Below are 57671 nucleotides of genomic sequence, written 5' to 3'. Positions count from 1 at the left end.
GCGGCATAGCTCCCCCCGGTGGAGGAAATCACCATCGAATGAAAATCGGTCTGCATCCGCTTGTAGCCATAGGTCGAGGAATTGGCGATGTTGTCGGAAATCGTCGCCAGCCGGGTCGCGTTGGATTGCAGCCCCGCGACCCCTGCGTTGAGCGATGAAGAAATTGTCATGGGCACGCCTTTCTGATGTGTCGACCAAGGTTGCCCCCCTGATACGTGCTCAGGCTTAACGCACCGCTAACAGATAAAATCCGCCAGATTTCAACGCAGCAAAATGATCTCGATCCGGTCGTTTCGCGTGGCCATCGTGTTCAGCAGAACCGGCTCGCGGTCGGCGTGCCCGGTGACGCGCTGCATCCGCTCCGGCGCCACGCTCAACCCCTCAAGCAGGGCACGCACGGCCGTCGCGCGCTGGCTGGAAAGGTCCCACACCGGATTGTCGGCCCGCACGATCGCGTTGGCGCGAACATGGCCGCCGATCGCAACCCCGTTTGTCACGGTCTGGCTGACCGATGCGACAAGCGTTCCCAGGTCACGCAGCAGCGGGGTTGGCTGCGCCGTGGTCCCTTCGAACAGGGGCAGCCCGTCCAGGGCGAAAAGCTCGATGACCAGTCCTTCGTCGGTGATCCGGGTCACCACGTGGCGCATCAGATCGTCCATCACCATGGATTCGCCGCCATATGCGCTCAGCGCATCCTCGATCGACCGAAGCGCAGCATCCGTGCCGTCGTTTTCCGTGCCGTCCGCGATCAGCCCGCTGGCGCCGCGCGATGCCTTGCTCGGGCTGGGTTTTTGCGCCGTGGCGCCGGTGCCGACCTTTGGCAGCACGTTTTCCGAAAATATCGAATCACCGCCAAAGGCGCCATCGCCGCCACCGGATATGCGGTTGATCGGGATGGTGGGCGAAAAGTAATCCGCCAACCCCTTGCGTTGTTGTTCGGTCGTTGCGTTCAACAGCCACATCAGCATGAAAAAAGCCATCATCGCGGTCACGAAATCCGCGTAGGCGACTTTCCAGGCGCCACCGTGGTGCCCGCCGCCGCCGACGACCTTCTTGCGCTTGATGATGACGGGTGCCGCGTTTGCTTGCGCGCCCATATCTCCACCACTCCTACTTCACCCCGCGACCACCTATAGGTCGGCTGTGTTGCCATCCGCTTAACGCCTGCGGACCGCAGAACCGGCCTCGCAGGGCTTGCGCGACTGGCCCGAATGATCGCAGATGGACCCCAGGGGGAGCCGCCATGAGCGACACGCAGATCACCGACAGCCGATACTCGTGGATGCGGCTCGGGTTGACGCTGGCCGTGGCGACGATTGCCAATGTCGGCATGTGGGCGATCATCGTCATCATGCCCAGCGTCGAGGCGGAATTCTCCGCCGGTCGTGCCGAAGCCGCGATGCCCTACACGCTGACGATGATCGGTTTCGCACTGGGCAATTTCATTCTGGGCCGTGTGGTGGACCGCTTTGGCGTGACGACGGCCCTGATCGGTGCCGCCTGCGGCATTGCCGGCGGGTTCGCGGTGGCGACGCTCAGCACATCGATCTTCATGCTGTCGGCTGCGCAGCTTCTTGTCGGGTTTGCCTCTGCCGTGGGGTTCGGCCCGCTGATCGCGGATATATCGCACTGGTTCGTGCGGCGGCGCGGCATCGCCGTGGCTTTGGTGGCGAGCGGCAACTATCTGTCCGGCGCAATCTGGCCAACGGTTCTGGCGGAGATGCTGCAAACCACCGGATGGCGCAGCGTGTATCTGTTCATGGCCGGTGTGACCCTTGCGGGGGTGATTCCGCTGGCTCTTGCCTTGCGACGTCGCGTTCCCGATGCGACCCACGCCGCTGCACAGGCGACATCGCTGCTGAACGCACGGTCCTCCGGCCTGTCGCCGCGGGCGTTGCAATACCTGCTCGGCCTGGCGGGTATCGGCTGCTGCGTGGCAATGTCTATGCCCCAGGTCCACATCGTCAGCTACAGTGTGGATCTTGGCTTTGGTCCCACTGCGGGCGCCCAGATGTTGGCGCTGATGTTGATGGGCGGCGTCGGGTCCCGTATCGTGTCGGGGTTGCTCGCCGACCGGTTGGGCGGGGTCAAGACACTGCTGATCGGGTCATCGCTGCAAACACTGGCGCTGTTTCTCTACCTGCCGTCAGGCGGGCTGACCTCGCTCTACCTCGTCAGTCTCGTCTTCGGGCTCAGCCAGGGGGGCATCGTGCCAAGCTATGCCTTGATCGTCCGCGAATACATGCCCGCGCGCGAAGCCGGGGCGCGGGTCGGCTTCGTGATGATGGCGACGATCCTGGGCATGGCCCTGGGCGGATGGCTGTCCGGTGCGATCTATGACTTCAGCGGGTCCTACCGGCTTGCCTTCGTCAACGGTATCGCGTGGAACGGCATGAATATCGCGATCATGCTCTGGCTCTTGTCGCGCAGTCGTCCGCGACCGGCCCGGCTGGTGCCTGCCTAGGGTTTGGCGGCGCCCAGATGTTCCATCCCGCGTTGGCGGCCCAGTTCGATCTGTCTTTGCCGCTCGCGAAAGCGCGCCTTGTCCGCCTCGCTGGTCTCTGAAACGCAGTGATGGCAACTCACACCGGGCTCGTAGCCGGGATGCTGCGTGTCGCCCGGCAGGATCGGGCGGCGGCAGCCGTGGCACAGCATGTGCGGACCCTCGCGCAGGCCGTGGCCCACGCTCACCCGGTTGTCGAAGACAAAGCAGTCGCCCTGCCAGCGGCTCTGGTTCTCCGGCACCTCCTCGAGGTATTTCAGGATCCCGCCCTTGAGGTGAAAGACATCCTTGACCCCCTGACCCAACAGGTAGTTGGTCGATTTCTCGCAGCGGATTCCGCCGGTGCAGAACATCGCGACCTTCTTGTTGTGAAACCTGTGCTTGTTGGTCTCCCACCAGGCGGGGAAATCGCCGAAGCTTTGGGTTTTCGGGTCGATGGCCCCGTCAAAGCTGCCGATCGCGACCTCGTAATCGTTGCGCGTGTCGATCACCGCGACGTCGGGCCGGGAAATCAGGTCGTTCCAGTCGGCGGCATCGACATAGTGGCCGACGGCGGCACGCGGGTCGACATCGGGCTGGCCCATCGTCACGATTTCACGCTTGAGACGTACTTTCATCTTGCCGAAGGGCGCGCCATCGCTGGTCGCTTCCTTCCACTCCAGCGTCGCGCAGCCGGGCAGGGCACGCAAATGGGCAATCACGCTGTCGATGCCCGCGCGCGATCCGGCAATCGTACCGTTTATACCCTCGGGCGCCAGCAGGAGCGTGCCCCTGACATCGTGCGCCGCGCACAGATCCACCAGCGCGGGCTTGAGCGCAGCGGGATCGTCGAAGCGGGTAAAGTGATAAAGTGCTGCAATTGTGTACATAGCGCGTCAATTAGGGTCTTGCGGGTCTGTTCCGCAAGGGGGCGGTGAGGTAAAACCCGTCCTGCCGCCTATCGTCGCGACAAGGAGAGACCATGAAAGCCCTGATCGTCATCGACATGCAAAACGATTTCTGCCCCGGTGGCGCGTTGGCTGTTCCCGAAGGCGACATGATCGTGCCGGGCATCAACGCGCTGATGGCCGAGTGCGACGCCGTGATCCTGACACAGGACTGGCATCCGGCCGGGCATTCGTCGTTCGCGTCGTCTCATGCCGGGCGCGCGCCCTATGACATGATAGACATGCCCTACGGCCCCCAGGTCTTGTGGCCCGACCACTGCGTTCAGGGCAGCCGCGGCGCCGCACTCCACGCGGAGCTGACAACGGACCGCGCCGATCTGATCATCCGCAAGGGCTACAACCCTGCGATCGACAGTTATTCGGCGTTTTTCGAGAACGATCAAACGACGCCGACCGGGCTGGAGGGATACCTGCGCACCCGCGGGATCACAGAAGTGGTCATGGCAGGGCTCGCACTGGATTTCTGTGTGAACTTTTCCGCCGTGGATGCCGCAAGGCTCGGGTTCGGCGTGTCGGTGCGGCAAGAGCTGTGCCGCGCGATCGATCTGAACGGATCGCTGAATGCGGCGCTTGAGGGGATGAAAACTGCGGGTGTCGCGCTGACCTGAGGGGGCATGGCCGGAAAATTCGAACTTTCCGGACCGGATTCTTGTAAGAATTCGGATATGCGGCCGGGCTGCGCGTCAAACTTCTTTGCGGGCGCTTGCGTGTCGGCCGGTCGTTTGCTCTAACCCTGCGGCAGATCACATCGGAGCCGTCATGGTCGATATCGCCACCCGCGTCTGGAACCACAAGTGGAAGATCGACCCCATCGTGCGGTCGCTCATCGACACGGATTTCTACAAGCTGCTGATGTGCCAGTCGGTGTTTCGCAACAAACCCGACACGCAGGTGACCTTTTCGCTGATCAACCGGTCGACGCATATCCCGCTGGCGGACCTGATCGACGAGGGCGAATTGCGCGAACAGCTTGACCACATTCGGTCGCTGTCGCTGAGCCGGGGCGAATCCACCTGGCTGCGCGGCAATACCTTCTATGGCAAACGCCAGATGTTCCGCCCCGATTTCATGGAGTGGTTCGAAGGGCTGCGCCTGCCGCCCTACAACCTTGAACGCAAGGGCGATCAATACGAATTGACGTTCGAGGGCACCTGGCCCGAGGTGATGCTGTGGGAGATTCCCGCGCTGGCAGTGCTGATGGAATTGCGCGGCCGCGCGGTTCTGGATGGCATGGACCGCTTCGAACTGCAGGTGCTGTATGCCCGCGCCATGACCCGCGTGTGGGAAAAGATCGAGGCCCTGCGCGAAATTCCCAAACTGTCGATCGCCGACTTCGGGACGCGGCGGCGGCACAGCTACCTTTGGCAGGACTGGTGCGTGCAGGCCATGCGCGAAGGACTGGGGGACGCCTTTACCGGCACATCGAACTGCAAGATCGCGATGACCCGCGAGATGGAAGCCATCGGCACCAACGCGCATGAACTGCCGATGGTCTATGCCGCGCTTGCACTGGACGACGATGCGCTGGCGCGCGCGCCCTACGACGTGCTGTCGGACTGGCACGACGAGCACGAAGGCAACCTGCGCATCATCCTGCCCGATACCTACGGCACCAAGGGGTTTCTCGACAGCGCGCCGGACTGGCTGGCGGGGTGGACCGGCATTCGCGTCGACAGCGGCGATCCCGCTCAGGCGGCGGAGACGGCAATCGACTGGTGGACGGAGCGGGGCGAGGATCCGAAGACCAAGCGTGTCATCTTCAGTGACGGGCTGGATGTCGACAAGATCCGCGATCTGCACGCGCGCTTCTCGAGCCGGGTCAATGTCTCGTTCGGTTGGGGCACGCTGCTGACCAACGATTTCCGAGGGTTGGTCCCGAACGACGCGCTGGCGCCGTTTTCGCTGGTGTGCAAGGCGGTTGCGGCAAATGGCCGGCCGACGGTCAAACTATCGGACAACCCCAACAAGGCGATGGGCCCTGCCGAGGAAATCAAACGCTACAAGCGCGTTTTCGGTGTCGGCGAACAGACCGTGCAAGAGGTTGTCGTCTAGGGGGCGGCGCGTGCAAGGCGCCGTTCGCGCCAGACGATGAGCAAGCCGCCCGTGGCGATCAAAAGCGCACCGGGGAAAAGTTCGGCCCAGGGGGCTTCCTCGAAGAACAGCCAGCCAAAGATAAAGGCGAACGGGATGCCGAAATAGCTGAACGGGGCGAGGTTGCTTTGTTCTGTCATGCGGTAGGACACCGTCAGGCAGAGCACGGCCACCCCGCCAAAGCCCCCCATCGCCAGGATCCACATCAGGTCGCTGCCGCCCGCCACCGGTGTGAAGCCGCCGGTCAGCAGCGCGAGGATCATCGACCCGACCGCGGCCACGCCCGAGGAATAGAGATTGATCAGCGCGCTGGGTGGACCATCGTCCATCATCCGCGCGGTGATGCCGACCAGGGCGTAGAGAAGCGCGGCTCCGAGCGGCAGCAAGGCCACCGGGGTGAAGGTGTCGCGACCCGGTCCGACGACCAGAACGACGCCGCCAAACCCCACGACCACCGCCGCCCAGCGCAGCGCGCCCACCTTTTCACCCAGCAGCGGCACCGCCAATGCGGTCATGAACAGCGCGTTGGCATAGGTGATCGTGGACGCGGTGGCAAAAGTCAGAAGCCCGAGCGACAGGTAGAAGCAATATTGCGCAAAAGTCACGATCACCCCCCGGAGCACTGCGAGCCGCCACTGGCGCAGGCCCAGCGTCCGGCCGTTCTCGCGCCACTGCCGCGACAGCCACAGCGCCAGCACCGAGGGGACCAGCCCGAAGAGGTTGCGCCAGGCCGACAGTTCTGCGGCCGAATAACCCGGTGACAAAAGCTTGATGATCAGACCCATCGCATCGAAGAGCAACAGCGCCAGCAGCGACAGCAGGATCGCAAGGGTTGTGCGGGACAGGACCATGCAGCGACACTATCGCGCCCGGGCGCCGTGCCAAGCGGAAAGCGCGCGATCCGGTAGTGCGGCTGCGCCGCGCGAGATGTCTTGAAGACAGGCCTCTGGCCAGTCTTCAATGCGCCTCCGGCGGAGGGTCTTCGGGCCAGAAGAAATCCCTGGCCGCGCTGACGGGGGATCAGGTCTTGGGGTCGACCTTGCCACGCAGGGCCTTGACCTCGCCGCGCACCTTTTTTTCCTTGAGCCTGCGTTTCTTGCTGCCGAGTGTCGGCCTTGTCGGGATACGCCGTTTCGGCGGCGTCAACGCCCGGCGAACCAACTCGGCCAGCCGGTCGCGTGCGATGTCGCGGTTGCGGGCCTGGCTTCGTGTTTCGTCGCACTGGATCACCAGCGCGCCCTCGTTCGTCCAGCGGCGCCCGGCCAATCGCCGCAGTCTGGTCTTGACCGGGCCGGGCAGCGACGGCGAGCGTTCGGCCTCGAACCTGAGTTCAACCGCTGACGACACCTTGTTCACGTTCTGCCCGCCGGGCCCGGACGCGCGCATGAACGTTTCCGTCAGTTCCCAGTCTTCGATGGCAATGTCTTTGGTGATCCGCAGCATGGTTCCTCTTTCCGGCGCAAGCATCGCATCGGAACGCGGCGAGGTGAAGGGGGCGTTTGATACCCCGGTTGCCCGAGGCAGGGTCGCGCCGGCGGGTTTCAGATTGGTGTTCGCATCTGCACCGAACCTGACGGGCGGTTGATGGACCGGCCCACGAAAAAGGGCCGCCCCGTCGCCGGTGCGGCCCTTTCGAAAGTTGTTCGGAGGTGGGATCGGTTAGATCAGCGATCCACTCGGGCGGCGCGGGCCGCGAAGGGCTGCCTCAGCGGGCGACCTCCCAAGCTGTTCCGACACCTCGCTCCAATACCTTTCTTGACACTGGATCACCTCCTTTACTTTGCTGTTGAACTCGGTAGGAGGTTTGCACAGCTTTCGCCGGCTGCAAAGCGTTTTTTCAGGCAGCCGCGAGATACCGTGCCGTCAATACGCGGAACGGGATGAGGGCAATCAGCGCCAGCCCCAGCTTGACCATCCAGTCGGAGACCGCCAGCGAGACCCAGAGCGGCGCCACCGGCCCGGCGCCCAGCAGCGGCAGCATTTCGCCCGCCCAACTGACGTCGTTGCCCGGCTCGATGAAGGCAAGGCTGCCGGCAAAGGCGATGGAAAAGAACAGCGCGGTATCGACCGTGCTGCCCACCAGTGACGATGCAAACGGTGCGCGCCACCACCGGCCCTCGCGCAGGGCCGAGAAAACCGACACGTCCAGCAATTGTGCGATCAGGAAGGCGATGGCGGAGCCCATCGCGATGCGGATCGTGACCAGGGGCCCGTATTCGCCCAGGATCTGCGTGCCGATCAGGGAACAGGCCAGTCCGACGGCAAAGCCGACCAGAACCACGCGCCGTGCGGCCGATGCGCCATAGGCGCGGTTCATCAGGTCGGTGACCAGAAAGGTGAAGGGATAGACAAAAGCCCCCCAGGTCAGCCACTGACCGAAGAGGAATTGAACAAGGATGTTCGAGGCGACCACGAGGGCGGCCATGGCAAGAATGCCGGGAAGAAGTGTACGCGTCATGATGTATCCGTTTTGGCAAGGGTGCGGCGACTTGGCCTGCGCGGGTGGCAGACGCGGCAGGCTTTAGGCCTGTTCCAGCCACTGTGCAAGCCCCTGTCGGATCATTCCGTCACGGCGTAGTCGACCAGTTCGGTGCGTTGAAAGCGCAGGAAATTGTCGTCCGAAACCATTGTCAGGCGTGTGACGCCCCGCGCATCGCGCCAAACCGCGATGCCTTCGAGGTTGTCATGCAGGTTCGGTCGCGTGGTCAGTAGCGTGACCTCGGCCAGATCCGGCGCGGAGAGCACAAAGCGCCTGATACGGCTGCGAAACCCCAGCGGCGTGATCGTCCGCTCCAACAGGTAAAGCCGCCCGTCGCCATCGAAATCGGCCCCGACCGGAAGAAAGGGGCCACGGCGCGGAATCCGTGCCGCGACCTTCCAGGTGCTGCCGTCAAAGCGCAGCAGTGGAAACGGCGCTTGCCGGCCGCCGGATCGCTCCGGGATCGTAAACAACGCGCCGTCGGGGTGCTGGGCGAGCGCCTCGAACCCGCTGTTCTTGCCAAGCCGCGCCACGCCGGGCGGTTCGGGCAGGCGCCGGATCTCGTCGCGGTGCGGATCATAGCGCAAGATGCGGTGTATTTGCTCGAAGGAGACGAACACCACGCCCTGCGGCGTGACGACAAGCCCCTCGGCATCGGTGCCCTTGTCGCGCAGGGGAACGAAATCGCGGGCGCGCAGCGGTTCGACCGTCTTGACGTCCACGCCGGTGATCCGTCCGTTCTGACGGGCAATGCGGCCGCGGATCAAGAGCCCCCTGTCGGTGATCGCCGTCAGCAGCGTACCGGTCCGGTCAAGCTCGATCCCCGACACACCGCCGAATAACGGGTCAGGCTGCGTCCAGCGATAGCTGCCAAGATACTGCGCCGCCGGTTCGGCCGTCGCCGTGGTCTGTGCCGCGATCAGGGCCGCCGCGATCAGTTGGCGGAGAGGACGGATTGGCATTGCGCAGGCAGATCGGCCAGCACCAGTTCGCGCCTGGGCTTGGGCTTGGGGGCATTCGGATCGGGCGGCGGGGGGTTCAGGATATTGTTCACCCAGGCCTGGGCATCGGCGCAGCCATCGCCGGGCGGCGGCGGTGCCTGGTTGACGCAGCTTGCCGCACCCGGAGGGCAGTTCAGGCGGACGTGGAAATGATAGTGGTGCCCGTACCAGGGCCGCACCTTGCTCAGCCAGCCGCGATCGCCGGTTTCATCCTTGCACATCTGTACCTTGGCACCGGGAAACACGAAAATCCGCGCGGTGCGCGGATCGCTGGCGGCGGCCTTGATGATCTCGTGATGGGCGCGGGTCCAGTTATCGTTCACGAAGGCGCCGTTGGACCGGCGGGTGGAAATCGAGGACATGTTTTCGCGCTGGGTGGCGGTCAGCGTCAACGATGTCGCGGGCTTCATCCAGATATCGATATCCATGCCGATCTGGTGGCTGGCGTGCCCGGTCAGCATCGGACCGCCGCGCGGCTGGCTGATGTCACCGACATAAAGGCCCTGCCATCCCGGTTGGCGCGCCGCCTGCGCGCTCAGCGTCTTGATGAAATCGACCGTCTGGGGGTGGCCCCAGTTGCGGTTGCGTGACAGGCGCATCGCCTGCCATGTCGGGCCGGTTTCCGGCAGTTGCGCCGAGCCCGCGAGGCATCCCTTGGCGTAGCTGCCAAAAGACGCGGGTGTCTGGCGCGAACCATCCGTCTTGGCGCCGAACAGTTTTTTGGCCTGAACGTTCGACAATGCGCCGCCCGACGATCCGATGGTCGGCAGAACCACCGGCGCCTGCGTGGTCTGCGGTGTCTCTGTGCCGCCGCCGCCACAGGCGGCAAGCACCAGTGCCAGGGACACCGTGGTGAACGCCTTGATCAGCCTCATGCGCGATGCTCCCCCTGCGGTTTGACCCATGCTAGCAGGATCAGACCGATGATGAATAGCCCCACAACGGGTGTGATCCCCAATCTCTGGCTGCCGGTCAGGTCGCTTGTCAGGCCGATCAGGGCGGGCGCAAGAAACGACGTCGCCTTGCCCGAAAGGGCATACAGCCCGAAGGCTTCGGTCATGCGATCGGGGTTGCCCTGCCGCGTCAACATGTTGCGCGACGAGGCCTGCAACGCGCCGCCCGCGGCGCCGATCAGCGCGCCGGCCAGGTAGAACAGGATATCGGGCAGGGCGGACCCCTGCGGCAAGGCGATGCCCATGACCGACACCGGTGTAAGCGAAATGATCAGAACGGCGGTGCCGATCAGGATGACGCAGCATGACAGGATGACCGGCATCGGGCCTATGCGACGATCCACGCGACCGCCGATCCAGCAGAACACCGCCCCGCTGATCGCGGCCAATATGCCGAAAATGCCGATGTCGATGATCGACCAGTTCAGAACCCCCAGCGCATAGATGCCGCCAAAGGTATACATGCCGTTCAACGCGTCGCGGTAGAACATCGACGACCCGAGGTAGGCCATCAGCGATGGCTGCCGTGGCAGCCTGCGCAGGGTCCGCACCAGATCGGCCAGCCCTTGACCCAGCTTGTAGCGCTGTGCCGCCGCCTTTGGCATGTCGCGCGCATACAGGAAAAACGGCACCATGAAGACGACGAACCACGCCGCGGTCAGCGGCCCGACGATGCGGGTGTCGGCCTTGGTCGCGGGATCAAGCCCGAACAACGGTTTCAGCCCGACCATCGTGCGACCGCTGTCGCCCGCCTGAAACAGCGCGATCATCACGACCAGCGCCAGTACGCCGCCGACGTATCCAAAGGCCCAGCCGGAGCCGGAAATGCGCCCGCGCTCGCCGACATCGGCGTGCAGCTCTGGCAGGTAGGAGTTGGTGAAGATCGTGGCGAACTCCATCCCGATCAGGCCGATGCCAAAGAAAAACAGCGCCCAGAGCACCGAGAAATCCTGCGGCGCGGTCCACCACAGGCCCGCGGACCCGATCACGTAAAGCGCGCTGAACAGCCAGATCCAGGGCAACCGTCGCCCCGAACTGTCGGCGACCGCCCCCAGGACGGGCGCAAGAAGGGCGATGGCAATGCCCGCGACGGTCAGCCCGTAGCCCCAATAGGCCTGCGCCTGCGCTTTGGCGGCGGGCAACGCCATGCCGTCTTCGACCAGCGATGCGGTCGCTGTCTGCGCGAAATACGGACCGAAGATGAAGGTCAAAAGCAGTGTGTTGTAGGGCTGGCTGGCCCAGTCGAAAAAGTACCAGCCCCAGATCCGCTTGCGCGCGCTGATCGCTGGAATGTCCGTTGCCACGCTCGCCATGCCGCTGCCGTCCCCGCCCGTTTCTTTTGCCGAAAACTAGAGCAGGGGTGGCCGGTTTAAGCAAGCCAAGGTTTCAGGCGGCGTGTTTTTCGACTGCGGCGGCGTCAATGCCCTGCCGAGCGTTCTCGCGATGCGGCGCGTCCTGCATCGGCGGCCAGGGCCGTGTCGCCTCGGCGGCGATCCAGTTCGCGATCCAATCGGGCATATCCGGCGACACCGGGTCGCGCCCCATTGCCCGCAACACAGTTTGCGGCGGAACGATGCCATCCGCTCCGGTCACCGCCGCGCGGTAGAGCACATGGCTCGCGCATTCGCCGTCGCGCTTCCACATCGACTGCTCGATGTAGGTGAACTTGTCATCCCAGCACACCAGTCTGCTGCGCATCTCGAACCGCTCGAACCCCCGGATGCGGCGGCGGTAGCGCACCGAACTGCCAGCCATGGTCAGGCCCCAGCCTTCGCGCCGCAGTGCCGCGATCAGCCCGGCCCGCTGGGCCGCGGCGATGCGCCCAAGGTCGTAAAGCGTAAGCGCCCGGCCATTGTTGAGCTCGCGCCAGATATCCAGATCCCAGGGCCAGCAGATATGCCGGCTGACATGCAGATCGGTGACCTGCGCCAACCTGGGCTGGCGGCTGGCAATGGCTATGTCTTTGAACAATCGGACAAACGGGAACATCGGATCTCTCCTTTGGATATGGCGGAGATGGGGCCGGGCCGGGCAAGGTCAACCACGACGCCACGACACTTGCCCTTTGGCATGCGCGCGCTTAACTGACAGGCAACGCAAAGAAAGGGCCCTGCCATGCAATCACTGTTCCAAATCCTGATGCTTGTCCTGAACGTCGTGTGGTTCATCATCATTGCGCATGTGATCATGTCATGGCTGATCAACTTTCAGGTGCTCAATCTGCGCCAGCCGCTGGTCGCGCAGATCTGGGACGGACTGAACAGATTGCTGGAGCCGATCTATGGCCGGGTGCGGCAGTTCCTGCCGCAGATGGGCGGCCTTGACCTGGCGCCGTTGGTGGTGTTGCTGGCGGTGGCGGCGCTGCGGATCATCCTGGTCAACAATTACATGCTGTTCATGTAGGCAAGATGCCTTGGATGCCTCCGGCGGGAGTATTTTCGCCCCAAAGAAGACAGGGGACTTGTCCACCCATTGCGAGTGTGGGAATCTGCCGCAAAAGAGCAGATGAATTGACAGGATCCCCGCATGACAGGCGCTGCCACGCTGTTACGTGACGTTTTCGGCTTTGACGCCTTTCGTCCGGGCCAGCAAGAGATCGTCGAAGCCGTGACCGCCGGCGAGAACGTGCTGGCCATCATGCCCACCGGCGGCGGCAAATCCCTGTGTTTCCAGTTACCGGCCCTGATGCGCGATGGCGTGACGGTCGTGATCTCGCCCTTGATCGCATTGATGCGCGACCAGGTGCGCAGCTTGCAGGAAGTGGGCGTGGCCGCGGGCGCGCTGACCTCCGGCAACACCCCCGAAGAGACCGATGCCGTGTTCCAGGCGCTGGAGGCGGGCACGCTCAAACTGCTTTACATGGCGCCCGAGCGGTTGGCCGCCGGTGCCGCCATGGGGTTGCTGCGACGGTCCAACGTGCGGCTGATCGCGGTGGACGAGGCGCATTGCGTCAGCCAGTGGGGTCATGATTTCCGGCCAGATTACCTGAGGATCGGTGAATTGCGGCGCAGCCTGGGGGTGCCGCTGGCGGCCTTTACCGCCACGGCGGATGCCGAAACCCAGGCCGAGATCGTCCAGAAGCTGTTCGACGGAACGCCGCCCACCGCGTTTCTGCGCGGCTTCGATCGGCCCAACATCCATCTTGCCTTTTCCACCAAGAACAGCCCGCGCAGCCAGATCCTGTCTTTCGCCTCGGCGCGCAAGGGGCAGTCGGGCATCGTGTATTGCGGCACCCGGGCGAAGACGGAAGGGATCGCGGGCGCGCTGCGCGACGCGGGGCACGAGGCGATGCATTACCACGGTGGCATGGAGGCCGCGGACCGGCGCCAGGCCGAACGTCGGTTCCAGCAGGAGGACGGGTTGATCGTGGTGGCCACGGTCGCCTTTGGCATGGGGATCGACAAGCCCGACATTCGCTGGGTCGCGCATGCCGATCTGCCGAAATCGATCGAGGCCTACTACCAGGAGATCGGGCGTGCGGGCCGCGACGGTGCGCCCGCAGAGACGCTGACGCTGTTCGGGCCCGAGGACATTCGCCTGCGCCGCAGCCAGATCGACGAAGGCCTCGCCCCGCCAGAGCGACGCGCGGCGGATCACGCGCGATTGAACGCGCTTCTGGGTCTGGCCGAAGCCCTGGAGTGTCGCCGCAAGACATTGCTCGGCTACTTTGACGAGACCGAGATCACCTGTGGCCGTTGCGATCTTTGCGACACCCCGGCCGAGGTCTTTGACGGGACGACGGCGGTGCGCAAGGCGCTGTCGGCCATATTGCGCACCGATGAGCGGTTCGGCGCGGGGCACCTCATCGACGTCTTGACCGGCAACGAGACCGACAAGATCCGGCAGCATGGCCACGCCGGTCTGCCGACCTATGGCGTCGGGACCGAGTACGACCGCCGGCAATGGCAGGCGGTGTTCCGGCAGATGATGGGCCACGATCTTGTGCGCCCCGACCCCGAACGCCATGGCGCGTTGCGGATGACCGATGCGGCGTTGCCGCTGTTGCGGGGCGAGACCACGATATCCCTGCGGCGCGACAGCATCGCGGCGGCAGCCGACAACCGGCGTCCGGCGGTCAAGGCGATGGTGTCGGAGGAGGATGCGCCGCTGCTCTCGGCGCTCAAGGCGAAACGCCGTGCGCTGGCCGAGGCGGCAAAGGTGCCGGCCTATATCATCTTTACGGACCGCACCCTGATCGAAATGGCGGAAACCCGGCCCCGGACGCTGGACGATATGGCGCGGATCGGCGGTATCGGCGCGAAAAAGCTGGAAAGCTACGGGAGCGCGTTCCTTGAGGTGATCACCGGCGAGGCGGCCCAGATGCATCCCACGCGCCGCAAGCTCGCGGGCCGCGAGACAGGCACGCTGTTCGATCGCCTGCTTGCCGTGCAGGCCGATCTGGCGCGGGGGATGGATGGCACGGCCAAACCGCTCAGCTGTTCGGCGTCTCTGCTGGCCAAGGTCGCCCAGTCCAAACCGGGCGACGATGCGGCGATGGAACGGCTGTTGGGCGACAAACGGGCGCAGCGTTTCGGGCCCGCCTTTCTGGACGTCCTGCGCGAGGCGGGCTAGGTCCTTGGTCAAACGAACGAAGGATGGCAGCATGCTTGTGGTGATTTCACCCGCGAAACGGCTCGACTGGGCGGCGCGGGACGTAACGACGACGGACCCCGATTTTCAGGAAGACGCCGTGCGTCTGGTCAAGACCGCCCGCAACCTGACCCTGACCAAGCTGAAGGGCCTGATGGATCTCAGCGATGATCTGGCCCGGCTCAACCGTGACCGTTTCGCCAGCTTCGAGGCGGCGCCCACGGAAGAGGCGACCCGGCCCGCTGCCCTGGCCTTCGCGGGCGACACGTACCAGGGGCTCGAGGCCCAGACCCTAGATGCCGATGAGCTCGACTGGGCGCAGGATCATCTGCGCATCCTGTCTGGTCTCTATGGCCTGCTGCGCCCTCTGGACGCGATCCAGCCCTATCGCCTTGAGATGGGCAGCCGTCTGAAAACCCGCCGCGGCAGCAGCCTCTACGATTACTGGGGTGACGATTTGAGCAGGGCGTTGAGCGCGCGGGCCAAGGCGCTGGGCACCGATACGCTGGTCAATTGCGCCAGCCAGGAATATTTCGGCGCGGTGGCCCCCAAGACGCTTGTCCCCCGGGTCGTGACGCCGGTCTTCAAGGAAGACAAGGGCGACGGCAAGCCCCCCAAGATCGTCAGTTTCTTCGCGAAAAAGGCCCGCGGCGCGATGGCCCGGTTCATCATCCGGAACAGGGTGGCCGACGTGGAGGGACTGCGCGACTTCGACACGGGTGGCTATGCCTGGCAGCCGGATCAGTCCGACGCATCAACGCTGGTCTTTGTGCGCCCGTACCCCACGACCTGACGCCGATGCGCCGTTCCGGGGGTCCAGCGCATCCACCGGGCAGGCACTCAGGATATGTTCGATGATCAGCGCCTTGCGCAACGGTTTTGACAGATAGTGGTCCAGACCGGTTTCGAGGATGGCATCCGCCTCGTCCGTTCCGGTGTGTGCGGTCAGTGCGACGATGGGCACGTGCACGCCGGTGCCGGATTCGATCTTTCGGATGATTCGCGTGGCGGTCTTGCCGTCCAGACGGGGCATGCAGATGTCCATGAACACCAGATCGGGCGCGCTTGCCTGATACACCTGGACCGCCTTGACGCCATTGTCGGCAAAGGTCAGATCGATGTCGAGATCCTTGACCATCTTGCGGAACACCAATTGGTTGGTGGCGTTGTCCTCGGCTGTCAGGACCCGCATCCGGCGGCGCGGCTGATCGTCTGGGATCGGCCTTGCGTATGCCACGGGCGGGTTCGCCGGCGGCAGCGGTACAGGAACCGGCGGATCAACCACCGGCAGGGCCGCCGAGAACTTGTCGAAAACACAGGCAAGCTCGACCGGCTGGCGCAGCAAGACAGGTTTGGGCACATCCGCACGGCCGTTTGGCGCGGCATTGGGTTCGCTGGTGAACACGAAAACGGGCATGTGATGGCCGGCGGCCTGCACCCGTCGCAAAAGCGCCAGACCATCAAGCGCGGGAGGACTGTGATCGATCAGAACCAGGTCGATGTGCGGGCCCAGGTCGTCCATGGCGGAGGACGCCGTGTCATGGGACGTGACCCGCACGCCGACGCGTTCCAGATGGCCGTGCAGCGTCGCGCGCGAGGCTTCAAGCGAATCCACCAGCAGGACATGGCGCAGACGATCGGGCCGCAAGACGACCGGGGCCGACTTGCCCGCCGCCACGGGCAGGGTCAGATCCAAGCCGAAGGTCGATCCGACATCTTCCTGGGATGTCACGCTGATGCGCCCGCCCATCATATCGACCAGCTTGCGGCTGATGGCCAACCCAAGGCCGGTGCCGTCAAACTGGCGGTTGCGATCGTTTTCGACCTGCGTGAATTCCGCGAAAACCGTGTCGATCATGTAATCGGGTATGCCAATTCCAGTGTCCGCCACGCTGATACTCAGCGCAACGGTTCCCGCTTTGGCGTCGGGCTCGCCCGTCACGCGAACGCTCACGTGACCCCTGGATGTGAATTTGACGGCATTGCCGACCAGATTCGTCAGAACCTGACGCACCCGGCCGGCATCGCCCGTATAATCCGTCGCCAAAAGCGGATCGAAGTCCATCGTCACCGCCAGACCTTTCGCGGATGCGGTGGGCTGCGCCAGCATGATCACTTCGCGCACGATCTGCTTGAGGTCGAGCGGTTCGTGACGCAGCACCATCCTGTCGGCTTCGATTTTCGATAAGTCGAGCACCTGATTGATGATCGTCAGAAGGGCCTCGCCGGAGTTGCGGATCGTATCGGTGTAAAGCCGCTGTTCCTCGGTCAGGTCGGTCTCGCTCAGCACCTCGGCCATGCCGACGACACCATTCATCGGGGTGCGGATTTCGTGGCTCATGTTGGCAAGAAACGTCGACTTGGCGCGACTTGCGCTTTCGGCCAGCATCCGTGCATCCTTGAGGTCGTTGGCGTGCTGAACGTCGGCGGTGACATCCATCAGCAGCGAAACCACTTCTCCGCCAAGGCCGCGCCGGTCGATCACCTTGATGTACTGGCCGTTGCTCTGCTTGACGATGACTTCCTGCGGATCGTCGCTTTCAAGCCGGGCGAACATCCTGTCGCGCCATTCGTCCTGCGGCCCCTCGTCTGGGTCGATGCGGCGTTCGTCCACGACGATCTGCAGGACCTCCTTGTAACTTATTCCGGGCTTGATCAGGTCAGGATTGTGAAAACCCGAAAGATAAGCCTGGTTCCGCATGACGAGTTTCAGGTCGGAATCGAACAGCGCAAATCCGGCCCTGAGCGCTTCGACCGCATGCATGAACTGCCTTTCGACCAGGCCGATCCTGTCGCGCTGCGCCGTAAGCGCGCAGGTCAGCCGCAGGTTTTCCGCCCCGAGGTCTGCCACCCTTGCGTCGGTCCGGGCCTGCCGCCGACGCGCGGCATCGAGCTTTGCCTCCTGCTCGGCCAGCATAAGCTCGGCCTGTTGCCTGCGACGGGTCTCTTCCGCCAATCTCTCGACAAGGCTCATCCTCGGCTCCCTCGATGGTCTGGGTCGGCGTGAACGGCATCATCGGGTCGCCGTGTGAACATCTGATTAAACGCAGGTCTCTCACGGCAAGATGAGATATTGCCAGATCACGAGAGCTCGTGTCACGCTGGCCCTTTGCCCAAGGAGACCGTCATGTCGATTGCATCCGTCTCGCGAGTTCTGTGCCTTGTGTGTCTGTGCTTGGGGGCGGGCGGCGCGCTGTCGCAAACCGCGGTGCCGGACACCCGTTTCGTCGTGACCCAGGACGTCGACTACTACGGTGCGGATCTGACCAACCTCTTCGACACCGGCTTCGATGGCTGCGCCCGCGCTTGCCAAAGCGATGCGGCCTGCGTGGCCTTCACCTTCAACACGCGGTCCAACGCCTGCTTTCCCAAATCCGCGATCACGGCGCGCAAACCCTACGCCGGTGCGCTGTCTGCGCAGCGGGTGGCGACGGACCCCGCGATCGTGTCCGCCGCACCCGCGCGGCAGGCGGATTTGTCGTTTCTTGTGTCTGCCGATATCGATGCGGCGCAGGCTCAGTCGGCGCGCCTGCCGCGAAGCTATCCTGCGGGCGGTCTGGATCTGGCGGATCTCCGGGCGCTCGGGCGTGATCGCATGCAAGCGGGCGATGCCGAAGGCGCGCTGCGCTGGCACGGGTTGGCGGTGGCCCTGTCGGATCTGTCGCGGGACTGGCGCGATTATGCGGCTGTCCTGCTGGCGCTTGACGGTCGCGACACGACCCCGCGCAGACGGATCACCGACGATGCCCTCTCGGCGTCGGTCAACGCCTACCTGCGCGCGCTCGATCCGCCCTCGCGCGCCTCTGCCTTGACCGCGATGGCGCGCGCCCTCGAACGTGCCAGCCGCGGGCGGCACAGCATCGCCGCGTTGCGATTGGCCCAGCAGATCGCACCGCAATCCGGCACACGCCAGATGCTGGACCGTGCCGTTGCCCAGTTCGGGTTTCGCATCACCGACACCCGCGTCGAAAACGATGCGGCAGAGCCGCGCATCTGCATCGAATTCTCCGACCCCCTGGTCCAGGCCGGCGTGGATTACGCGCCGTTCATACGGTCGCCCGACACGGGTCTTGTCGTCACCGCGCAAGACGCGCAGCTTTGCCTCGACGGCGTCGCGCATGGCACGCGCTATGACCTGACGGTGCGCTCCGGACTGCCTGCCGCCGACGGCGAGGTCCTGGGCCGGGATGCCGCGCTGTCGCTCTATGTCCGCGATCGCGCGCCGTTGGTCCGCTTCGGCGGCCGCGCCTTTGTCCTGCCGCGCGGCGCAGGGGCCGCGATTCCGGTCGAGACGGTCAACACCGATGCACTCGACCTGACCCTGTGGCGCATCAGCGATCGCAATCTCGTGCGCGCCGTTCAGGACAGCTTTCTCGGGCGCCCCCTCTCGGCCTATCAGCGAGAGGTTTTCGCAACCGAGATCGCGCAGGAAATCTGGTCCGGAACGGCAGAGGTGCAAAATACGCTGAACGCCGACATGACCACCCGCTTGCCGCTGCACTCCGCCCTCAAGGATCAGGCGCCGGGCATTTTCGCGCTGACGGCGCGGCTTCCGGGCGTGGACCTCAATGATGACGCCGGCGCGACGCAATGGTTCGTGCTGTCGGATCTGGGCCTCGCCACGTGGTTCGGCACCGACGGGCTTCACGTTGCGGTGCGCGGACTAGGCGACGCGGGGCCACGCGCAAATGTGACGGTGTCGCTGATTTCGCGGGCCAACGCGGTTCTGGGCAGGGCCATCACCGATCGCGATGGGTTTGCCAGTTTCCCGCCCGGCCTCGCGCGTGGTGTGGGCGCGGCCGGCCCGGCGATGGTGGTGGCCGACGAGGGCGACAGCGACATGGCGTTTCTGCCGCTGACCGACCCGGCTTTCGACCTGTCGGATCGCGGCGTCGAAGGGCGCCCGCCCAGCCCGCCGATCAACATGTTCCTGACCACCGATCGCGGGGCCTACCGCGCGGGTGAAGTGATCCATGCCACCGCTTTGGCGCGGGATGCACAGGCGCAGGCGATCACCGGCCTGCCCGTCACCGCGATCCTCAAACGCCCCGATGGTGTCGAATACAGCCGCCGGCACAGCGGGCGCGGCGTGGCGGGTGGCCATGTCTTTGCCCTGCCCGTGGGCGCAACCGCCCCGCGCGGCACATGGCGGCTCGACCTTCATACCGACGTCGATGCGCCACCGCTGGCCTCCCGGACCCTTCTGGTCGAGGATTTCCTGCCCGAGCGGCTGGATCTGACCCTGTCGGTGACCGATACCCCGCTGCGGGCCGACGACACCCCACCGTTGCGCGTGCAGGCCGATTATCTCTTTGGTGCGCCGGCCTCCGATCTGGCCGTCGAAGGCGAGGTCCGCCTGGTCGCCACGCGCGCGATCGCGGAATTTCCCGGCTACGCCTTCGGTCGCCACGATCAGCGGTTCGACCCGCGCACACAGCCGCTCGATCCCGCGACGACGGATTCCACCGGCGCGGCGACGCTGGCGCTGACGCTGCCGCCGGTCGACGATCCGGGCCAGCCGATCGAGGCGCAGATCACGGTGCGTGTCACCGAAGGCTCCGGCCGCCCGGTCGAGCGGCAGGTGACCAGACCGCTCGCCCCGCGCGGTCCGATGATCGGCATCGCCGCCGGTTTCGACGATGTGCTGCCAGAGGGTGCGACGGCACGGTTCGACCTGATCGCCCCGGGTGCCGCCCCGATGCCTGTCCGCTGGACGGTGAACCGGGTGGACACGCGGTATCAGTGGTATCAGCTTTACGGCTCGTGGAACTGGGAACCTGTCACCCGCCGTATCCGTGTCGCCAGTGGCGAGATGACGCTGGGGGACGCGCCGCAGCCGCTGTCCGTCGCGACGCAATGGGGTGATTACGAACTTGTCGTCGAACGTCTCGGCGGTGCCGGTTATGCCGTGTCGTCGGTCGGGTTCTCTGCCGGGTGGTATGCCGCCGGCGATGGCCGCGACACACCCGACCGGCTGGACCTGTCGCTCGATGCGCCGGACTATTCGCCCGGCGACACGGCCCGCCTGCGCATTGTCGCGCGTGATGACGGCGTGGCCCTTGTCACGGTGCTGTCGAACGCGGTGATCGATCGCAAGGTCGTGCAGGTGACACAGGGCGAAAACCTGATCCCGCTTGCGGTGACGGAAAACTGGGGCACCGGTGCCTACGTCACCGCGTCGGTCCTTCGCCCGATGAACGCGCAGGCCGGGCAATCCCCCGCGCGCAGCCTGGGCCTGGCGCATGCTACGGTACGGCCCGGGATCAGGGCGCTGGGTGTCGCCATCGATGCGCCCGACGTGGTCAACGGTCAGCAAGGGCCCCTGCGCGCCACCGTGTCCGTGACGGGCATCGCGCCGGGTGATACGGCGCATCTGACGCTCGCGGCCGTCGATCTGGGCATTCTCAACCTGACCGGGTTCGACAGCCCCGATCCTGCCGGGCATTACTTTGGCCAGCAGCGGTTGGGGGTAGAACTGCGCGATCTGTACGGTCGCCTGATCGACGGCCTTGGCGGCGCTCTGGGCACGGTCCGGTCGGGCGGCGATGCGGGCGATGCGCTGTCGCTGCAATCCCCGCCTCCGACCGAGGCGCTGATGGCGGCCTTCAGCGGCCCGGTCACGGTGGGTGCGGATGGCACCGCCGAGGTGCTGATCGACCGCCCGGCGTTCAACGGCACCATCCGCCTGATGGCGGTCGTCTGGTCGCAGCGGGGCGTGGGGCAGGCCAGCCGCGATGTGATCGCGCGCGACCCCGTGGTCGTCACCGCGTCGTTGCCGCGGTTCCTTGCCCCCGGTGATGACAGCCGCCTGTTGCTTGAATTCGCGCATACCAGCGACCCCGCAGGCGACATGGACCTGTCGGTGCGCGCGACCGGGGTGACCCTTGACGATGTGCCCGCCCGCGTCACGCTGCCCGCGCAGGGCACTGCGTCGCTGCGCCTGCCGCTGCGCGCGGGCGATGTGGGCGACCATAGGATCGCGCTTGCCCTGACCGCTCCGGATGGAACCGTCCTGCGCAAGACGTTGCAGGTTGCGGTGCGCGCCAACGACCCGCAAAGCGCCACGGTACGCCGCCTGTCTCTCGCCCCGGGCGAGACATTCACCTTTGACGCCAACGTGCTGGCCGGCCTGCGCCCCGGCACCGCCAGCGCGACTCTCAGCGCGGGCCCCTTGGCGCGGTTCGATGTGGCCGGGCTGCTGCACCAGCTTGACCGCTATCCGTATGGCTGCACCGAACAGGTGACATCCGCCGCGCTGCCGTTGCTGTATCTGTCATCGGTTGCCGCGGACGTCGATAAGGCCGACGTGCGGCGGCGCGTGACCGCGGCGATTGCGGAGGTTCAGACCCGGCAGGCAGGCAACGGCGCCTTCGGTCTGTGGTCGGCGCGGTCCGGCGCGTTCTGGCTCGATGCCTATGTCACCGACTTCCTGAGCCGCGCGCGGGCGCAAGGCTATGATGTGCCCGATCTGGCCTTGGCCACGGCGCTCGACAATTTGCGCAACCGGGTGAATTACGCCCCGGACTTTGATCGGGGCGGCGAGGATATCGCCTATGCGCTTCTGGTCCTCGCGCGCGAAGGCGCGGCGGCGATGGGGGATCTTCGCTACTATGCCGATACCAAACGCGACGCGTTCGGCACCCCGCTGGCGGCTGCCCAGGTCGGCGCCGCGCTGGCGGCCTATGGCGACCAGCCGCGCGCCGACGCGATGTTCCGCCATGCCGGCGCGATGCTGGCGCGGCCCGCGGACGGTTCGGGCTGGCGCGACGATTTCGGCACCCCGCTGCGCGATGCCGCCGCGGTTCTGGCGCTCGCCGCAGAGGTGGGCAGCAGCGCACTGAACCAACAGGACCTGAGCCAGCGGATCACCCGCGCGGGCAGGTCGCTGTCCACACAGGAAGCGGCGCAGGTACTGCTTGCGGCGCATGCGCTTGGCCAGTCGCGACAGGGGGGCCAGGGCCTCGTGCTCAATGGAGTGCCCGCATCGGGGCCTGTCGTGCAACGCCTGAGCGGTCCGCAGGCGGCGGTATCGACCCTTGCCAACACCGGGGCCGCGCCCATCGATATCACGCTGGCCACCTTTGGCGTGCCTATCGTCGCGCCGCCTGCGGGGGGGTATGGCTATGCGATCGAACGCCGGTTCTTCGACATGGAGGGCGCGCCGGTGACGGCGGGGTTCGCGGCGGGCGACAGGCTGGTTGCGGTGCTGACCGTCACACCCTTCGATGCGGTCGACGGGCGGCTGATCGTCGATGATCCGTTGCCCGCCGGGTTCGAGATCGACAACCCGGCCTTGCTGCGCAGCGGTGATATCGGCGCGCTGGACTGGCTTAACCCCGCAGCGGCAGAGCACGCCGAATTCCGGTCGGACAGGTTTGTCGCGGCAGTTGACCATCGTGGCGATGCGCCGTTCCAATTGGCCTATGTGCTGCGCGCGGTGACGCCGGGCGATTACCACCAGCCCGCCGCGATGGTGCAGGATATGTACCGCCCCGAATACCGCGCCCTCACCGCTACCGGGCGCGTGATCGTGCAACGCTGATGCGCCGCCTCGCCCCCTTCGCCTGCGTGGCCTTGCTGCTGATCGCCGCCGCCGGACGTGACGGGTTCGACAGGTGGGTCGATGCCACGCGACTGCCACCGCTGTTGTCGGAAACCTCCGTCGAAATGCGCGACCGGAATGGTGCCTTGCTGCGCAGCTTTCCGGTCGAAGACGGTCGCCAGCGGCTGGCGGTCAGGCTTGGGGATGTCGATCCTGAATTCCTGGCGATGCTGATCGCCTACGAAGACAAGCGGTTTTTCCGCCACCAAGGCATCGATTTCCGGGCGCTCTTGCGTGCGGGCCTGCAAGCGCTGCGTCAGGGCCGTGTCGTGTCAGGCGGTTCCACCTTGACGATGCAGGTGGCGCGCCTGCTGGAAAATTCGGGCACAGGGCGATGGGCGGGCAAGCTGCGCCAGATGCGCGTGGCGCTGGCTCTCGAGCGCCGCCTGGGCAAGAACGACATCCTCGCACTCTATCTCAACCACGCGCCCTATGGTGGTGCGGTCGAAGGGCTGCGCGCCGGGGCGCATGCGTGGTTCGGCAAGCCACCGGCACGCCTGACCGCCGCGCAATCGGCGCTTCTGGTGGCGCTGCCCCAGGCACCCGAATCCCGCAGGCCCGACCGCCACCCCGATGCCGCGCGCGCCGCCCGCGACCGGGTGCTGCACCGCCTGGGCCAGGCGCCACAGCCTTGGATGCCGGACGTGCCCCGCGCGATGCAGCCGGTTCCCCGAAGCGCGCCGCATCTGACCGATCGGGCGCGCCGCGCGGCCCCTGGCCTGCTGCGCCACGACCTGACACTCGACGCGGGGCTCCAGCGGCAGATGCAGCATCTGGCGGCGCTGTCCCTGCGGGATCAGGTCAACGCCGTGTCGGCGGCGATTCTTGTCGCGGACCACCACAGCGGCGAAATCCTGGCGTCCGTCGGTGCGCCGCGATACACCGGCGAGGGCGGCGCGCTGGGGTTCAACGACATGACCCGCGCCATCCGGTCGCCGGGCTCGACCCTCAAGCCGTTGATCTACGCCTTGGCCTTCGATCAGGGGCTGGTACATCCCGAAACGCTCATCGACGACGCGCCCGTGACCTTCGGCACCTATGCGCCGCAGAATTTCGACGGCCAGTTCCGGGGCGAAATCACCGTCCGGCGCGCGTTGCAGCTGTCGCTCAATATTCCGCCCGTGCGCCTGATGAACGATCTCGGACCGGCCCGCGTCATGGCTGCCCAGCGGCAGGGCGGGGCCACACCGGCCCTGGCCGGCAAAGCGGCGCCGGGGCTGGCCATCGCGCTTGGCGGTGTGGGGCTGTCGCTGACCGATCTGGTGCAGCTTTACGCCGGGCTGGCGCAGGGTGGTCAGGGCCCAAGGCTGCACTGGCGCCTGGGCGAGGTGCCGCCCATGACGTCGCGCATGGTCTCGCGCGCCGCCGCGTGGCAGGTGGGCCGCATCCTGTCCGACATACCGCCGCCGCAAGGAGCCGCATCGCGCGCGGGCCGGATCGCGTACAAGACGGGCACCTCCTATGGGCACCGCGATGCATGGGCGATCGGGTATGACGGGCGCCATGTGATCGGCATCTGGCTCGGGCGGCCGGATGGCACGCCGGTGCCGGGCGCTTTCGGCGGCGACCTGGCCGCGCCGATCCTGTTCGAAGCCTTTGGCCGTATCGCGGGCCCCCGCGCTCCGCTGCCGGCCCCGCCGCCCGAGACGCTGATCGTGACCGCGGCGGAGCTGCCCGCGCCGTTGCGGCGTTTCCGGCCCCGCACTGCCGCCTTTGCCCCTGCGCCGGGTGGGCCGGTCGTGGCCTTTCCGCCCGACGGTGCGGTTCTGGCAAGGGCGCAGGACGGCGTGCCGCTCAAGGTGCGTGACGGTGTTCTGCCTTTGACCGTGTTGGTGGATGGGCAGCCACATGCGACCGCGCTGATGCGGCGCGATGCGGTCCTGCCGCAGACCGGTCCGGGGTTTTCAAGGCTGACCGTCATCGATGCCGCGGGGCGGTCGGCGACCGTGCAGGTCTGGCTGGATTAGCGGCGCCCCTCGCGCAGCCATGCGGCGGTGATCAGCGCCGCACTCAGCAACAGCACCAGCCACCCCGGCAAAAGCCCGGTCTGGCGGACATCGCGCGTCTCGTAGGCGCCGCGCGGGGTCAGCCCGATCCACCCGCGACCCGCGGCCGGGCGCCCCGCGGACACCTCGCGCAGGCGTGGCAGACCGTTTTCTATCCGGACCACGCCACCGCGTTGTGCCGCCAGGACGGGCGCCAGCACGTCGCCGGTGGCAATGGTCTGCTCGAACTCGCGCGGGGCTGCCGGGCCAAGGCCGATGACCGTGGTCTGGTCGCCATTCTCCAGCCGGTAAAGGCCGATCTCCGGCCCCTGAAACACGCCTTCGAACACACCCGGCGCGGCTTCGCTCAGCATCAGTTCACTGACCGTTCCGGCAGGATCGGTGATGGTCACGGGTGGAACGCTCTCGTCCAACGTGCGGCGGGCGATGCGCATCGTCTGACCTGTCGCAAACGCGGTCAGCGCCTCTTCCTCCAGTTCGGGTTCCTTCATCATCCAATGCGCCAGGCGGCGCAGCAATTCCAATTGCGGGCCGCCGCCCTCGTACCCGCGGTTCCACAGCCACGCGTGATCGGACGCCAGCAGCGCCACGCGCCCTTCGCCCACGCGGTCAAGCACCAGAAGCGGGCGATCCTCCAGCCCGGTCATCACGACCTTGCCTTTCGGGTCGGCCACATCCACCTGGCGCAGCCAGCGCCCCCAATCGCCGCCACCGGGCAGCCCGGCGGTCACGGGGTGCCGTTGGCCCAGATCGGTGACGACCGGGCGATAGGGCTGTTCGATCACCCGTGCGGTCGGCGCGGCAGGCAGCACCGGGCCCAACGGCGAGCGATAGATGCTGTCGGCGCCGGCGAAATCCGGTCCGGCGGCCACCAGAACGGCACCGCCCTGCCGGATGTAGTTGGCGACATTGTCCAGATACAGCGACGGCAGGATCCCGCGACGCTTGTACCGGTCAAAGATGATCAGGTCGAAATCCTCGATCTTTTCCATGAAAAGCTCGCGGGTGGGAAAGGCGATCAGGCTCAGTTCGCTGACGGGCACGCCATCCTGCTTTTCGGGGGGGCGCAGGATGGTGAAATGCACCAGATCGACCGAGCTGTCGGATTTCAGCAGGTTGCGCCAGGTTCGGCCACCGGGGTGCGGCTCTCCGCTGACAAGCAGGACACGCAGGCGGTCGCGCACGCCGTTCATCTGGATCAGCGCGGTGTTGTTGCGGTCCGTCAGCTCGCCCTCGGCGCCCGGAACGGTGAACTGGATCACGTTCCTGCCCCCATGCGGCAGCGTGACGGGCAGTTCGATGTCCTGACCGACCGGCACGCGAAAGGCCTGCGGGGGTTCCCCGTCCACCGAAATCTCCAGCGGCGCCAATCCGTCGTCGGCCGGGGCCGCGCCCATGTCCTCAATCCGCAGGGTCAACGTGACGGGCTCGCCGATGATGGCAAAGGCCGGCGCATTGCGAACACTCAGGCGGCGGTCCCAGTCGGTGGACCTGCCGGTCAGAAGCACATGCATCGGCGCCGGAAGGTCCAGCGGCAGATCGGCGTCGTGCACCCGCCCGTCGCTCAGCGCGATGATCCCCGCGATGCGCGCGCGCGGCTCTTCCGCCAAGGCGGTGGACAGGGCCGTCATCAGTTGCGTCCCCGCGTCGCCCGCGCCATCGGGCACGACGATGCGGCGCACTTCGGTATTGGGCCGGTCGGCCAGCCGCGTGGCCAGCGTGGCGGCGGCGGCCGCCGTCTGGTCACCGCGGTCCGACAGCCTCTGGCTGGCACTGTCGTCGTGCAGAACGACCACGATATCGGTCAGCGGCGCGCGGTCTTCCTGCTGATAGGATGGCCCGGCAAGCGCCGCCAGCACGACAAGTGCCGCAAGCCCCCGCAGGGCCCAGCCGCTGAGCCCCCGCATCAGGGCAGCCAGGACCCCCAGCAGCGCGATCGCGCCCACACCGGCCAGCAGCGGCCAGGGGATCAGCGGATCGAATACGATGGTTCCGGTCATTGGCCCAGCCTGTCCAGCAATGCAGGCACGTGGACCTGATCGCTTTTGTAGTTTCCGGTCAGCACATGCATCACCAGATTGACGCCAAAGCGGAACGCCAGCTCGCGCTGCCGCTCGCCGGTGAACCCGCGCCCCACGGGCAGCATCGGCGCACCGTTCGACGTGACCGCCCAGGCCGCCGCCCAGTCGTTGCCGCCGATCACGACCGGCGTCACGCCGTCATTCAGATTGCGAAACGGCATGCCCTCGACCTGTTCGGCGTCTGGGGGGGCGGCCTCGACCCAGACATCGCGGCTCGAATGACGACCCGGGAAATCCTGCAACAGATAAAAGGTGCGGGTCAGTACATGGTCGGCGGGCAGCGGCTCCAGCGGCGGAATATCAAGAGGTGCCGCCAGATCCTGCAACTTGCGGCCGTTCGGGCTGCTTGCGCCAAAGCCCGCGATGTCGGCATCGCGCGTGTCGAACAGGATCAGCCCCCCCGAGCGCAGGTAGTCGTTCAGCCGCGCGTAGGCCTCGTCAGAGGGGCGCGGCTGATCGGGGGTGATCGGCCAGTACAGGATCGGGAAAAAGGCCAATTCGTCGGCCTCCAGATCGACCCCCATCGGGGTTGCCGGCTCGACAGATGTGCGGAAATACAGCGTGTCGGTCAAACCGATCAGTCCAGCGCGCGCGACTTCGTCGACCTTGTCGTTGCCGGTCAGCACATGCGCCAGGACCACCTCGGCGGTTGCTTCCAGCGCCAACGCCTCGGCGCTGTCTTGTGCCACGGCGGGGCCGGGCTGGCCCGCGATTCCGCCCAGAAGCGCCAGCATCGCCGCCGCCGCCGTCGTCCGCTGCCCCAGCAACCGCCCCGACAGGGCCAGCGATGCGATCACATCCGCGACCAAGGCCAGGATGGCGAGGCTGAGCAACCAGCCCGCAATCGGTTGTTCGGGGGCGACGGCAAAGCCCTTGACGGGAATGCCCGCGGGCCAGCTGACCGGGGTGAGATCGCTGTCGGACGTCACCACGTTGCGCGCCAGCCGCCGATCGCCGGAGGCGTAGATGCCGGGGCGCATGTCGGGCCCCGCGGGCGCATCAATCAGGTCGGGTCCGGCCACACCGGGCAGGTTACCCGCGTCCGACAGCGTGCCGAACCCGTCCATCACCCGCTCCGGCGTCCAGACGGTGCCCTCGAGCTGATCCGCCTCCGGCGTCGCGGTGGCCGAAGACGCCGCCAGGCGTTCCATCATCTGCACGAACAACCCCGAAAGCGGCAGGCTGGACCATTCCGCCGTCGCGGTGACATGGAACAACACGATCTGCCCCTGTTCGCGCGGCTTGCGGGTGACCAGCGGCGTGCCGTCGGTCAGCTCTGCGATCACCCGTTCGGCCAGTGTCGGATCGGGCTGCGCCATCACCTGCGCGGTCACCCGCACGTCCTCGGGGATCCGCAGCCCGAAGAACGGCGACCGTTCGGAAAAGGGCGCCAGCGATTTCGGCTCGCCCCAACTCATCGCGCCGCCGACGCTGCGCCCGCCCGACCGCAGGCGCACGGGCATCATCGGGTCTTCGTCGATGCGGCTGATGTCGCTTGCGGCCACACGCGGCCCGGCAAAGCGCACCAACATGCCGCCCGCGTCGATCCAGTCGCCCAGGCCCTCGGCTTCGGCATCCGACAACGTGGCCACGTCGGCCAGCACGATCACGTCCGGATTGGCGGGCAAGACATCGCTCAGTGACCCTTTGATCAGGTCCGCCGCCGGTTCCAGCGCCTGTTCGATGTAATGCAGGGGCGACAACAGTTCGAGCCCCTCGCGGTTCTCGCGCGCCGCGATCAATGCCACCTCGCGTCGGCGCAACCCGTCATCGGTCAGCGTGGTGGCCCCCGCCGAACGCTGGCCCTGAATGTCAAAGCGGGTGACCCGCGCGCGCATCTCTGCAGGCAGCGCAAGCTCGGTGCGGGCGCTGAGCGCACCGTCTTCGAAGGTCGCCATCGCCGTCGCCAGAAGGGCCGCATTGCCCGCCGGGTCGCGGCCCTGCGCCTGAAGCGTGACATCGCGCCCGGGCCCCGGCGCGGCGCGGCGCACCGTCAGTGCAATCGCGCCGTCGACATAGGTCGCGGGCGTCATGGCCAGAACATTGGCCCCGGTCTGATAAACTTCGACGGCGCCCCGCTTCTGCAGTGCCGCCAGCAGGCCGCCACGGCCGTCGTAATCCAACCCGTCGCTGAACCACAGTGTGTCGAACCTTTCGGCGTCGGCCAGGGCACCCATCGCCCGCGCGGTGCGGTCGGCATTGGGTTGCCATGGCGCGGGCGCAAAGCCGGGCAACCGGCTGCGCCAGACGTCGGCGGATTGAAAGACCGGCGTTTCGGGCCGCGACAGATCCATGAAACCCACCGTCCGGTCGGCGCGGCTGGCCCGGGTCAGCTGCGCCTCGATGGCCTGCGACTGCTGGGTCCAGCGGGTCGCCCCGGCCCAGCTTCCGTCGAGCACGATCAGCAAAGGCCCGTCGCCCTGCGCGTTGTCCTGCGACGGGTTCAGGACCGGACCGGCCAGCCCCAAAATCAACGCGGCAACCGCCAGCATCCGAAGCAACAACAACCACCACGGGGTGCGGTCCGACACGCTTTCGTCGTCGGACAGCCCCAAAAGCAACGCCACCCCCGGAAAGCGGCGGCGGATCGGCGCGGGCGGAACCGCACGCAGGATGATCCACAGGATCGGCAGCGCAAGCAATGCCAGCAACAGCCAGGGCGCGGTAAAGCCGATGCCACCCAGAACCGTCATGCCGCGACCCCGCGCCCGATGTCCATCGCCCGGTAGAGCCAAAGCAGCGCCGTCTGCGCCGACGCATCGGTATGATGCACGCCGTAATGCCAGCCGGTGACCGAACACAGGTGCCGCAGCTCGTCCTTGCGCGCGGCCAACCGGTCGAGGTATCGCGCCTTGAGGTCATTGGCCTTGAGCGTTTCGTGCCGCAGGCTGCCGCCGACGCTTTCGAAAATGGTGCGCCCGCGAAAGGGAAACGCTTCCTCGGACGGATCGAGAACATGAAGCATGACCCCGCGCACCCCGCGATCCGCGGCCTTGGTCAGCGCCGTCTTGACCGCGCTGGTATCGCCCATGAAATCGGAGATGAACACCGCCCGCGCCGAGGGAATCATCGCGCGATGTTCGGGCGGCTGGTAATCGTCGGGCCCGTCCTCGCTCAGCATCTCGGCCAGCCGCAAGATCTGCGCAGTGCCGCGACGGGGCGGCAAAGTGGTGCCCGTCAGGCCAACCCGTTCGCCCCCGCGCACCAAAAGGATCGACAGCGCCAGCCCCAGAAGGCGTGCGCGATCGCCTTTTTGCGGAACGTTCGGGTCAGAGGAAAAGCGCATCGACGCCCCCTGATCGACCCAGAGCATCACCGACTGCGCGATCTGCCATTCGCGCTCGCGCACGAATTCGGTATCGCCGCGGGCCGATCTGCGGTGGTCGATCATGCGGCGGCTGTCGCCCATCTGCGCCGGGCGGTACTGCCAGAAATCGTCGCCCATGCCCGCGCGCCGTCGGCCGTGATCGCCCAAAAGAACGGCCCCGGCCAGATGTTCGGCCCGCGCAAGCAAGGGCGGCAGGCTCGCCGCCTGTTCCTCGGCCCGTGCGCGAAGGGTTTGCGGTGTGCTCACGCGGCGGCCTTTGTCCCGGCAAGGCTGGCCGCGGTGGTGTCGATGAGCTGCTGCAGGCTGTCGCCGCGTGCGCGCGCGGCAAAGTTCAGCGCCATGCGATGGCTCAGGACAGGGCGCGCCATGTCGATCACGTCTTCGGCCGATGGCGCCAGGCGCCCCTGCAACAATGCGCGGGCCCGCACCGCCAGCATCAGCGCCTGCGCCGCGCGGGGGCCGGGGCCCCATGCAACGGTCTCGCGCACCTGCTGGCTGGCGCTGTCTTCCTCGGGCCGGAAGGCGCGCACGAGATCGAGAATCATCTCGACCACGCTGTCGCCCACCGGCATCCGCCGCAAAAGCGTCTGCGCCTCCAGCAACTCGGCGGCGGTGAACACCTCGGTCGATTGCGCTTCGGTGTCACCGGTCGTCGCCAAAAGGATATCGCGTTCGGTGTCGCGATCGGGATAGGCCACGTCGATCTGCACCAAAAAGCGGTCCAGCTGCGCCTCGGGCAAGGGATAGGTGCCCTCCTGCTCGATCGGGTTCTGCGTGGCCAGAACGTGAAACGGCACGCCAAGCGGCCGGTCCGCGCCAGCCACCGTCACCGTCTTTTCCTGCATCGCCTGCAAAAGCGCCGATTGCGTGCGCGGGCTGGCGCGGTTGATTTCATCGGCCATCAGCAGCTGGCAAAAGATCGGCCCCTGCACGAACCGAAACGCCCGGCTGCCGTCGGGCGCGGTATCCAGCACTTCGGAGCCCAGGATGTCGGCGGGCATCAGGTCGGGCGTGAACTGCACCCGGTTGCCGTGCAGGCCCATCACCGTGCTCAATGTCTCGACCAGCCGCGTCTTGCCAAGCCCCGGCAAACCGATCAGCAGCCCGTGCCCACCGCACAGCAGCGCCGTCAGCGTCAGGTCGACAACGCGCTCCTGCCCGATGAAACGTCTGGTGATGGACGCCTTGGCCGCAGCCAGCTTGTCACCCAGCGCTTCGATCTGGGCCACCATATCGTGGGGTTCGGTCATGACATCTCGCTCCGGTGAATTATATGTAATGGTAATAGTATAGTGGATAAGGGAAATGGCAAAAGTATGAGCGGACAAAAAACCGTGACACCCTCGGCGGATAGCCTTGTCGCCTCGATCAAAGCCACAAAAACACGCGGTTTGCCGCCGGTGGAGCAATGGGACCCCCCGTTTTGCGGCGATCTGGACATGCAGATCAAGCGCGACGGGACGTGGTTCTATCAGGGAACGCCGATCGGCCGGCCCGGATTGGTCAAATTGTTCTCATCGATTCTCAAGAAGGAAGGCGACAAGTATTTCCTCGTCACCCCGGTCGAGAAAGTCGGCCTGACCGTGGAGGACGCGCCGTTCGTCGCCGTCGATTTCGATGCGGACGGCGCTGGCGAGGACCAGATCCTGACCTTTGTCACCCATGTCGATGATGTGGCGGTGGCGGGGCCGGATCATCCCATCCGGGTCGAGCGGGATCCCGAGACAGGCGAGCCGTCGCCCTACATCTTGGTGCGCCGCAACCTTGAGGCGTTGATTGACCGCAAGAGCTTTTACAGGCTTGTCGATCTGGGTGCGCATCACGACGGCTGGTTCGGGCTGTGGTCCGGCGGCACGTTCTTTCCGGTGATCCCGTCGGGCGACTTGCCCTGACGCGCAGCGGCCCTGCCGATTGGCCCCTTGGCGAAACGCGCGAATAAGGCCATCCTGAGTGCCCAACAGCCAGGAGCAAGACAATGGGTCATTCGACAGCCGTGATCGTCGGCGCGGGCAGCGGGCTGTCGGCATCGCTGGCGCGCAAGTTGGCCGCGCGGGGGCACGACATCGTTCTGGCCGCGCGCAGCACCGACAAGCTGACCGCGCTGGCGGACGAAACGGGCGCGCGCTGCGTTGCGATGGACGGCAGCGATCCCGCGGCCATGGCTGCGCTGTTTTCTGACCTGCCCGGCACCCTGCGCGTGGCCATCTACAACCCCTCGGCACGCCAGCGCGGGTCGATCGCCGATCTCGACCCTGAGACGGTACGCAGGGCGATCGAGGTGACGGCCTTCGGAGCGTTTCTCTTGGGGCAGCAGGCGGCGCGCCTGATGCTGAACAACCAGACGGATCAAGGGCGAAAAGGTACAATTTTGTTCACCGGCGCCTCTGCCGGCGTCAAGGGTTTCGCCAATTCGGCCCCCTTTGCGATGGGCAAATTCGCCCAGCGCGGGCTGGCGCAATCGATGGCACGCGAATTGCATCCCAAGGGCGTGCATGTCGCTTGGGTCAACATCGACGGTGGCATAGCCAACGAAGACCGCGACGGCCGCCGCGACGACGGCAACGACAACATGCTGCACCCCGACGCGATCGCCGATGGCTACATCGCGCTCATCGACCAGCACAGATCGGCATGGAGCGACGAATTGGTCCTGCGCCCCTGGGTCGAGACGTTTTGACGCCGATGCCGCGATTTGCCGCCAACCTGAGCCATCTTTGGGCGGAACTGCCGTATCTCGACCGGTTCGATGCCGCCGCCGCGGCGGGGTTCAAGGCCGTGGAAGTGCTGTTTCCCTACGACATGCCCGCCAAGGACACGCAGCGCGCGTTGCTGGCCAACGAGCTGGAGATGGTGTTGATCAATGCCCCGCCGCCCAATTACACCGGAGGCGCGCGCGGGTTTGCCGCCGTGCCCGGCGGAGCGGCGCGCTTTCAGCACGACATGCGCCGCGCGTTTCGCTACACAGACGCGCTGCGGGTGCCCATGCTGCACGTGATGACCGGAGAGGCGGACGGCGACCACGCGCGCGACACCTGCATCGAAAACCTGATCTGGGCCAGCGCGAACGCGCCCCCCGGGCTTACCCTGACACTAGAGCCGCTGAACCCGGTCGCGATGCCGGGATATTATCTGAACGACTACGCCCTTGCCGCCGAGATCGTCGCCGCCGTGGACGCCCCCAACCTGGGCCTTCAATTCGACAGCTACCATGCGCAGATGATCCACGGTGACGCGGTGGCGGTGTTGCGCGACTATCGCCCCCTTGTCCGCCATGTGCAGATCGGCGACGCGCCGGATCGCGGCCCACCCGGAACGGGGTCGATCGATTTCGATGCGCTTTTCGCGGCCCTGGACGACAGCGGATACACCGGCTGGGTCAGCGCCGAATACAAGGTTCCTGGCCGGACCCAAGACACCTTGGGCTGGCACAGGACCCGGTAACGCCCTCACGCGTCCGTCCGTGCCGCCAAATCAGGCCGACACCCCGGTCATGCGTGGTGCGCCGCCATGAAAAAGGGCGCGACACCGATGTGCCGCGCCCCTTCGTCATCATGTCGATCCGTCGGGATCATGCCGTTGCAGGCGTCCCTTCGGCCAGATCGTGGTCGCCCAGATCCATTACGTCTTCGCCGGATCTTTCCCACTCGGCGCGATCTTCGTCGGTCGCCTTGGGCGAAAACAGACCGGTCATCGCGTAGAACACACCGATCAGCGGCGCCGTCCAGCAGGCAAAGGCCAGCGGGATGTAGAGCAGGTTCGTCAGGTTGCCGTCCATCACCCCAAGGCTCAGCGCCGAGATGACGAACGCGCCACCGGCGTTCCACGGAATCAGGGGACTCATCAATGTCCCGCCCTCTTCGACCGCACGGCTGAGGTTCAGTGTCGAATATCCCATGCCACGATAAAGCGGTGCGTACATCCGACCGGGCAGCGCGATGGAGATATAGGGATCACCCGCCACGACGTTGGTCGCAAAGGCCGTTCCGATCGCCGAGCTTTGCACGGCACCGAAGCTTTTGACGCGCTTCACGATCGACAGAATGATCGCTTCCAGGCATCCGGTACGTTCAAGCGCGCCACCGAAGCCCAGTGCAATCAACATCAGCGAAATCGTCCACATCATGGACTGGATACCACCGGCGTTCAGCAGGCTGTCGATGTCGGATATGCCCGTTTCGATCGAATAGCCCGACTGCGCATAGGCAAAGACGTCATGCAAGCCAGCACCCTGCCAGAAGATCGCGACAAGCGCACCGACCACGACACCGGCAAAGAGCGACGGCAGCGGCGGCTTTTTCATCAGCGCGAGGATGATCACCACGAAGGCGGGGATCAGCGGCACGAGGCCCAAGTTGAACTGCTCCTGCAGGTTGCTGGTGATCTGGGTGATGCCAGACACATCGCCCCCGGTCGGGTTGATGACCATGAAGCCGACGGCGATGTAGATCACCAGGGCGATCAGCATGGCCGGCACCGTGGTCGGCAGCATGTTGCGGATGTGATCAAAGACGTTCGTTCCCGTCACCGCAGGCGCAAGGTTCGTGGTATCCGAGAGCGGCGACACCTTGTCACCGAAAAAAGCGCCCGACACGACCGCGCCGGCGGTCCAATAGGCGGGAATGCCGAAACCTGCGCCGATGCCCATCAGGGCAAGACCGACCGTACCGACCGTGCCCCAGCTGGTGCCAAGCGACAGCGACACGACCGCACACAGGATCATGGCGGCCGCCAGAAAGATCGACGGGCTCAGCAGGGTCAGACCGTAATAGATCAGCGTGGGCACGGTGCCCGACGAAATCCACACGCCGATGATCATGCCGACGATGATCAGCACCGACAGCGATGGCATCGAGACGTGAATGACGTGAAAGATGCCCTCGCGGATATCCATCCAGCCCTGGCCGCGCGCGACCCCCAAGAGCGACGTGATCGCAAGACCCAGAACAAGCGGGATGTGTGGCGTGAAATCGCCATAATAAAACAGCTGCAAGGCCAGAAGCCCCAGCGTGAGGACCACCGGCAACAAAGCCAGCGGCAATGATGGAAGATCTTTTTTATCCATGTTGGCGTCCCTTTTCTTTGCGCACTGCACCTGGTTTTGGGCCGTGCCATTACGGTTCCAATGAATTGACCTGACGTTCAGTTCCAAGATTTTCGCGAAAATCCGCCGATTTATGCTTGAAGCAGCGTGTTCGCGGGAACTTTTCCGGATCAGGGGACTGGGAAACTGAAGACGCGCACGCGCGCTTCGGGTCGGGCCGTCGCCCTGCCGTTGAACGACACGAAAACGGGTCGCGCCAGCCGGATATCGCGATTGCGGGGCGCCTTGCCCCGCGTCAGTGCGCTTCGGCCCAATTGGCGCCTTGCCCCGCGTCCACCGTCAGCTTGACGTCCAGCTTGACCACCGGATCGGCGGCGTTTTCCATCACGTCGCGGGCAACGCCGATCAGATCCTCTGCCGCCCCCTTGTCCACTTCGAACAGCAGTTCGTCGTGCACCTGCAGCAGCATCCTGGCCGGAATGCCGCGGGTCGCGTCCGGCATGCGCACCATCGCGCGCCGGATCACGTCGGCGGCCGTACCCTGAATCGGCGCGTTGATCGCCGCGCGCTGGGCAAACCCGGCATGGGGGCCCTTGGCGTTGATGTTCGGCGTGTGGATGCGTCGGCCGAACAGCGTCTGGACAAAGCCGTGCTCCTTGGCAAAGGCCTTGGTGTCGTCCATGTAGGTCCGGATGCCGGGGAACCGCTCGAAATAGCGGTCGATGAAACCCTGCGCCTGGGCCCGCGGGATGCGCAGGTTCCGCGCCAGCCCGAAGCCGGAAATGCCGTAGATGACGCCGAAGTTGATCGCCTTGGCCTGGCGGCGGATGTCCGGCGTCATCTCGTCAAGCGGCACGTCGAACATCTCGGATGCGGTCATTGCGTGAATATCCTGCCCGTCGGCAAACGCCTGCTTGAGCGCGGGCAGATCGGCGATATGCGCCAGAATGCGCAATTCGATCTGGCTGTAATCCAGCGCGACCAGCACCTTGCCGTCCTCCGCGACAAAGGCCTCGCGAATGCGGCGGCCTTCCTCGGACCGGATCGGAATGTTCTGCAGATTCGGGTCGGTCGATGCCAGCCGCCCCGTCGATGCACCGGCGATGGAATACGACGTGTGCACCCGACCGGTATCGGGGTTGATATGGTCCTGCAGCGCGTCGGTATAGGTCGATTTCAGCTTGCTCAACTGCCGCCAGTCAAGGATGCGCGCGGGCAGCTCGTGCTCGGTCGCCAGATCCTCCAGCACGTCGGCACCGGTGGCATACGCGCCGGTCTTGCCCTTCTTGCCACCCTCAAGGCCCATTTCGTCGAACAGGATCTCGCCCAACTGCTTGGGCGATCCGACGTTGAACTTGCGCCCGGCCAAGGTGTGAATTTCGTCCTCCAATGCCGCCATCTTTTGTGAAAACGCGTTCGACATGCGGCTCAGCGTGTCGCGGTCCACCTTGATCCCTGTCCGTTCCATCTCGGCCAGGACGGGCACCATCGGGCGTTCCAGCCGCTCGTAGACGCGGGTCACCTGCGCCCGGTGCAACTGCGGCTTGAACATCTGCCACAGCCGCAGGGTGACGTCGGCATCCTCCGCGGCATAGCGCACGGCCTTGTCCAGCGGGACCTTGTCAAAGGTGATCGCCGACTTGCCGGATCCCAACAGTGGTTTGATCGGAATGGGCGAGTGATGCAGATACCGTTCCGACAGCGTGTCCATGCCATGCCCATGCAGCCCGCCGTGCATCGCGTAGGACATCAGCATCGTGTCGTCGATAGGGGCTACCGCGATGCCGATCCGGGCAAAAATCTTGGCGTCGTATTTCATGTTCTGCCCGATCTTCAGGATGCTGGCGTCCTCCAGCACGGGCTTCAGCATCTCCAGCGCCTGCGCCAGCGGCATCTGCCCCTCGGCCAGATCGTCCGAGCCGAACAGATCGTCGCTGCTGCTGGCCTTGTGGATCAGGGGAATGTAGCAGGCCTGCCCCGGCTCGACGGCCAGCGATATCCCGACAAGATCGGCGGTCATCTCGTTCAGGCCGGTGGTTTCCGTATCGACGGCCACGTAGCCGCGCTCGTGAATGCGGTCGATCCAGACCTGAAGCGCCTCGGCGTCGCTGACGTGCACGTAGGCCTCGGGGTCGAACGGCAGATCGTCGACCTTTGGTGCATCGGGCGCCGAGGGCGGCGTGTCGTCGATGACCGGCGGATCCACATGCAACGTGTCCGCGATCCGCTTGCTGAGCGTGCGGAACTCCATCTCGGCCAGGAACGCCATCAGCTTTCCGGGGTCGGGCGCGCGCACCTCCAGATCCTCGAGCGTGAAATCCAGCGGCGTGTCGGCGTCCAGCATGACCAGCTTCTTGGACAGCCTGATCTGGTCGGCATGCTGGATCAGGGTTTCGCGGCGCTTGGGCTGCTTGATCTCGTTCGCACGCTCCAGCAGGGTTTCCAGGTCGCCGTATTCATTGATCAAAAGCGCTGCGGTCTTGATCCCGATGCCCGGCGCGCCGGGCACGTTGTCCACTGAATCCCCGGCCAGGGCCTGCACATCGACGACCCGTTCGGGGTACACGCCGAACTTTTCATGCACGCCCTCCCGGTCGATGACCTTGTTCTTCATGGCGTCCAGCATGTCCACGCCGTCGCCCACTAGCTGCATCAGGTCCTTGTCGCTGCTGATGATCGTGCAGCGACCGCCGCGCGCACGGGCTTGCACGGCCAGGGTGGCGATGATGTCATCGGCCTCATAGCCCTCGATCTCCTCGCAGGCGATGTTGAAGGCCTCCGTGGCGCGCCGCGTCAGCGGGATCTGCGGACGCAGGTCTTCGGGCATGGCCTCGCGGTTGGCCTTGTACTGGTCGTACATCTCGTTGCGAAAGGTATGGCTGCCCTTGTCAAAGATCACGGCCACATGGGTCGGCGCATCCGACCCGTTGTTGCCGTCGATATAACGCTGCAGCATGTTGCAAAAGCCCGATACGGCGCCAATCGGCAACCCGTCGGATTTGCGTGTCAGCGGCGGCAGCGCATGATAGGCCCGAAAGATGAACGCCGACCCGTCGATCAGGTGCAGATAATGGCCCTTGCCAAATGTCTCGGTCATGTCGCGCTCCGTTCCGTGCGGGGGCCGATCCGATACCGGTGACGCTGCGCCACCGGCACGCTGCGGTGATCGCCCCTGGCTTCTCTTGTTCAAAAATATCCCCGCCGGAGGCTCCGGCAAGTCAAACCGCGCCGCGGCCGGGGTGACAGGCTCAGACCTTGCCTTCGAAATCCTTGTGAATGAACCTGCAGTCGCAATAACCGCATTCCACCCATCCCTGATCCTGCGGGATCTGGTACCAGACGCGCGGATGGCCAAGCGCCCCCTCGCTGCCATCGCAGGCCACGCGCCAGGTGTTGACGATCTTGGTTTCCGGCGCGGGCTGGGTCATTCAGGGCATCCTTGGACAATCAGGCTAAAGTCGAACCTGTTATGACCAATGCACGGACCCGGGGCAAGCCCCGGACGGCGACGGACACGTCGGCGTCCAAACTGGTTTTTCGAATAATCCCGGACCATTTTCTTTGACAGAAAACGATCAGGCTTCCTCCGGTCGCATCAGGACTCCAAATGAGAACAAAAGGGGAATATACTCGCTCGCATCATGTTCACGGAATTGTCCGCCACCTCCAACTTCACTTTCCTCACCGGGGCGTCCCACCCCGAGGACTACATGACCCGTGCCGCCTGGCTGGGGATGGAGGGGCTGGCCATCGCGGACGACAATTCCGTCGCGGGCATCGTGCGGGCCCATACGCAAGCCCGCAGCATCCGCCGCCAGGTGGCCGAACGCCAGGCATGGGACGCGGCTCACGGTCCCATGGGCCCGCCCACCCGGACCGGCCAGATGTCCCGGCCGCATTTCGCCACGCCCCGCCTGATCCCCGCGGCGCGCCTGGTGTTCACCGATGCCTGCCCGATCACCGTTCTGCCCGAAACCCGTGCCGGCTGGGGCGCGCTCTGCCGGATCCTCTCCGCCGGGCGGCTCCGGGCGGACAAGGGCTGTTGTGACTTGCAACTGGCGGACCTGCTGGAGCGGGGCGAGGAGCTTCACCTGATCCTCTGGCCACAGGCGTGCGGCAGGCAGCGCGGCGCGGGCGGATGGGTGCAAACGGCGCAACGGCTGTCGCGCCGCTTTGCCGGAAAACTGCACCTTGGCCTTGCGCCGAATTACGACGGTCGCGACCGGGCATGCTTTGCGGCCCTGACCAGGCGCGCGGCCGAACTTGGCCTGCCGACCATCGCCAGCGCGGCGCCCCTCATGCACCACGGCGCGCGCCGCAAGCTGGCCGACGTGGTGACGGCCATCCGCCTGGGGCGCCGGGTCGACGCTCTGGGCCGTGCGGCCCTGCCCAACAGCGAATCCCGCCTGCGCTCCGACGCGGAAATGCGCCAGATCTTCGGCCCCTTCCAGGATGCCGTGGACCGCGCCCATGCCTTGGCGCGGTCGCTGACCTTTTCACTGGACGAACTGCGCTACGAATACCCCTCTGAAGGCACTGAACGTGAAACCCCCACCCAGCGCCTGCGCCGGCTGGCCTGCGAGGGGCTCGACTGGCGCTACCCGGCAGGCGCCCCCGACAAGGTGCTGCGGCTGCTGGAACACGAACTCGCCCTGATCGCCAAGCTGCGCTACGAGCCCTACTTCCTGACCGTGCGCGACATCGTGGCCTTTGCCCGGTCGCGCGGCATCCTGTGCCAGGGGCGCGGATCGGCGGCCAATTCGGTGGTCTGCTACTGCCTTGGCGTAACCTCCGTCTCGCCCGAAATCGGCACCATGGTGTTCGAGCGCTTCGTGTCCGAGGCCCGCGACGAGCCGCCCGACATCGACGTCGATTTCGAGCACGAACGCCGCGAGGAGGTGATCCAGCATATCTACGACACCTACGGCCGCCACCGGGCGGGGCTCTGCGCCACGGTGGTGCACTACCGGGGCAAACGCGCCATCCGCGAGGTGGGCCGCGCGATGGGGCTCAGCGAGGATACGATCAGCGCGCTCTCCTCGCAGCTCTGGGGCTTTTTCTCCACCAGGGGGATGGAGGCCGAGCGGATGCGCGAGATCGGCCTCGACCCCGCCGACCGCCGCTTGCAGCAGACGATGGAGCTGGTGCACGAGATCAACGGCTTTCCGCGCCACCTGAGCCAGCACGTCGGCGGCTTCGTCATCACCGAAGGACGGCTCGATGAACTGGTGCCCATCGAGAACGCAACAATGGAAGGGCGCACGGTGATCTGCTGGGACAAGGACGACATCGACACGCTCGGCATCCTCAAGGTCGATGTGCTCTCGCTCGGCATGCTCACCTGTATCCGCAAGGCGTTCGACCTGTTGCAGGTCCACCACCGCACCCGCTACGCGCTCTCCACCCTGCCGCCCGAGGACGGCGCGGTTTATGACATGCTGTGCGCGGCCGACAGCGTGGGCGTCTTTCAGGTCGAAAGCCGGGCGCAGATGAATTTCCTGCCGCGGATGCGCCCGCGGTGTTTCTACGATCTGGTGATCGAGGTCGCGATCATCCGCCCCGGCCCGATCCAGGGCGATATGGTGCACCCCTACATCCGGCGCCGTAACGGCGAGGAAGAAGTCAGCTTTCCCTCGGATGAACTGGGTGCGGTGCTGGGCAAGACGCTGGGCGTGCCGCTGTTTCAGGAACAGGCGATGCAGATCGCCATCGTCGGCGCGGGGTTCACCCCCGACCAGGCGGACCGCCTGCGCCGGTCGCTGGCGACGTTCAAGAAACACGGCAACATCAGCGAATTCCGCACCCTGTTCCTGCGCGGCATGGCGCGCAAAGGCTATGATCGGGATTTTGCCGAACGCTGTTTCAGCCAGATCGAGGGCTTCGGCAGCTACGGCTTTCCCGAAAGCCACGCCGCCAGCTTTGCCTTGCTGGTCTATGCCAGTGCCTGGATCAAATGCCACCACCCGGGCATCTTTGCCTGCGCGCTGCTCAATTCCCAGCCGATGGGCTTTTACGCCCCGGCGCAGATCGTGCGCGACGCGCGTGAGCACGGCGTCGAAGTGCTGCCCGTCTGCATCAACGCCAGCTTCTGGGACAACGCGATGGAACCCGACGGGCAGGGCGGCCTGGCGCTGCGGCTGGGCTTTCGCCAGATCAAGGGCCTGCCCGAGGAGGACGCAAGCTGGCTGACCACGGCGCGCGGCAACGGCTATCAATCGGTGCGCGATGTCTGGCGGCGCGCGGGGCTTGCCCCCGCGATGGTCGAACGGCTGGCCGAGGCGGATGTGTTCGTCGCGCTCGGCCTCAGCCGCCGCGACGCCCTGTGGGAGGCCAAGGCGCTCGCCCCCGGCCCGGTTCTGCCGCTTTTCGCGGGCGACATCGACGGCGAAGCGATCGACGAGCCGGCGGCGCTGCTGCCGCAGATGACGCTGGGCGAAGAGGTGGTAGAGGATTACGTCGCCATGCGCCTCACGCTCAAGGCGCATCCGCTGGCGCTGCTGCGGCCCATGCTCACACCGGCCGGCCCTTCGCGCGTCGCTCTCCTTCCAAATGGATCGGAAATACCGCCGCCGGAGGCATAAAAACGTTCTTGCCTCCGGCGGCGGTATTTTTCTCCATTTGGAAGACAGGCGCGAAAGAGGTTCACCCCGGCGCGCGCAAGGGGTAAAAGGCCGCAAAACCCATAAGCGGAGTTGCGAGCAGATGAGTGCCCCCAAGCCGGTCGTATTGTGCATCCTGGACGGTTGGGGCCTGAGCGCGCGCCGCGAGGGCAACGCACCGCTTCTGGCCGATACGCCCACGATGGACCGGATCATGGCGACCAGTCCCCATGCCACGCTGATCACGCATGGCCCGGATGTGGGGCTGCCGCGCGGACAGATGGGCAATTCCGAGGTGGGACACACCAATATCGGCGCGGGCCGCGTGGTGGCGATGGATCTGGGTCAGATCGACCTGGCCATCGAAGAGGGCCGCTTTGCCGAAAACCCGCGCCTGCTGGCGTTCATCGAGAAGCTGAAAGAGACCGGCGGCACGGCGCATTTGATGGGGGTTCTGTCGGATGGCGGGGTGCATGGCCATCTTGATCATCTGATCGCGGCGGTCCGCACGATCGCAAAAGCGGGCATCCCGGTCGTGATTCACGCGGTCACGGACGGCCGCGACGTCGCGCCGAAATCGGCGCTGGGTTATCTCGGAACCTTGGAGGCAGCCTTGCCTGGCGACGGTGCGCGGATCGCGACCGTCACGGGGCGCTATTTCGCCATGGACCGCGACAACCGCTGGGATCGGGTGAAAGTCGCCTACGACGCCATCGTGCGCGGTCAGGGCGCGTCGCACGCCGATGCCAAGGCCGCGATCGACGCCGCGTATTCAGACGACAGGACCGACGAATTCATCCCCGCCACGGTCTTGGCGGGATACGAGGGCGCCACCGACGGCGACGGCTTTTTCTGTCTCAATTTCCGGGCCGATCGCGCGCGCGAAATCATGGCGGCCATCGGCGCGCCGGATTTCGATGCCTTCGACGCGGGGCCGCGCCCGGACTGGGCGGCGGTGATGGGCATGGCCGATTACTCCGATGATCATTCGAAATACATGACGACCCTGTATCCCAAACCTGAAATTCCCAACACGCTCGGGGCTTGGGTGGCGCGGCATGGCAAACGCCAGTTCCGTCTGGCGGAGACCGAAAAATACCCGCATGTCACGTTTTTCCTGAATGGCGGCGAGGAAGCGGCCTCGGAGGGCGAGGACCGCTTCATGCCGCAATCGCCGGATGTCGCGACCTATGACCTGCAGCCGGAAATGTCGGCGGGCGAGGTGACGGAGCGTTTCGTGCAGGCGATCGACGAAGGCTACGACCTGATCGTCGTCAACTATGCCAACCCCGATATGGTCGGGCACACCGGTGATCTGGACGCGGCGATGCGCGCCTGCGCGGCCGTGGATGCCGGATTGGCCCGCGTTCTGGAGGCGCTGGAGCGCGCGGGTGGCGTCATGCTGCTGACGGCCGATCACGGCAACTGCGAGACGATGATCGACCCCGAGACAGGCGGGCCGCACACGGCGCATACACTCAACCCCGTGCCTGTCGCCGTCATCGGCGCGCCTGAGGGGACCCGGGTATCGTCGGGGCGGCTTGCCGATCTGGCGCCGACGCTCCTGCACCTGATGCAGTTGCCCATCCCCGGGGAGATGACCGGGAGATGCCTGATCGCATGAGGAGGGGCGCGACGATCCTGTTCGGTCTGATGGCGCTTTGGCCCGCCTTGGCGCTGGCACAGCAGGAACCCGGCGCGCTGGCCCGGGCCGCCGCGAAGCAGATCGAGGACGCCTCGGCTCGGCTTGACGCCGCCGAGAGCGCCCGCGACCGCGTGCGTGCCCTGACCGAGACGATCCAGGCGTTCGAGACCGGTCTTGGCGCGCTGCGGACCGGATTGCGCCAGGCAACGATTCGCGAGGCGCAGCTGAGCGCGAAACTAGCCGCCCGCGATGGCGAGATCGCACAGCTTCTTGCCGTGCTGCAAAGCGTCGGAAACGCGGCCTCGCCAGTGGCGTTGCTGCATCCGGGCGGTCCGGTGGGCACGGCGCGCGCGGGCATGCTGCTGGCCGAACTGACGCCGGCGCTCAACACCCGCGCAACTGCCCTCAGGCGCGATCTGCAAGATGTGCAGGCCCTGCGCGACCTGCAGGTCGATGCGGCGGAACGGCTGCGCGATGGCCTGCGCGAGGTGCAACAGGCGCGCGCCGCGCTCAATCAAGCCATGGCAAACCGCACCGACCTGCCCAGCCGGTTTACCGCCGACCCCGTGCGCACGGCCATCCTGATCGCATCCACCGAAACGCTGGACGGGTTCGCCAGCGGGCTGAGCCAGATCGCGCCCGACGACCCCGGTGCGCCCGATCTGTCGATCACCGCGCGCAAGGGCGCGCTGCCGCTGCCCGCGCAGGGGCTGATCCTGCGCCGCGCGGGCGAGGCGGACGCGGCCGGCGTCAAACGCCCCGGCCTGATTTTGGCGACACGTCCCCGCGCCATCGTCACGACACCCACGGCCGCGACAATTCGCTACACCGGTCCGCTGCTGGATCTGGGCAATGTCGTGATACTTGAGCCGCAAACCGACACCCTGTTTGTGCTGGCCGGTCTGGATGTGGTTTATGGCACCGCAGGCGACGTGATCGCCGAAGGCGCGCCACTGGGCCTGATGGGGGCCGCAGCGGCGGAAAATGAGGCAGGACTATCAACAGATGGTGATGATGCTGGCACCGACCGCTCAGAATCGCTCTATATAGAGGTAAGACAGGATAACGTTCCCCAGGACCCGGCTGAATGGTTCCGAACCGACAAGGATGGATGAGACGTATGAAGAAGTTTGTTATGGCGGCCCTTGGCGGAACGCTGGCTGGTGTGATCGCCACGACCCAGATCGCCGGGCCGCTGCTGGCGCAGGAAGCCGCGAAATCCAGCAACGTGTACGAGCAACTGGATCTGTTTGGCGACATTTTCGAACGGATCCGCGCGCAATACGTGGAAGAGGTGGAGCCGAGCGACCTGATCGAGGCGGCGATCAACGGCATGCTGACCTCGCTTGATCCGCATTCCAGCTACCTGTCGCCGGATGACGCCGCCGCGATGCGTGTGCAGACGCGCGGAGAATTCGGCGGCCTGGGGATCGAGGTCACGCAGGAAGAGGGTTTCGTCAAGGTCGTGTCGCCGATCGACGGCACACCTGCCGACGAGGCCGGGATCGAGGCGGGCGATTTCATCACCCATGTCGATGGCGAAAGCGTTCTGGGTCTGAACCTGGACGAGGCGGTCGAGCTGATGCGTGGCCCGGTCGGGTCCGAGATCCTGATCACGGTCGTGCGCGAAGGCGAGTCTGAGCCGTTCGATGTGTCGATCATCCGCGATACGATCAAGCTAACCGCAGTGCGCACCCGTACCGAAGGCGACACCGTGGTGTTGCGCGTGACGACCTTCAACGACCAGACCTATGACAACATGAAATCCGGTCTTGCGGAACAGATCGAGGCCGCCGGCGGCCTGGACAACATCAACGGGATCGTTGTCGATCTGCGCAACAATCCCGGCGGCCTTCTCAATCAGGCGATCATGGTGTCGGATGCCTTCCTTGAAGAGGGCGAAATCGTCAGCACCCGCGGCCGCGACCCCGCCGATGGCGACCGGTTCAATGCCAAGCCCGGCGATCTGGCCGAGGGCAAGCCGATTGTCGTCTTGATCAATGGCGGCTCCGCTTCTGCCTCGGAAATCGTTGCGGGCGCGTTGCAGGATCATCGCCGCGCCATCGTTGTCGGCACCAAGAGCTTTGGCAAAGGGTCGGTTCAGACGGTCATGCCGCTGCGCAGCGACGGCGCCATGCGTCTGACGACCGCGCGCTATTACACGCCGTCTGGCCGGTCCATCCAGGCGCTGGGCGTGTCGCCCGACATCGTGGTGCAGCAACCGCGCGCCAAGCCCGCGACCGAGGAGGAGGAAAGCGCCGTGCCGCGCCCCCTGCGGAGCGAAGCCGACCTGCGCGGAAGCCTGAACAACGACAGCCTGTCCGAGGATGAGGTCCGCCAGATCGAGGAGGATCGCGCCCGCGCCGACGCCGCCGCCGCGCTGCGCGAGGAGGATTACCAACTGGCCTATGCCATCGACATCCTCAAGGGCCTGTCGGCCCTGGGTCCCAAGGACTGATCCGGATTTTGACCCATTCGCCCCCGGCATGTCGCGCCGGGGGCGTTGACGCAGACCAAAGCCGCGCGACAGCGGTCCGATCGCCCGGACAACAGGCGCCTTCCTGCTGACGGCCATGCGCGCGGATGTCCGACCGCACGGCTTTCTACTTGGCGTCGCGCCGCGAACGCACCATATGCAAGCCCATGACACATAAAACCATTCTTGCCGCCTCCCCGACGTCTTCATTGCGTGACAGCCTGGCCCGCTTCATCAAGCGCCCGGTTTTCCAAGGATTCATCCTTGGCGTGATCCTGTTCAATGCCGTCATCCTCGGGCTGGAAACCTCCGACGCCGTGATGGCGCAGGCGGGCCCGCTGATCCTGGTGCTCGACACGCTTTGCCTGGCGATTTTCGTCATCGAGATCGGGCTCAAGATCTTTGTGGAGCGGTTGCGGTTCTTCAGGGATGGCTGGAATATCTTCGATTTCCTGATCGTGGCGATTTCGCTGGTGCCGGCGTCGCAGGGGCTTTCGGTTCTGCGGGCGATGCGAATCCTGCGGCTGTTGCGTGTGATATCTGTCGCGCCGACGCTGCGGCGGGTGGTCGAAGGCCTGATCAACGCGCTGCCCGGCATGGGGTCGGTTTTCCTGCTGATGGGGCTGGTGTTCTACATCGGCGCGGTGATGGCGACCAAGCTGTTCGGCGCCGCCTTTCCGGACTGGTTCGGCACGCTGGGACGTTCGCTTTATTCCCTGTTCCAGATCATGACGCTGGAAAGCTGGTCGATGGGGATCGTGCGCCCGGTCATGCAGGTCTATCCCCACGCGTGGCTGTTTTTCGTGCCCTTCATCCTTGTCACCACCTTCGTGGTCGTGAACCTCGTGGTCGGTCTCGTGGTCAATTCCATGCAGGACGCGCACCACGAAGAAGCGAACGAACGCACCGACAGCTACCGCGACGATGTTCTGAACCGGCTCAAGGACATCGAGACGCTGCTCAAGGAGCGATCGGGCGGGCCTCCGCGGTCATAGGCGACGCGCTGGTATCAGCCGAGGTACACCTGCCCGGCGGGATAGCGGACGCGCGGCACGGACTGGGTCGCCAGAAAGAAACCGATGGTCAGGGGCCCGACGCGTCCCAGAAACATGATGACGATGATCATCGCGCGGCCGATGCCGTCCAATTCCGCGGTGGCGCCCCGCGACAGGCCGACCGTGCCAAAGGCCGACGTCACCTCAAAGGCAAGGTCGAAGATCTCTCCGTCATGGGTGATGGACATGATGAAAAGCCCGCTGAGCACCAGCAAAAGGCTGATCGTGGTCAGCGCCATGACCTTCATCACCTCGTCCAGCCCCAGGCTGCGGCCAAAGGCGTGCAGGGAGGACCGTCGCTTGAAAAACGCCAGCGTCGCCATGACCAGCACGATCAGGGTCGTGACCTTGATCCCGCCCGCGGTCGATGTGCTGCCGCCGCCCACCAGCATCAAGGTCATGGTCATCAACGTCGTGCTGTCGCGCATCGCGCCGGTGTCGAGCGTGTTGAAGCCCGCGGTGCGCGGTGTCACCGCCTGAAACCAGCTTGCCCAAAGCCGTGCGCCGGTGTCCTGCAGACCACCCAACGTGCCGGGATTTGTCCATTCCAGCAGCGCGAACATGACCCACGACCACAGGATCAGAACCGCCGTGCCCGACAGCATCAGTTTGCTGTGCAGCGTCAAGCGGCGCCAGGATCGCTTTTGCCACAGGTCGCCCACCACGATGAAACCGATGCCGCCCAGAATGAACATCGCGGGGATGACGACATTGACGACTGGGTTGGCCACCCACCGCGACAGGCTGTCGGGGAACAATGCGAAGCCGGCGTTGTTGAACGCCGAGACGCTGTGGAAGACCGCCTGCCAAAGGCCTTCCCACAGACCGAATTCGGGAACGAAGACAAAGCTCAGGACCAGAACGCCCAGGGCTTCGCACAAGATCGCGATCCGCAGGATGATCCACACCAGCGTCGTGAGGTTGCCGATCTTTGTCTGGTTCAGGTCTTCGCGCAGGATCAGGCGTTGCGGCATCCCGATCGGGATGCCGAGCGCCGACAGCACCAGCACCGCAAAGGTCATCAACCCAAGGCCGCCCATCTGGATCAGAAACGCGATCACGCCCTGCCCGAAATGCGTAAAGGCCGATCCGGTATCGACCACGACAAGCCCGGTGACAGTCACCGCCGAGGTCGAGGTGAACAGCGCATCCGCCCAGGCGATGCCGTTGGTATTGGATACCGGCAGCATGAGCAGCCCAGCGCCCAGCAGGATGCAAACGACGTAGATCAGCGCCAGCAGAGCAGGCGGCGGCAACCGCCAGACCGATTTTCTGGACAGGTGTTTGCGAATGGACCTCATTGGTCAGAGGCTGGTCGCAAAGTCGCGCAGATCCTGACGCTGGCCCAATAGCAGCAGAAGATCATCGCGCTGCAATTCGCAGGAATCGCCGTCCTGGCCCACGAATTCGCTGCCGCGCATTACCCCGATGCAGCGCAGCTTGTATTTCTCGGTATGCGGCAGATCCTTGAGCGCCTTGCCTTCAAGCGCTTCGGGGATTCGAAAGTTGACGACGTGATAGCCGTTGCCAAGGCTGACGTAGTCACGGACCAGCGGGTTGTGCAGCACCTGCGCGATGTGCTGGCCGACCTCGACCTCGGGATGGATCACCCGGTCCACGCCCAGTTTGCTCAGGATGCGGTGATGCGTTTTCGTCGTGGCCTTGGCCCAGACCTTTTCCACGCCCAGCAGCTTGAGGTTCATCGCGGCGAGTATGCTGGCCTCCAGGTCCGATCCCATCGCCACCAGCGCGACATCGCACTCCGCCAGACCGGCCTCGCGTAGGGCGGCTTCCTCGCGGGCGTCGGCGATCATGGTCTGGGCCATGCTGTCCGCGTGGCGCGTGACCTGCTTTTCGTCGCTATCGATACCGATCACGTGGTTGCCAAAGCGCGTCAGTTCCGCAGCGACGGTCGCGCCGAAGTTTCCGAGCCCGATCACCCCGAACGTTCGGTTTTTCATGTTCATGTGATCAACCCCTTACTGGATACCGCACCTGACCCCACCGGTCGGTGCGGTGCGGTCCGGGCCCAACGCGCGAACGGGCAATGGGTTCATCGCCATGCGTAACCGGGCTAGGTCGTCTCAAGGCAATGCCTGCGAAAGGCCCGCTTGAGCATGTCGAGTTCGGCGCGCAGCAGATCGATTTCGGCGCGCATGTCGTCGCCCAGGGCCTCGCCGGCGATCAGCGTCAGATGGCCCAGCCGGGTCTGGCTGTCCGCATCCGTGATCAGGATCGTCTGCACCCCGTCCGACACCGCCTCTGGCGGGATGGGCACGCGCAGCGCCCAGTGTCCACTGGCGGCATCGCGGGTCAGGGTTATGCCCGGCACCGCCACCTGCTGATGGGTCACGCTCAGATTCGGCTGGGTGTCGCCCGCGCCGGTCAGGATGCCTTCCCACAGGCCCTGGCGCATCTTGGTCTTGGTCAGTTCCAGCATCTTCGCCCCCTCCGGACCGTGGTTACAGTTGCGCGCGCGGACGCCGCGCGAATGTCAGATCGCGCAGCACGACCTGATTCATCTGCGGCCCTTCAAAGATCAGGTCGATCCACGCCTTTTCCACCCGCTTTTCATTCAGGTTCGAGTAGGCCAGATCGAACTCGACCGTGATCTCGCCTTCGTTGAGGGGCAGTTCGCGGACAATCTGTTCGGTATTGGGCCCATGCCGGATATTGAGCCGCGCGAAAATCTCGATCGGCTTTTCCATTTCGATGATGGCGCTGACGCGCAAGAGATGCGTCCGCTTGAGCCCGTGCACCGCGACGTCCGGCAAGTCGATCACCAGCGACAGAAACGACCCGTCAAATCGAAACACGTCCATGCGCAGGCCGTAGGGCGCCAGATCGGCCTCGCGCAGGTTGCGCAGTTGGCGCAGGGTCAGTTCGGAATAGTCGCAGTCGTGAAACAGCGTCACCTCGGACCCAAGCATCGATTTGGTCCCGACCGATGACATCCCCGGCGTGGCCAGCGGCCCGCGCCACAGTTCGGGCCGCCACGCCCAGTCCGCATTGTGCGGCTTGGGAAAACTGGTGGAGCCGATGATGGGCAGCGCCAGACGTTCGTCGGCGGTGTGGATCAGCCGGTCCAGATGCGCCTTGAGCAGTCGCGCGCGCCCGCGTTCCCGGCGCAGTTGGGCCAGATCGGTGACACCGGCGTTGCGCGCGATGCGCGCCCACCGCCGTATGGCGTGCAAATAGAACGCCGTGTCCAGAAAACTGCCGCTGACCTTCTTCATATTGTCCGGATCGTGCCCTTTTGCCCCTGCTGTCCTGTCTAGCGGAAGGCGGCAATTCAAACAAACCGCGAAATGTCCGTCAGGAGCCTTTTTTGGGCGGTGTTGTTTTTGCGGTGCCGCCGCGCGCGGCGTCGATCTGGGCGCGGGTGCCGTCAAAGAGCTGTTGCACGATCACAGCGCCCTCCGGGCCTATCGCGCGTCCGTCCCGTGGACCGTAGAGCGCGACCGCCACGATATGCCCGCCCAGACGCGCGGCCCCCCGCCAGTGCACGTCCGACAGCCCCTTGGACGGGGCCGGACCGCTGGCATGAAGCAACAGCATATCCTTTGACGACTGCGCCTTGAGGACCCGTGTCACGCTGGCCGTGGCGAGCAGATCGCCCTGGCTGGGCAGCGGGTCGCCGTCGGCGGCGGCGGCGAAACTGGCCGTGATCAACCCCAGTGGCGCGCCGCGCGCGGTCTCGGGCGCAGCACCCAGCGTGTCGCACCGAGCCATCAGCGCAAAACTGGCGCGCAGGCTGCCGCGATCGATGCAAAACCCGCTTGGCGGCACGAGGATCACCGCGCCCGACATCATGCGCGCCGCGGTCAGGGGCTTTTGCGCCTGCGCACCGATGCCCTGACCGCCCTCGCAGGCGGTCAGGGCCAGCAACGCCAGTGCGGCTATAGGACCCTTAAAGGTCCATGTAGTCATGTCGCTCGGCCTTGGCGCCGGGGTGCGTGACGGCGCCCAGATAGGTCGGACCCACCAGTTGCGCGTATTTCCAAAGCGCGCCGGCGCCATAAAGCGTTTCGCGCGCGCCGCTCCATTCGGACTTGCGCTTGACCATCTCGTCGTCCGACACATCGACGCTGATGGTGCCCTTGATCGCGTCAAGCGTGATCATGTCACCGTCCTTCAACAACGCGATCGGACCGCCGTGCGCGGCCTCCGGGCCGACATGACCGACACAAAAGCCGCGTGTGGCGCCCGAAAAACGACCGTCGGTGATCAGCGCGACTTTCTTGCCCATGCCCTGGCCGGACAGCGCCGCGGTCGTGGCCAGCATCTCGCGCATGCCGGGCCCGCCGGAGGGGCCCTCGTTGCGGATCACGATGACCTCGCCTTCCTTGTAGTCGCGGTTCTTGACGGCCTCAAAGGCGTCCTCCTCGCACTCGAACACATGCGCGGGGCCGGTAAAGACAATCTCGTTCTCGGCCATTCCGGCGATTTTCACGATGGCGCCTTCGGGGGCAAGGTTGCCTTTCAGGCCCACGACGCCGCCTGTCTTGCTGATCGGGTTGGCAACCGAATGGATCACGCGGCCATCCGCTTCGCGGGTCAGCTTGTCGAGCTCTTCGCCCATCGAATAGCCGGTCGCGGTCATGCAATCCTCGTGGATAAGCCCCGCCTTGCGCAACTCGTTCATCACCACCGGCACGCCGCCGGCCTCGTAGAGGTCCTTGGCGACATAGGCGCCGCCGGGCTTCATATCGACGAAATAGGGCGTGTCGCGGAAAATCTCGCAGACGTCGTCCAGAAAGAAGTCGATCCCCGCCTCATGCGCCATCGCGGGCAGGTGCAGGCCCGCGTTGGTCGAGCCGCCGGTACAGGCCACGATGCGCGCGGCGTTTTCAAGCGACTGGCGCGTGACGATATCACGCGCACGGATGTTCTTCTCGATCAGGTTCATCACCGCGGCCCCCGACGCTTCGGCATAGGCGTCGCGGGATTCGTAGGGTGCCGGCGCACCCGAGGAGTTGGGCAGCGCAAGCCCGATGGCTTCGGACACGCAGGCCATCGTGTTGGCGGTGAACTGCCCGCCGCAAGCACCCGCCGAAGGGCAGGCGACGCGCTCCAGAACATCGAGTGCGGCTTGCGACATCGAGCCGTTCTGGTGGCGACCGACCGCTTCGAACATGTCCTGGACAGTCAGATCGCGCCCCGCGAAATCTTCTGGAATGTCGGCGCCGGCAGGGGCCCGTCCTGGCAGGATCGATCCGCCGTAAAGAAAGACCGACGGCACGTTCAGCCGGATCATCGCCATCATCATCCCCGGCAGGGACTTGTCGCAGCCTGCCAGCCCGACGATCGCGTCATAGCAATGCCCGCGCATCGTCAATTCGACGGTATCGGCAATCGCCTCGCGCGACGCAAGCGAGGAGCGCATGCCCTCGTGGCCCATCGCGATGCCGTCGGTGACGGTGATCGTGGTGAATTCGCGCGGCGTGCCATCGGCGGCCTTGACGCCCATCTTGACCGCCTGCGCCTGACGGTTCAGCGCGATGTTGCAGGGGGCCGCTTCGTTCCAGCAGGTGGCGACGCCGACCAGGGGCTGGTGAATTTCATGCTCCGTCATGCCCATCGCGTAGTAGTAGGACCGGTGCGGCGCACGTGCGGGCCCTTCGGTCACATGGCGGCTGGGCAGTTTGGTTTTATCAAAGCGCTGATTGGACATATGAAGCCTCCCTTGGGTCTGCGGCCCCACCGGAATAGCCATTGGTTTGCGCTGCCGCAAGGCAAAGCGTGCGTCCCCGCACAGCGGTTGCGGTATGCCGGCGCGCTTGTATTGAGACCGCCCTGCGACTAAGTTCATGTGTCACCGCGCGCCATTTTACGGTCTGCGCCGCGCACCATGGCCCCTGGCCCGTTTTGAAAGCCCGAACATGGAACACTCGCTGTTTTCCTTCATCTGGAAATACTCCAAGCGAGAACAGTTCATGTTGCTGCTTTTCACGCTTGTCACCTTTCCGTTTCTCTACGCGACGCTGGAATTGCCCAAACGCATCATCAACGATGCCATCGGTGCGCAAAGCGACCGGATCGATTTCCTCGGCATCGAGCTGAACCAGACGCAATTCCTGATGGCCCTGTGCTTTGCGTATCTCGCGTCCGTTCTGGTGCACGGGTTGCTGAAAATGCGCCTCAACACCATGAAGGGCGTTCTGTCCGAGCGGTTGCTGCGGCGGTTCCGCTATATGCTGGTCAAGCGGATGATGCGGTTTCCCCGCAGCTATTTCCGGACCACGTCTCAGGGCGAGCTTGTGTCGATGGTCACATCCGAAGCCGAACCGATGGGCGGGCTGATGGGCGATGCGGTCGCCCAGCCGGTGTTTCAAGCCGGGCAGATGCTGATCATCGTCGTGTTCCTTTTCATCCAGAGCGTGTGGTTCGGCCTGGCGGGGATCGCGCTGATCCCGTTGCAGGCCTACATCATCCCGCTGCTGCAACGGCAGATCAACCAGCTCAATAAAAAGCGCATCGTCGAAGTGCGCCATTTCGCGGCCGAGATCGGCGAGACGGCGGCGGGCATCACCGACCTGCGCACCAACGGCGGCTGGCGCTACCGTCTGGCGGCATTCACCGACCGGCTTGGGCGGCTGTTCGACATCCGCTTCCAGATCTACCAGAAAAAGTTCTTCATGAAGTTCCTCAACAACTTCATCACGCAGCTGACGCCGTTCTTTTTCTATTCCGTCGGCGGGTATCTGGCGATCCGGGGCGACATCACGGTGGGTGCGCTGGTTGCGGCATTGGCTGCCTACAAGGATCTCAGCTCGCCCTGGAAGGAGCTGCTGACCTATTACAACCAGGTGCAGGACATGTCGTTGCGCTGGGACATCGTGGTGGAGCGGTTCGCGCCCAAGGGGATGATCGCCGAAAAACTGTTCGAGGGCGTGCCGGACGAGATTCCGCGCCTGGACGGGCCCATATCGATCCGCGACGTGACGGTGCGCAACGCAGATGGCAACCCGTTGCTCGAGGATATCAATCTCGACATTCCGGCAGGATCGCGCGTTGCGATCAAATCCAAAAGCCAGGTCGAGCGCACCGCGCTGGCCGAGCTTTTGACCCGCGAGGTCATGCCATCGCGCGGCAGCGTCACGCTGAACGGCCACGACCTTGCGGAACTGCACCAGGCGGTGATTGCCGCGCGCGTGGGATACGCCCATTCGCGGCCCTACATCTTTGACGGCACACTTGGTGACAACCTGTTGATGCCGCTGAAATTCAGCCCCCGGACCGTGTTGTGGGACCCCGACGAAAGCGACAGCTTTTCCATCGAAGCGCGCAAGTCCGGCAACAGCGAGGACAGCCTGCGCGCGGATTGGGTCGATCCTGCGCTGGCCGGTCTGAACACGACCGAGGATATCCGAAGCTGGTGGTTCAAGCTGGTTCAGGCGATGGGCATCGATGAGGTGATGTTCCGCCGGATGTTGAATTCGCGCGTCGATCCCGCGCTGCATCCGCAACTGGCCGCGGCCATCGTCCGCCTGCGCCCCGAGGTCGAAGCCCAACTGAATGAACGCGATCTGGCGCGGTTCGTCTACCGCTTCGATCCGGACAAATTCAACCCGACGATCCCGCTGGGCGGCAACCTTCTGTTTGCCTCTCCGGTGCGCGACATCTCGCAGCGCGGCTTGGCGGCCGAGACCGAATTTCTTGAACTTGTGATGCAGCAGGGTCTGGCGGAACAGGGCATCGCGATTTCGCAGACCCTGATCGAGACGCTGCACCAGACCTTTGGCATGGACGGCACAAGCCACCCGTTGTTCACCGCGCTGGGTATCGACGAGGAAATGTACGAGCGGCTTGTCGATATCGCCTCGCGGCGGCGGGAAAAGGGCGATCAGGCCCTGACCGAGGAAGAGTTCGCGCTGCTTCTGACGGTGCCCTTCGCCTTTACCGCCGAGCAGATCGGGCCGGCCTTTCCCGAGAGCTTCAAGCGCGACATCCTGCATATCCGCAAAACCCAGGGCGAGGCCCTGCGCGCGCGCACGCGCAACCTGTTCGTGCCCGTCGATCCGGAAAACTATCTTCCGCGGCTGACGCTGTTGGAAAACGCGCTCTACGGTCGCGTGTCGTCGATGGCGGGCGTTCAGGGCGAGATGGTCGAGGACGTCGTCGCCGAAGTGCTTGAAAGCCACGACTTGCGGCGACTGGTGGCCGAGACGATCTTCGATATTCCCACCGGTCTGGGCGGTGCCAACCTGACCGGTGTCTTGCAGGAGCGCGCCGCCTTCAGCCGCGCGGGGATAAAACGGCCCGACATCCTGATCCTCGACCAGGTTCTTGCCAGCCATGGCGACGAAAGCCGCAGCGCCACGCGGCGCAAGCTGCAGGAGATCCTGCCGGACACCACGCTGATCTACATGGAAGACGATTTTGCCCACCCGCAGGCCTATGATATCTTCGTCGAGATCAAGCATGGCCGCATCGACGGTGTTGCCGCCGCCGACGTCCAGGCCGAGGACGATACCGCCTCCGACGATCTGCGCCGCAAGCTGCGGGTGATCTCGCGGACGCCGCTTTTTGCCGACCTGGAGGCGCGCAGCCAGCGTTTGCTGGCGTTTTCCGCCCAATGGTACGAGGCGGAAAAGGACCAGCGGATCTTTTCGCGCGGAGAGCGGGCGGACGCGGTGTACCTGTGTCTGTCGGGCAGCGCGATGATGAGCTACCGCGACGACGACGACGTGCCGCACGAGGTGACGGCGGTCGGGCCCGGCCGCATCATCGGAGACCTGGCCATCATCCTGCGGGAAAACCGGCAGCTTGACCTTGTCGCGCTTGAGAAAAGTCAATTCCTGCGCATCGGGGCAGAGCAGTTTCGCGCGGTGATCGAACATGACCCGGCGGTTCTGATGAGCCTGCTCAAGACCGTCGCGGGCCACTTGACGGGCGCTGCGGAATTGCTGCGCGAAGCCCGCGTCGATGTCCCGCAAGAGGCGGACAAGCCAGAGGCCCCGGCCGACCTGCCGGGCCGTTGAAGAGACAGGACCCCAAACTATGCCCGGTTGGCTGACCTACAGCGCCCACGAGCAATTCGTCGCACCCGCACGGTCGGCGCCGCAGATCTGGCGCCTGCTGCTTGGGCTTGCGGTCGCGGCGGTGGTGTACCTGGTGCTCAACCAGATGCTGTTTCGCACGCTCTACCGGACGCTGGGCGACGACGGTGGCACGGCCCTGTTCACCGCGCTTCAGACCGGTGCGACACCCTTGGCCATGTATATCCTGTTGCTGAGCTTCGGGTTCATGATCATGGGCGCCGGTGTCGCGGCGCGGATCGTGCACCGGCGCCCCGCGCTCAGTCTGCTGGGGCCGCCCCGATTGGCCCTGAGGCAGTTTCGGTCGGTCATCTGGATGATGTTCGTGGTGGGTGCGGTGATCTGGCTGCTGCCACCCTGGGACATGGGTGCGCCGTTGCAGCCGAACATGCCGCTGGGCCGGTGGCTGATGCTCTTGCCGCTGTCGCTTGTCGCGGTGCTGGTGCAGGTCAGCGCCGAGGAAATCTTCTTTCGCGGCTATGTGCAGCAGCAGTTGGCGGCGCGGTTCAAATCGCCGCTGATGTGGATGGTCCTGCCGGCGGTGCTGTTCGGGTTGGGGCACTACCTGCCGGGCTCCGCGGGGGCCAATGCCGGCCTGATCGCCCTGTGGGCCGCGTTTTTCGGCATTCTGATGGCCGACCTCACGGCGCGGGCCGGAACGCTCGGGCCCGCCATAGCGGTGCATTTCATCAACAACATATCCGCGATCCTCATCGTTTCGATGCCGGACGACCTGTCGGGGCTCGCGCTCTATCTCAGCCCGTTTTCGATGGACGACACCGAAGCCCTGCGCGCCTGGCTGCCGGTCGACTTCGCGCTGATGCTCGTCAGCTGGCTTGCCGCGCGTCTGGCCATTCGCCGCTGATTGCATTTTCGTTCGGCGGCGATTATCTGGAACCCAACAGCGCCAAAGGGGCAATGCAATGAACTGGATCACGAATTACGTCCGGCCACGGATCAACTCGATCTTCTCGCGACGCGAAACGCCGGACAACCTGTGGACCAAGTGCACCGAGTGCGGGACCATGCTGTTTCACCGCGAAGTGTCGGATAATCTGAACGTCTGCTCCAATTGCGGGCATCACATGCCGATCACTCCGCGCGACCGTTTTTCCGCGTTGTTCGATGGCGGCGTGTTCAACCCGGTCAAGGTGCCCGCGCCCAAGGCCGATCCGCTGCATTTCCGCGATCAGAAGAAATACCCCGACCGCCTGAAAGCCGCGCAAAAGCAGA

Annotated in this window: 43 protein-coding genes (2 of these 43 only partly in view); 19 read left to right on the top strand and 24 right to left on the bottom strand. The window is 65.3% G+C overall.

What is annotated here, in order from left to right; all coding sequences use genetic code 11:
• Positions 1-170 carry the start of a flagellar hook protein FlgE gene (locus FDT80_RS09400; protein ID WP_138662026.1) on the bottom strand. 1132 nt of this gene lie to the left of the window's left edge, so 170 of the gene's 1302 nt are visible here — the first part of the coding sequence; it begins with the start codon at positions 168-170; its stop codon lies beyond the left edge, outside the window.
• 90 nt (positions 171-260) lie between these two features.
• Positions 261-1097, bottom strand: coding sequence for an OmpA/MotB family protein (locus tag FDT80_RS09395; RefSeq protein ID WP_138662025.1), 837 nt, complete (start codon positions 1095-1097; stop codon positions 261-263).
• A gap of 146 nt (positions 1098-1243) precedes the next feature.
• Here FDT80_RS09395 and FDT80_RS09390 point away from each other — a divergent pair, with 146 nt between their 5' ends.
• On the top strand, positions 1244-2464 hold the full coding sequence (locus tag FDT80_RS09390) for an MFS transporter (protein WP_138662024.1): 1221 nt from the start codon (positions 1244-1246) through the stop codon (positions 2462-2464).
• Here the strand turns inward: FDT80_RS09390 and trhO are convergent.
• Positions 2461-3372 (bottom strand): oxygen-dependent tRNA uridine(34) hydroxylase TrhO, encoded by a 912-nt coding sequence (trhO, locus tag FDT80_RS09385; protein ID WP_138662023.1) that lies wholly within the window; start codon positions 3370-3372, stop codon positions 2461-2463. The two genes, FDT80_RS09390 and trhO, sit on opposite strands and share 4 nt — an antisense overlap.
• Before the next feature lie 92 nt (positions 3373-3464).
• On the opposite strand from trhO, the gene pncA reads away from it, so the two are divergent.
• Positions 3465-4058: a bifunctional nicotinamidase/pyrazinamidase gene (pncA, locus tag FDT80_RS09380; protein WP_138662022.1), complete on the top strand. Its 594-nt coding sequence runs from the start codon at positions 3465-3467 to the stop codon at positions 4056-4058.
• Positions 4059-4209: 151 nt separating this feature from the next.
• Positions 4210-5502, top strand: a complete 1293-nt coding sequence (gene pncB, locus FDT80_RS09375; protein ID WP_138662021.1) for a nicotinate phosphoribosyltransferase — start codon at positions 4210-4212, stop codon at positions 5500-5502.
• Here pncB and FDT80_RS09370 read toward each other — a convergent pair.
• The 7 genes from FDT80_RS09370 to FDT80_RS09340 form a co-directional block, all read right to left on the bottom strand.
• On the bottom strand, positions 5499-6392 hold the full coding sequence (locus FDT80_RS09370; protein WP_138662020.1) for a DMT family transporter: 894 nt from the start codon (positions 6390-6392) through the stop codon (positions 5499-5501). The genes pncB and FDT80_RS09370 overlap by 4 nt on opposite strands.
• Before the next feature lie 169 nt (positions 6393-6561).
• On the bottom strand, positions 6562-6984 hold the full coding sequence (gene arfB, locus FDT80_RS09365) for an alternative ribosome rescue aminoacyl-tRNA hydrolase ArfB (protein WP_138662019.1): 423 nt from the start codon (positions 6982-6984) through the stop codon (positions 6562-6564).
• A gap of 394 nt (positions 6985-7378) precedes the next feature.
• Positions 7379-7999 carry a queuosine precursor transporter gene (locus FDT80_RS09360; protein WP_138662018.1) on the bottom strand — a complete coding sequence of 207 codons (621 nt, stop codon included), beginning with the start codon at positions 7997-7999 and terminating at the stop codon, positions 7379-7381.
• A gap of 101 nt (positions 8000-8100) precedes the next feature.
• Positions 8101-8982 (bottom strand): esterase-like activity of phytase family protein, encoded by an 882-nt coding sequence (locus FDT80_RS09355; RefSeq protein ID WP_138662017.1) that lies wholly within the window; start codon positions 8980-8982, stop codon positions 8101-8103.
• Positions 8955-9896 (bottom strand): penicillin-insensitive murein endopeptidase, encoded by a 942-nt coding sequence (gene mepA / locus FDT80_RS09350; protein ID WP_138662016.1) that lies wholly within the window; start codon positions 9894-9896, stop codon positions 8955-8957. The genes FDT80_RS09355 and mepA overlap by 28 nt, the downstream gene beginning before the upstream one ends.
• Positions 9893-11287 carry an MFS transporter gene (locus FDT80_RS09345; protein WP_138662015.1) on the bottom strand — a complete coding sequence of 465 codons (1395 nt, stop codon included), beginning with the start codon at positions 11285-11287 and terminating at the stop codon, positions 9893-9895. Before FDT80_RS09345 ends, mepA begins: the two co-directional genes overlap by 4 nt.
• 73 nt (positions 11288-11360) lie before the next feature.
• Positions 11361-11963, bottom strand: coding sequence for an acyl-CoA thioesterase (locus FDT80_RS09340; protein WP_138662014.1), 603 nt, complete (start codon positions 11961-11963; stop codon positions 11361-11363).
• Positions 11964-12089: 126 nt separating this feature from the next.
• On the opposite strand from FDT80_RS09340, the gene FDT80_RS09335 reads away from it, so the two are divergent.
• The 3 genes from FDT80_RS09335 (at position 12090) to yaaA (ending at position 15357) form a co-directional block, all read left to right on the top strand.
• Positions 12090-12377 carry a YggT family protein gene (locus tag FDT80_RS09335; protein ID WP_138662013.1) on the top strand — a complete coding sequence of 96 codons (288 nt, stop codon included), beginning with the start codon at positions 12090-12092 and terminating at the stop codon, positions 12375-12377.
• Between the two features lie 123 nt (positions 12378-12500).
• Positions 12501-14546 (top strand): DNA helicase RecQ, encoded by a 2046-nt coding sequence (gene recQ / locus FDT80_RS09330; protein WP_138662012.1) that lies wholly within the window; start codon positions 12501-12503, stop codon positions 14544-14546.
• Between the two features lie 31 nt (positions 14547-14577).
• Complete coding sequence (gene yaaA, locus FDT80_RS09325; RefSeq protein WP_138662011.1) at positions 14578-15357, top strand: peroxide stress protein YaaA; 780 nt, start codon at positions 14578-14580, stop codon at positions 15355-15357.
• Here the strand turns inward: yaaA and FDT80_RS09320 are convergent.
• Positions 15319-17538, bottom strand: a complete 2220-nt coding sequence (locus tag FDT80_RS09320) for a response regulator (RefSeq protein WP_138662010.1) — start codon at positions 17536-17538, stop codon at positions 15319-15321. The two genes, yaaA and FDT80_RS09320, sit on opposite strands and share 39 nt — an antisense overlap.
• Positions 17539-17691: 153 nt before the next feature.
• On the opposite strand from FDT80_RS09320, the gene FDT80_RS09315 reads away from it, so the two are divergent.
• Positions 17692-23106 carry an alpha-2-macroglobulin family protein gene (locus FDT80_RS09315; protein ID WP_138662009.1) on the top strand — a complete coding sequence of 1805 codons (5415 nt, stop codon included), beginning with the start codon at positions 17692-17694 and terminating at the stop codon, positions 23104-23106.
• On the top strand, positions 23106-25133 hold the full coding sequence (pbpC, locus tag FDT80_RS09310) for a penicillin-binding protein 1C (RefSeq protein WP_138662008.1): 2028 nt from the start codon (positions 23106-23108) through the stop codon (positions 25131-25133). The genes FDT80_RS09315 and pbpC overlap by 1 nt, the downstream gene beginning before the upstream one ends.
• On the opposite strand, the gene FDT80_RS09305 is transcribed toward pbpC, so the two are convergent.
• The 4 genes from FDT80_RS09305 to FDT80_RS09290 are packed head-to-tail and all read right to left on the bottom strand — an operon-like array spanning position 25130 to position 31831.
• Positions 25130-27172, bottom strand: coding sequence for a hypothetical protein (locus FDT80_RS09305; RefSeq protein WP_138662007.1), 2043 nt, complete (start codon positions 27170-27172; stop codon positions 25130-25132). The genes pbpC and FDT80_RS09305 overlap by 4 nt on opposite strands.
• Entirely contained in the window at positions 27169-29946 is a 2778-nt protein-coding gene (locus tag FDT80_RS09300) for a DUF4159 domain-containing protein (protein WP_138662006.1), read from the bottom strand. Before FDT80_RS09300 ends, FDT80_RS09305 begins: the two co-directional genes overlap by 4 nt.
• Entirely contained in the window at positions 29943-30827 is an 885-nt protein-coding gene (locus tag FDT80_RS09295) for a DUF58 domain-containing protein (RefSeq protein WP_138662005.1), read from the bottom strand. The genes FDT80_RS09300 and FDT80_RS09295 overlap by 4 nt, the downstream gene beginning before the upstream one ends.
• A complete protein-coding gene (locus FDT80_RS09290) occupies positions 30824-31831 on the bottom strand; it encodes an AAA family ATPase (RefSeq protein WP_138662004.1) in 1008 nt (335 codons plus the stop codon). Before FDT80_RS09290 ends, FDT80_RS09295 begins: the two co-directional genes overlap by 4 nt.
• A gap of 66 nt (positions 31832-31897) precedes the next feature.
• On the opposite strand from FDT80_RS09290, the gene FDT80_RS09285 reads away from it, so the two are divergent.
• The 3 genes from FDT80_RS09285 (at position 31898) to FDT80_RS09275 (ending at position 34022) form a co-directional block, all read left to right on the top strand.
• The gene (locus FDT80_RS09285) at positions 31898-32473 is read left to right on the top strand and encodes a DUF1285 domain-containing protein (protein WP_138662003.1); all 576 of its coding nucleotides are present in this window, start codon (positions 31898-31900) and stop codon (positions 32471-32473) included.
• 83 nt (positions 32474-32556) lie between these two features.
• A complete protein-coding gene (locus FDT80_RS09280; protein ID WP_138662002.1) occupies positions 32557-33258 on the top strand; it encodes an SDR family NAD(P)-dependent oxidoreductase in 702 nt (233 codons plus the stop codon).
• A 5-nt stretch (positions 33259-33263) separates the two neighbouring features.
• Complete coding sequence (locus FDT80_RS09275; RefSeq protein ID WP_138662001.1) at positions 33264-34022, top strand: hydroxypyruvate isomerase family protein; 759 nt, start codon at positions 33264-33266, stop codon at positions 34020-34022.
• 127 nt (positions 34023-34149) lie between these two features.
• Here FDT80_RS09275 and nhaC read toward each other — a convergent pair whose 3' ends face one another.
• From nhaC to FDT80_RS09260, 3 genes are all read right to left on the bottom strand, one after another.
• Positions 34150-35643, bottom strand: coding sequence for a Na+/H+ antiporter NhaC (gene nhaC, locus FDT80_RS09270; RefSeq protein ID WP_138662000.1), 1494 nt, complete (start codon positions 35641-35643; stop codon positions 34150-34152).
• A gap of 274 nt (positions 35644-35917) precedes the next feature.
• Positions 35918-38719 (bottom strand): DNA polymerase I, encoded by a 2802-nt coding sequence (gene polA, locus FDT80_RS09265; RefSeq protein WP_138661999.1) that lies wholly within the window; start codon positions 38717-38719, stop codon positions 35918-35920.
• A gap of 151 nt (positions 38720-38870) precedes the next feature.
• Positions 38871-39050 carry a zinc-finger domain-containing protein gene (locus FDT80_RS09260; protein WP_138661998.1) on the bottom strand — a complete coding sequence of 60 codons (180 nt, stop codon included), beginning with the start codon at positions 39048-39050 and terminating at the stop codon, positions 38871-38873.
• A gap of 213 nt (positions 39051-39263) precedes the next feature.
• Between FDT80_RS09260 and FDT80_RS09255 the strand changes: the two genes are divergently transcribed.
• From FDT80_RS09255 to FDT80_RS09235, 5 genes are all read left to right on the top strand, one after another.
• Positions 39264-42203: an error-prone DNA polymerase gene (locus FDT80_RS09255; RefSeq protein ID WP_138661997.1), complete on the top strand. Its 2940-nt coding sequence runs from the start codon at positions 39264-39266 to the stop codon at positions 42201-42203.
• 121 nt (positions 42204-42324) lie between these two features.
• Positions 42325-43845, top strand: coding sequence for a 2,3-bisphosphoglycerate-independent phosphoglycerate mutase (gene gpmI, locus FDT80_RS09250; protein WP_138661996.1), 1521 nt, complete (start codon positions 42325-42327; stop codon positions 43843-43845).
• Positions 43830-44981 carry a murein hydrolase activator EnvC family protein gene (locus tag FDT80_RS09245; RefSeq protein ID WP_246039915.1) on the top strand — a complete coding sequence of 384 codons (1152 nt, stop codon included), beginning with the start codon at positions 43830-43832 and terminating at the stop codon, positions 44979-44981. Before gpmI ends, FDT80_RS09245 begins: the two co-directional genes overlap by 16 nt.
• Before the next feature lie 5 nt (positions 44982-44986).
• A complete protein-coding gene (locus FDT80_RS09240) occupies positions 44987-46324 on the top strand; it encodes a S41 family peptidase (RefSeq protein ID WP_138661995.1) in 1338 nt (445 codons plus the stop codon).
• Between the two features lie 185 nt (positions 46325-46509).
• The gene (locus FDT80_RS09235) at positions 46510-47337 is read left to right on the top strand and encodes an ion transporter (RefSeq protein WP_138661994.1); all 828 of its coding nucleotides are present in this window, start codon (positions 46510-46512) and stop codon (positions 47335-47337) included.
• Between the two features lie 14 nt (positions 47338-47351).
• Here FDT80_RS09235 and FDT80_RS09230 read toward each other — a convergent pair whose 3' ends face one another.
• The 6 genes from FDT80_RS09230 to ilvD all read right to left on the bottom strand — a co-directional run bounded on the left by FDT80_RS09230 (position 47352) and on the right by ilvD (position 53071).
• Positions 47352-48698: a TrkH family potassium uptake protein gene (locus FDT80_RS09230; protein WP_170311836.1), complete on the bottom strand. Its 1347-nt coding sequence runs from the start codon at positions 48696-48698 to the stop codon at positions 47352-47354.
• Between the two features lie 3 nt (positions 48699-48701).
• Positions 48702-49364, bottom strand: coding sequence for a potassium channel family protein (locus FDT80_RS09225; RefSeq protein ID WP_138661993.1), 663 nt, complete (start codon positions 49362-49364; stop codon positions 48702-48704).
• Positions 49365-49471: 107 nt separating this feature from the next.
• Positions 49472-49837 carry a hypothetical protein gene (locus tag FDT80_RS09220; RefSeq protein ID WP_138661992.1) on the bottom strand — a complete coding sequence of 122 codons (366 nt, stop codon included), beginning with the start codon at positions 49835-49837 and terminating at the stop codon, positions 49472-49474.
• Positions 49838-49859: 22 nt separating this feature from the next.
• Entirely contained in the window at positions 49860-50633 is a 774-nt protein-coding gene (locus FDT80_RS09215; protein WP_138661991.1) for a DUF6478 family protein, read from the bottom strand.
• Between the two features lie 79 nt (positions 50634-50712).
• Entirely contained in the window at positions 50713-51327 is a 615-nt protein-coding gene (locus tag FDT80_RS09210; protein ID WP_138661990.1) for a hypothetical protein, read from the bottom strand.
• The gene (gene ilvD / locus FDT80_RS09205; RefSeq protein ID WP_138661989.1) at positions 51308-53071 is read right to left on the bottom strand and encodes a dihydroxy-acid dehydratase; all 1764 of its coding nucleotides are present in this window, start codon (positions 53069-53071) and stop codon (positions 51308-51310) included. The genes FDT80_RS09210 and ilvD overlap by 20 nt, the downstream gene beginning before the upstream one ends.
• Positions 53072-53279: 208 nt before the next feature.
• Here ilvD and FDT80_RS09200 point away from each other — a divergent pair, with 208 nt between their 5' ends.
• The 3 genes in view from FDT80_RS09200 to accD are tightly spaced (at most 58 nt apart) and all read left to right on the top strand, a layout consistent with a single transcriptional unit that may run on beyond the window.
• A complete protein-coding gene (locus FDT80_RS09200) occupies positions 53280-56381 on the top strand; it encodes an ABC transporter transmembrane domain-containing protein (RefSeq protein WP_138661988.1) in 3102 nt (1033 codons plus the stop codon).
• Between the two features lie 19 nt (positions 56382-56400).
• A complete protein-coding gene (locus tag FDT80_RS09195; protein WP_138661987.1) occupies positions 56401-57303 on the top strand; it encodes a CPBP family intramembrane glutamic endopeptidase in 903 nt (300 codons plus the stop codon).
• A 58-nt stretch (positions 57304-57361) separates the two neighbouring features.
• A protein-coding gene (gene accD, locus FDT80_RS09190; protein ID WP_138661986.1) for an acetyl-CoA carboxylase, carboxyltransferase subunit beta crosses the window boundary here: on the top strand, positions 57362-57671 show its 5' end (the start). The gene runs 644 nt beyond the window's last position; 310 of the gene's 954 nt are visible here — the first part of the coding sequence; it begins with the start codon at positions 57362-57364; the stop codon falls past the right edge of the window.

The sequence above is a fragment of the Sulfitobacter sabulilitoris genome, assembly GCF_005887615.1.
In the GTDB taxonomy this organism is placed as follows: Bacteria; Pseudomonadota; Alphaproteobacteria; order Rhodobacterales; family Rhodobacteraceae; genus Sulfitobacter_E; species Sulfitobacter_E sabulilitoris.
The sequence above is the reverse complement of the archived record's forward strand: the minus strand, read 5'-3'. Positions and strand labels throughout refer to the sequence as shown.

Excerpts from the sequence above, each read along its gene's own strand:
- FDT80_RS09395 (WP_138662025.1), bottom strand. The coding sequence starts at position 1,097 with ATGGGCGCGCAAGCAAACGCGGCACCCGTCATCATCAAGCGCAAGAAG.
- FDT80_RS09390 (WP_138662024.1), top strand. The coding sequence starts at position 1,244 with ATGAGCGACACGCAGATCACCGACAGCCGATACTCGTGGATGCGGCTC.
- trhO (WP_138662023.1), bottom strand. The coding sequence starts at position 3,372 with ATGTACACAATTGCAGCACTTTATCACTTTACCCGCTTCGACGATCCC.
- pncA (WP_138662022.1), top strand. The coding sequence starts at position 3,465 with ATGAAAGCCCTGATCGTCATCGACATGCAAAACGATTTCTGCCCCGGT.
- pncB (WP_138662021.1), top strand. The coding sequence starts at position 4,210 with ATGGTCGATATCGCCACCCGCGTCTGGAACCACAAGTGGAAGATCGAC.
- FDT80_RS09370 (WP_138662020.1), bottom strand. The coding sequence starts at position 6,392 with ATGGTCCTGTCCCGCACAACCCTTGCGATCCTGCTGTCGCTGCTGGCG.
- arfB (WP_138662019.1), bottom strand. The coding sequence starts at position 6,984 with ATGCTGCGGATCACCAAAGACATTGCCATCGAAGACTGGGAACTGACG.
- FDT80_RS09360 (WP_138662018.1), bottom strand. The coding sequence starts at position 7,999 with ATGACGCGTACACTTCTTCCCGGCATTCTTGCCATGGCCGCCCTCGTG.
- FDT80_RS09355 (WP_138662017.1), bottom strand. The coding sequence starts at position 8,982 with ATGCCAATCCGTCCTCTCCGCCAACTGATCGCGGCGGCCCTGATCGCG.
- mepA (WP_138662016.1), bottom strand. The coding sequence starts at position 9,896 with ATGAGGCTGATCAAGGCGTTCACCACGGTGTCCCTGGCACTGGTGCTT.
- FDT80_RS09345 (WP_138662015.1), bottom strand. The coding sequence starts at position 11,287 with ATGGCGAGCGTGGCAACGGACATTCCAGCGATCAGCGCGCGCAAGCGG.
- FDT80_RS09340 (WP_138662014.1), bottom strand. The coding sequence starts at position 11,963 with ATGTTCCCGTTTGTCCGATTGTTCAAAGACATAGCCATTGCCAGCCGC.
- FDT80_RS09335 (WP_138662013.1), top strand. The coding sequence starts at position 12,090 with ATGCAATCACTGTTCCAAATCCTGATGCTTGTCCTGAACGTCGTGTGG.
- recQ (WP_138662012.1), top strand. The coding sequence starts at position 12,501 with ATGACAGGCGCTGCCACGCTGTTACGTGACGTTTTCGGCTTTGACGCC.
- yaaA (WP_138662011.1), top strand. The coding sequence starts at position 14,578 with ATGCTTGTGGTGATTTCACCCGCGAAACGGCTCGACTGGGCGGCGCGG.
- FDT80_RS09320 (WP_138662010.1), bottom strand. The coding sequence starts at position 17,538 with ATGAGCCTTGTCGAGAGATTGGCGGAAGAGACCCGTCGCAGGCAACAG.
- FDT80_RS09315 (WP_138662009.1), top strand. The coding sequence starts at position 17,692 with ATGTCGATTGCATCCGTCTCGCGAGTTCTGTGCCTTGTGTGTCTGTGC.
- pbpC (WP_138662008.1), top strand. The coding sequence starts at position 23,106 with ATGCGCCGCCTCGCCCCCTTCGCCTGCGTGGCCTTGCTGCTGATCGCC.
- FDT80_RS09305 (WP_138662007.1), bottom strand. The coding sequence starts at position 27,172 with ATGACCGGAACCATCGTATTCGATCCGCTGATCCCCTGGCCGCTGCTG.
- FDT80_RS09300 (WP_138662006.1), bottom strand. The coding sequence starts at position 29,946 with ATGACGGTTCTGGGTGGCATCGGCTTTACCGCGCCCTGGCTGTTGCTG.
- FDT80_RS09290 (WP_138662004.1), bottom strand. The coding sequence starts at position 31,831 with ATGACCGAACCCCACGATATGGTGGCCCAGATCGAAGCGCTGGGTGAC.
- FDT80_RS09285 (WP_138662003.1), top strand. The coding sequence starts at position 31,898 with ATGAGCGGACAAAAAACCGTGACACCCTCGGCGGATAGCCTTGTCGCC.
- FDT80_RS09280 (WP_138662002.1), top strand. The coding sequence starts at position 32,557 with ATGGGTCATTCGACAGCCGTGATCGTCGGCGCGGGCAGCGGGCTGTCG.
- FDT80_RS09275 (WP_138662001.1), top strand. The coding sequence starts at position 33,264 with ATGCCGCGATTTGCCGCCAACCTGAGCCATCTTTGGGCGGAACTGCCG.
- nhaC (WP_138662000.1), bottom strand. The coding sequence starts at position 35,643 with ATGGATAAAAAAGATCTTCCATCATTGCCGCTGGCTTTGTTGCCGGTG.
- polA (WP_138661999.1), bottom strand. The coding sequence starts at position 38,719 with ATGACCGAGACATTTGGCAAGGGCCATTATCTGCACCTGATCGACGGG.
- FDT80_RS09260 (WP_138661998.1), bottom strand. The coding sequence starts at position 39,050 with ATGACCCAGCCCGCGCCGGAAACCAAGATCGTCAACACCTGGCGCGTG.
- FDT80_RS09255 (WP_138661997.1), top strand. The coding sequence starts at position 39,264 with ATGTTCACGGAATTGTCCGCCACCTCCAACTTCACTTTCCTCACCGGG.
- gpmI (WP_138661996.1), top strand. The coding sequence starts at position 42,325 with ATGAGTGCCCCCAAGCCGGTCGTATTGTGCATCCTGGACGGTTGGGGC.
- FDT80_RS09245 (WP_246039915.1), top strand. The coding sequence starts at position 43,830 with ATGCCTGATCGCATGAGGAGGGGCGCGACGATCCTGTTCGGTCTGATG.
- FDT80_RS09240 (WP_138661995.1), top strand. The coding sequence starts at position 44,987 with ATGAAGAAGTTTGTTATGGCGGCCCTTGGCGGAACGCTGGCTGGTGTG.
- FDT80_RS09235 (WP_138661994.1), top strand. The coding sequence starts at position 46,510 with ATGACACATAAAACCATTCTTGCCGCCTCCCCGACGTCTTCATTGCGT.
- FDT80_RS09230 (WP_170311836.1), bottom strand. The coding sequence starts at position 48,698 with ATGAGGTCCATTCGCAAACACCTGTCCAGAAAATCGGTCTGGCGGTTG.
- FDT80_RS09225 (WP_138661993.1), bottom strand. The coding sequence starts at position 49,364 with ATGAACATGAAAAACCGAACGTTCGGGGTGATCGGGCTCGGAAACTTC.
- FDT80_RS09220 (WP_138661992.1), bottom strand. The coding sequence starts at position 49,837 with ATGCTGGAACTGACCAAGACCAAGATGCGCCAGGGCCTGTGGGAAGGC.
- FDT80_RS09215 (WP_138661991.1), bottom strand. The coding sequence starts at position 50,633 with ATGAAGAAGGTCAGCGGCAGTTTTCTGGACACGGCGTTCTATTTGCAC.
- FDT80_RS09210 (WP_138661990.1), bottom strand. The coding sequence starts at position 51,327 with ATGACTACATGGACCTTTAAGGGTCCTATAGCCGCACTGGCGTTGCTG.
- ilvD (WP_138661989.1), bottom strand. The coding sequence starts at position 53,071 with ATGTCCAATCAGCGCTTTGATAAAACCAAACTGCCCAGCCGCCATGTG.
- FDT80_RS09200 (WP_138661988.1), top strand. The coding sequence starts at position 53,280 with ATGGAACACTCGCTGTTTTCCTTCATCTGGAAATACTCCAAGCGAGAA.
- FDT80_RS09195 (WP_138661987.1), top strand. The coding sequence starts at position 56,401 with ATGCCCGGTTGGCTGACCTACAGCGCCCACGAGCAATTCGTCGCACCC.